We start from the raw sequence: 54,927 nt of genomic DNA on the forward strand, positions 1-54,927 counted from the left end.
GAGCCGCACTAACAGGTCGGACACATGGCCGCACCAACCAGCATTGCAACGCGACTGTTCAAGCTTGCCAACGGAGGGCCGTCCACACATGGGTCCTTGCTTCAAATCGGGGCTCATAAGTGAACCACTGTAACCATAAGGTTGGTCGACGGTAACAAGCACCTAAATACTGGAGATGCTTTCGGTTGGCCTGTTTGCGTATATTAAGCCGGTCCCGAACTTGAGCGCCCGATAAAGGTATATGGTACCTGAACCGATCGCGCGGGCCGGTCGCCTGCCTGTTGGTACGAGGGATCGGCCAGGATATCGATGGCCACGCTTGCAAGAACGGCATTGGGCTGACGAATGGTGGTCAGTTGAGGCCACGCCATGCGGGAAATAGGCGCGTCGTCGAAGCCGACGACGGAGAGGGCCTTTGGTACGGCAATGTTCCTATGCGCGGCGCTGACCAGAACACCCAGAGCCATCTCGTCGTTCGCGGCGAACACGGCGCTGGGATGGTCGTTGGTCGAGAGGATCGCGTCGCCGGCCGCCATGCCCGACCTGAAACTGAAGTCGCCGGCTTGAATCCAGGCCTCTCTAATGCCGATTCCAGCGCAACGCATCGCGTCGCAAAAGCCCGCCAGTCGTTTGCCAGCCGCATCGTGCGATACGATCCCCTGAACGAACGCAATGTCGCGATGCCCCAGAGTGATAAGGTGATCGGTCATATCGCGCGCGGCCTGGTAGTCGTCGATGTGAATCACCGCGGCCGATGAGCCGGTTCGTGATGAATTCAGTTTCACGACCGGGATGCCGCGTTGATCGAGCAGGTCGGTGAGATCGGACCAGTCGCAGATCGGCGGGGTTAGAATGACCCCGGCGAGCTGCAAGGCCTGCAACGTTCTCGATACCTCGTCGAGCGTCTCGGGCCCGTCGCGGTCGATCCTTTCGACGACGAGATGATAGCCGTGATGGCGGCAGCGGGCCATTGCGCCCAGCTGGACCTCTGCAGCGTACCCCGATGCCGGATCGTCGAAGAACAATCCGATGAGGTAGGACCGCGAACTCGACAGGCTGCGGGCGTAGGCGTTCGGGCGATAGTCTAGTTCCGCGACGACGCGCAGGACATGATCCCGCACCGCTGGCCGAACATGCGCCTCCGCATTCATCACCCGCGAAACGGTCTTGGGCGACACGCCCGCCGCTCGCGCGACATCCTTGATGGTTACCGGCGGCATCATCTTGCTATAAATCCCATGTTCGGCGCCGCCACCACGCGAACGCCGCTATGATGATGTAGCAGGCGCCTGGGAGGATGAATGACATCGTCAAGCCGACCGCGTCCGCAACAACGCCGGTCAGCAACGGGATGATGGCACCGCCGACGACCACCATGCACAACAGCATCGAGGCATAGGTCGCGGTGGAGTGATCGTCGGGCAGCGAAAGCGCGAAGATCGTCGGATACATGATAGCGTTGCACAGTCCGACCGCGAGCAGTGCCGTGGCGGCCAAGAGCCCCTGCAGGCCGATCGCGATCGCCACGAGCGCGACGGCGGCGATCGCGCAGCCGAGCAGCATCGTCGGCGCACCATAGCGGGTGAGGTAGCGCGCGCCTACCAGTCGGCCGACCAGCGCACCGGTCCAGTACAGACCCACGAGTTGCCCCGCCGCGACCGGCGAGACGTCCAGAATGTCGGGCATCGCCAGATATTCTACGAGCAGCGTGCCGATCGTGACCTCGGCGCCGACATAGGCGAACATCGCGCCGCCACCTGCCAGCAAGCGCCGGTTCGACAGCACGCCGACTATGCCCGAGAGCGGCACGCGACGCGGCGCCGAGGACGCGCGCAGCAGATCGCGTTGGCAGATGAAGGCTGCGGCAAGCACAAGTGCTACCAGCGCGACCGCAAGGAACGGCAGAACGACTCGTATGTGGTCTGCCAGGTCACCAAATCGTTGCCGACCCGTCCCGAGCAGCAGCGCGGATCCTGCCAGGGACGCCAGTACGGTACCAAGCGAGTTGAAGCCTTGCAGCAAGGTCAGTCGCGAGACGGCGCGGCGTGCCGGTTCGACAACCGGGACGACTATGTTGGCGGCGATCTGCAGGAAGGTGACGCCGCCGGCAATCGCGAGGAGCGCGAGTAGAACCGTCATGTACCCAAGCGACCCGAGCGAGGCAGCCAGCAGGCCGCAACCCAGCGCGATGACGACCAGTCCCGCCGCGATGCTTCGCATGTAGCCGAACTTCACCACCAGCACGGTGATCGGCACGGCGAAGAGGAGATAGCTCGAATGGAACGCGAACTGCACCAGCAGCGAGCGGGTGTGGTTCAGCCCTTCGATCATCCGCAACCGGGGCACCAGCAATCCGACAAGCGAGTTGAGGAATCCGCCGAGAAAATAGACGCCGATACAAAGCTGGAACAGCAGTGTCGCGCGCTGTTCGCCGGTAGCGGGCGCAAGGGGCATGCTGCTGGTGTTCACGCCTCATCCTAGCAAGGCGGGGCTGCTGCGCAATGTATGACGACGGCATCGTGCTTCGCATTGACATCGATGTCGGAGTTGGCGATCACGCTGCCAAGCCGCTCGGGAAAATGCGGCATGGGAGGATATCTACGATGAGCACGGGATTTCCGCGCATCGCCTGCGCGCTGCTGAGCGTTGCGCCGATGGCGCTTTCGGCGCAGGCTCTGCCAAAGGTGGGGTCTGCAAAGGCTTCAGCTTCCAAGGTGGCCGGCGGAACGGGCGCAAGGACGTCAGAAATCTGGCGTGACACGACGAGAACCGCGGCGGACCGGGCTGACGCTCTGGTAAAGGCGATGACCAGGGCCGAAAAGCTGCTGTACGTGCACGGCATATTTCCGCCGATGGCGAAGCCGGTGACATCCGACATGATTCCGTCCGCCGGTTACGTGCCCGGAGTCCCCCGTCTCGGTATACCGACGTTGCGTGAGAGCGATGCGTCGCTGGGCGTTGCCAATCAGGTCGAGCAGCGCAAGGGCGATGTGGCCACTGCGCTGCCCGCAAGCCTTGCCACTGCCGCGAGTTTCGATCCCGCCATCGCCTATGCCGGGGGCGCAATGATCGGCAGTGAAGCGCGGGCGAAGACCTTCAACGTGTTGCTTGCGGGCGGCGTGAACCTGACGCGTGATGCCTGGAACGGGCGGAACTTCGAGTATCTCGGCGAAGATCCGCTGCTCACAGGCGTCATGGGCGCAGCGTCGATCCGGGGCGTTCAGTCGAACCATATCGTCTCGACGATCAAGCATTTCGCCCTGAACAGCCAAGAGACCGGACGAGCGGTTCTCGACGCGCGGATCGATCCGACGGCACTACGGGAAAGCGACCTGCTGGCGTTCGAGATCGCGATCGCGGATGGGAAGCCGGGTTCGGTGATGTGCGCGTACAATCGCATCGACGGCGACTATGCTTGCGAGAACAAGTTCCTGTTGACCGACGTCCTGCGCGGAGACTGGAGATATCCCGCGTTCGTCATGTCCGACTGGGGTGCCGTACATTCCACGGAGAAGGCGGCCAACGCAGGGCTCGACCAGGAGTCAGGCCAGGAACTGGATGCCAAGGTCTATTTCGGCACGCCGCTTGCGGACGCCGTCGCTGCCGGGCGGGTCTCGACGGCGCGGCTCGACGACATGGTGCGCCGAATCCTGACCGGGGTCATTGCCAGCGGTCTTTACGACAATCCCACGCCCAAATCTGCACAGCCGATCGACTATGCCGCCAACGCCGAGATCGCACAGCGTACCGCCGAGGCTGGGATCGTTTTGCTCAGGAATGAGAAGGGTCTTTTGCCGCTTGCCAAGACGGTGCGATCGATCGTGGTCATCGGCGGTCATGCGGACGTCGGCGTGCTGTCCGGGGGCGGCTCGTCCCAGGTTCGCTCCGTCGGCGGCGTGCCGATCGAGATCCCGCTCAAAAGTGGCGCGGCAGCCTCGTTCGCCCGGATAACCTATCACTCGTCATCGCCGCTGCGTGCAATCCGGGCTCTGGCGCCGAACGCGCAGGTGACGTTCGTCGACGGCACCGACCCGGTCGCCGCTGCCAAGGCGGCCCGTGCCGCCGACCTCGCAATCGTGTTTGCAACGCATTGGCAGACCGAAGCGCAGGATGCGACCTCCTTGTCGCTACCTGATAACCAGGATGCGGTGATCGACGCAGTCGCCGCCGCCAATCGACGTACCATCGTCGTACTGGAGACCGGTGGACCTGTACTCATGCCATGGGCTACGCGGGTGACGGCGATCGTCGAAGCTTGGTATCCGGGCCAGCGTGGCGGCGAGGCGATCGCGCGCGTGTTGTTCGGCGAGGTCGATGCGTCAGGCCGTCTGCCGATCAGCTTCCCGCGGACGATCGAGCAACTCCCTCGCCCTCGGCCGATCACATCGCCGACTGGCGCGACCAGCAACGATGCCTCGGCCAATGCCGGCGCCGGAGATGCCAGCCTGCTTCCGGCCTATCCCGTCACCTACCAGGAGGGGGCGAACGTCGGGTATCGTTGGTATGCCTCACGCAAGGACACGCCGCTGTTCCCCTTCGGCTTCGGGCTGAGCTACGCCAACACGAAGATCAGCAACCCACGGTTTTCAGGCGGGACCAATGCCAGCGTAACGTTCGCTGTCACCAATCAGACCGCACGTACCGGCACCGCCGTACCTCAACTCTACGCGACGTCGCCGGACGGTGGCACGCCTCGGTTGGTCGGCTGGTCACGTCAGACGCTGGCGGCCGGCGAGACCAGGAACGTGACGATCACCGCTGACCCACGCGCGTTGGCACGGTGGGAGACCTCCGGCTGGCGATTGAAGGGCGGCGCGTATGCGCTAAAACTCGCGACGGACGCGCAGACGAAGATCGGCGCAGGGACGGTCATCCTGACTGACCGGCGCCTTGCGTCGGCCCGTGCTGCTTTTGACACACCCTGAGACAAATCCGCGCCTGTTGGACGTCGATGTCACGCTCTGATTGACATCGATGTCGGACGGCAGCACGGTTGAGTAACGCGGGGTTACACCGCCAGAATCATATACCGGTAGGGACATGCCGGTCAGGGAGGATGAGTATGAGGGGATCTATTCCGTCGGCGTTCGCGCGTTCGACGTCGGTGTTCGCGCTGGTGGCGGGGCTGACGATGCCCGGCTTGGCGAATGCGCAGGCCGCTCCAGATCAGACGCCGACCGTTCAGGCTCAACAGGGCACGCCACAAGCCGATACGTCGCCAGGCGTTCCGCAGGTTGAAACCGGTGCGACCGCGACCAACGCGATGCCCGACCAGGCCCCAGGCGACGAGATCGTCGTGACCGGCGTTCGCGCCTCGCTCGAGCGGTCGATCGCGATCAAGCGGGACTCGTTCGGCGTCGTCGATGCGATCAGCGCGGAAGACATCGGCAAGTTCGCCAACACCAATCTCGCGGAATCGCTGCAGCGCATTACCGGCGTGTCGATCGATCGCCGCAACGGCGAAGGCTCTACCGTCACGGTTCGCGGCTTCGGCGCGCAGTACAATCTCGTCACACTCAACGGCCGTCAGCTCGCGACATCGAACATCGTCGCGGTGGGCGGTGATCAGGGCGGTGACGGTGCCGGCGGCTTCGGTCGTTCGTTCGACTTCTCCAACCTCGCTTCCGAAGGCGTAAAGACGCTGGAGGTCTACAAGACCGGCCGCGCTGCTATACCCTCGGGTGGCATCGGCGCGGCCGTGAACGTCGTCAGCCGTCGTCCGCTCGACTCCAAGGATACGGGTCTCTTGGGCTCGCTCGGCGTCAAGGGCAGCTACGACAACAGCTCGTCAGACTGTTTCGATTGCGGTGCGCGCGTGACGCCCGAAGTCTCGGGCACCGCCAGCTGGAGCGATCCCAATCAGCGCTTCGGCGTGTCGCTGTTCGGCAGCTACCAGAAGCGCAACTTCAGCTTCTCCAGCGTCGCGCCGGACAACTGGAACATCCGGTCGCTGACCGATTTCCTCAATCCCGGCAACGGCTTCGTCAATGGCCAGACGGTGATCAACAATCGGCCGACCAACGGCAATGTCCTGGTCTCCGTGCCGAACGACTCGCGCTATCACTTCTCCGAGGCCAGCCGCGAGCGCATCAACGGGTCGGGCGTCATCCAATTCCGTCCGACCGACACGCTGACCTTTACAGCGGACGGCCTCTACGCCCAGCTGCGCCAGTCCGAACGTCGCTCGACCCAGTCCAACTGGTTCAATCGCCCGTTCGGCGTGGTCACGTTCGACGACGCCAGCAACGGCATCGCGACGACGAGCTTCCTGTCCGAAACGATCAACGGCGTGAAGGACGAAGCCTTCGAACAGGCGTATCGCGCGCAAAAAAACAAGCTGTACGACTTCGGCGGCAATATCGAATGGAAGCCGACCGAGCGCTTCTCGCTGGCGATTGACGGTCACATCGGTCGCGCGGACAGCTCGCCCGATAATCCCAACGGCCAGACATCGACTACCGTGGCCTTCAACGCGCCGGTCGTCGCCGCGCATTCGCTTACACTCGGCAAGAATGGCTTCCCGCAGCAGACGATCGCGATCAACGACGGTTCGGTCAGCACGACTCCCAACGGCCAGTCCTTCATCAAGGGCAACGGCAACGGCGTGATCGATCTCGGTGATCTGTCGAGCGCCGTGCAGCGTCAGTTCGCGTCCAATCAGACGCAGCGGGTCAAGGAACTACGCGCCGACGCCGGATGGGCATTGAACGATCAGCTCCGCCTCGACGCCGGTGCTGATTATCGAACCACCAATACGCGCCAGACGCAGTACAACACGCGCCAGGTCCTGGGTGACTGGGGCAATTCGCTGCCACCCGACATCGCGCGTCTCGCGCCCGGTCAGGTCTTCCAGTTCTGCAACGTGTGCAAATTCGAGCACAACGACGGAAATCCGGACGCCAACACGCTGGTGGCATTCCGTACGCAGGATGCGACGAAGCTCTACAACACGCTTCACGACTATTATCTCGGCGTGACGAACGACGGCGTGAACCACGCCGACAATATCGACGCGAACGACGACAACCGTGTCCGCGAAAACATCTGGTCGGGCTATGTCCAGGGATCCTGGAACGGCAAGCTGTTCGATCACAACGCGCAGCTGGTTGCCGGCGTTCGGTACGAGAACACCAAGGTGCGAGCGGTTTCGCTCCAGCCGGTGCCGACCGCGGTCGTGTGGACTGCCGACAACGATTTCTTCGTCTTGAACACCGCCGATCGGCAGACGTTGTCGTCGCGTGGCGGTTACAGCAACTGGCTGCCGTCGGTGGATGCCAAGTTCGAGGTCGTCGACAACCTCTTCGCCCGCGCCTCGTACAGCAAGACGATCTCGCGTGCCGGTTACGGCGACCTGTTCGCTTCGACCAACGTCGCCGGTCCGGGCCGCCCGACCGCGATCGGTGGCATTGCCACCGGAACTGCGCATAACACCGATCTCGATCCGCTGTCGTCGGACAACATCGACGTCTCACTCGAATGGTATCCGCGCAAGGACGTGTTCCTGTCGGCGGGCTTCTTCAACAAGAAGGTTCACAACTTCATCGGTCAGACCGTGGTCAACCGCAACCTGTTCGGTCTGCGCGATCCCACCTCGGGCACCGCTGGCACGCGCTCTGGTACGGCACGTCAGCAACTCGCCGGTACGTTCAACGCCGACATCACCGACGTGAACCTGTTCACCTACACGGCGCTGCTGCAGCAGAATGCGGGCAACGTCGCGACGACGAACGCTCAGTTCGCAGCCAACTACAACACGCAGAGCCGCGCGTTGAACCAGGGGTTCGTCGATCAGATACTCGGCCAGTACGATATCACTGCCAACGGGCAGGATCCGCTGTTCAACTTCGCGGTGAATACGCCGATCAACAACCAGGACGCGCATATCTACGGCGTCGAGCTCGCCGGGCAGTATTTCCTCGGGGATACAGGCTTCGGCGTGGCAGCCAGCTACACGCTCGTACGCGGCAACATCGGCATCGACATCGCAGCCGATCCGAGCGTAAACACGTTCGCACTGGTCGGTCTGTCTGATACCGCCAACGCCACGCTGATCTACGACAAGAACGGTATCTCGGCGCGCATGTCGTACAACTGGCGTGACAAGTTCCTCAGCGGCATCAACCGCGGCGGCGATCGCAATCCGGTGTTCACCGCGCCCTATGGTCAGCTCGACCTGTCGGTGAACTTCGACCTCACCTCGCGTTTCGCGCTAGGGTTCGAAGCGATCAACATCACCGAGGAGGGCGTGCGCTCCTACGGCCGCGACAAGAGCAACATCTGGTACCTGTCGGAAGGGTCCGCACGGTATCTGGTCGGAGCGCGATACCGCTTCTGACCAAGCGGCGAGAAGGCCGCTGACGACAGCGGCCTTCCTCGTCTAGGATCATCTCATGGCCTCGGTACTTCTTAACAACATCGACCACCGCGATCTGCGTGTCGCGGTCGGTCATCACGCGCGCTACGGCGATGCGATCAACCAGACGCGCGTCTTCCCGGCCGAGTTCGAGGAACTGCAGCGCGACTATGCGATCCTGCTGCGTCGCGATGAGCATGGTGTCCTATTCTCGACCGTCCTGTTGGGGCTCGATCCGGATGAGAATCTATTCCTGGACGGCGAGAAGTGGGACGCGCGGTACGTTCCTGCAGCACGGGCCCGCGGTCCCTTCTCGATCGGTTCGGGTGCCGATGGCGAACCTATGATCCACGTCGATCCGGACCATCCGCGCATCGTCGATAACGGCGAGCCGGTGTTCCGCGAGCTCGGCGGTAACGCGCCGTTGCTCGATCACGTCTCAGCAATGCTGCAGCGAATCTATGTCGGTCTGGAGACCGAGAAGGCGATGTTCGATGCGTTCGCCGCCGCCGGCCTGCTCGAACCCACCACGCTGCAACTCGATTTCGCCGACGGGCGTCGTTATGACATTCCCGATCGCTTCACCGTCGATGCGGGGAAGCTGGCTGCGCTCGACGGCGATATCCTGGCACGGCTCCACCGCGACGACTTCTTGCGTCCGGCGTTCTGGATCGCCTCATCGCTCGGCAATCTTCGCCACCTGATCGATCGGAAGCTTCGGAAAGAGCTTCATGACTGAGAGCTTGCGGGTATCGCGACCCGTTCGCGAGATCGATCACTCCGGTGTCCTCGATCTGGAGGCGTTGATAGCGACGGAAGAGCCGGTGATCCTGCGCGGGCTCGCCGCCGACTGGCCGCTGGTCCAGGCCGGACGCAGGTCGCCGCAAGAGGCTGCCGCCTATCTGCGCCGGTTCGACGCTGGCCGTCCCGTCACTGGCTATGTCGGCGATCCCGCGATCAGGGGACGCTTCCATTATGACGAGACCGCCACCGCGATGAACTTCACCGCCAAGCGGATCGCGCTTGGCGACTTCCTCGATTCCGTGCTTGGTCATCTCGGCGACGCTGAGGCACCCGCTTATTATATCGGTTCCACCGATCTCGACACCTATCTCCCCGAGTTCCGCGCCGAGAACGACCTGGTGCCGCACGGCAACGTGTTCGATCGCCACCCGTCGCTCGCCAGCATCTGGATTGGCAACCGCACGATCGCGTCCGCGCATCATGACATGTCGAACAACGCGGCGGTCTGCGCAGTCGGGCGACGACGCTTCACGCTGTTCCCACCGGATCAGGTCGCCAACCTCTATCCTGGCCCGCTTGCGCCTACGCCGGGTGGACAAGTCGTGAGCATGGTCGATTTCGCCGCGCCCGATCTCGATGCCTATCCACGCTTCGCCGCTGCGGTCGCCGCCGGATCGGTGGCGGATCTGGAGGTGGGAGACGTCCTCGTCTATCCGGCTTTGTGGTGGCACCATGTCGAGGCGCTCGACGACTTCAACGTGCTCGTGAACTATTGGTGGAACGCGGCGCCCGCCTTCATGGATACGCCGATGGACACGATGCTGCACGCTCTGTTGAGCCTGCGCGACCGGCCCGCGCACGAGAAGCGCGCGTGGCGCGCGATGTTCGATCATTACGTGTTCGGCGATGCGGAGGCGGTCGCAGCGCATCTACCACCGCCTGCGCGCGGACCGCTCGCACCGCTCGACGAGCCCGGCGCACGTCAGTTGCGCGCCTACCTGCTGCACCGGCTGAACCGATGAACCATACTTCTGAACCTCCACGTACCCGCGTCATCGTCGCGGGTGGTGGCACCGCGGGGTGGATCGCTGCCGCAGCAATCGTGCGCCAGCTCGGGCCCCTGGTCGATGTGACGCTCGTTGAATCGGACGAGATCGGCACCGTCGGCGTCGGCGAATCCACCATACCGACCGCGCGCAGTTTCCACGCGTTTCTCGGCATCGACGAGGCCGCGTTCATGCGTGCCACGCAAGCCACCTTCAAGCTCGGCATCGCATTCGAGAACTGGCGCCAGGTCGGCGACCGCTATTTCCATCCGTTCGGCAGCGTCGGCAGGTCGGTGGCTATCGCCGACTTCCAGCATTTCTGGCTGGAGGCACGCGCACGCGGGTTCGGTGGCGCGTACGGCGACTATTCGCTCGAACAGCAGGCTGCCGGCGCGGGCCTCTTCGGTCACGACGAGCAGCATTCGCTGGCCTACGCCTATCACCTCGATGCGACTGCCTATGCCCGGTTCCTGCGCACGCTGGCCGAACCCTGCGGCGTCCAGCGCGTCGAAGGACGCATCGAACGGGTCGAACGGGACGGCGAGGGGGGCAATATCGCCGCGCTCGTCTTGGCATCGGGTGAGCGGATCGCGGGCGACATCTTCATCGATTGCACCGGCTTCCGCGCGCTTCTGACCGAAGGCGCGCTCGGGACTGGCTTTGAGGACTGGTCGGAGTGGCTTTCGACCGACCGGGCGCTTGCCGTGCAGACGGAGACGGTCGCCCCCCCCGTGCCGTACACGCGTGCGATCGCGCACGATGCCGGCTGGCGCTGGCAGATCCCGCTCCAGAAGCGAACCGGCAACGGCCTCGTCTATTCCAGCGCGCATATGAGCGACGACGAGGCGCACGCGACATTGATCGGTGCTCTGGATGGCCGTCCGCTGTTCGAGCCGCGATCGCTCCGTTTCCGCTCCGGGATGCGACGCCAGGCCTGGAACCGAAACTGTATCGCGCTGGGTCTGGCGGCGGGATTCATCGAGCCCCTCGAGTCGACCAGCATTCATCTGATCATGAATGCGGTGATCCGCCTGATACAGCTGTTCCCATTCCGGGGCGACGATCACGTCGCACTCGCGGCGCGCTTCAACGCGCAGTCCCGGCACGAGTGGGAGCATGTGCGCGACTTCATCATCCTCCATTACCACGTCACCCAACGTGACGATTCTCGGTTCTGGCGCGACTGCGCGCGCATGACGATCCCCGATAGCCTCGCTGAGCGGATCGCACTCTTCGCGAACACCGCTGGCGCCTGGCAGGGACAGGACGACCTGTTCAGGATCGATTCCTGGGTCTCAGTCATGCTCGGGCAAGGCGTTGAGCCCCGCGCGCATCATCGCATCGCGCGCATCATTAAGGAACAGGAGTTGCAAACCTCCTTTGCAGATCTTTCCAGAGGAATAACGAGTACAATGCGGGCGCTACCGCGACATTGCGATTTCCTAGCGCGGTATTGCCTGGCTGACGGCTGATGCATCACGTAGCCACTGCTTTCGACGGATATTCTACAAGACGGGAATACTCTAGGGTGTGGAGAAGGCGCCCACTAACAAGGGTTTCTGGATCCGCAAGGCACTGATATCTCTCAGCCATCCGCGCTGCTGTTTCCAAAGGCGGCGCTACACCTTCTCTCACGATGAACCGCCGTCCGAAGTTGGGAAGCGTAAACGGGCACCGGAGTGTCCGGAAGTGAGTCGGCGTCAATCGAAGTTCGAAGGTGCATGCCCGGAAGCCCGCGTGCGCATGTTCCTCGGCAATCCACTGCAAAAATCGACAGCGGCATCGCACCGGCTTCCTGTACATCATCGAAATGCTTCACTTCGAAGCGATTGCCGGTCATGGCCTTGGCCTTCTCCCGTACGCGCAGCCGGGCAGTATGGTCGATATTGAAGCTGTACGCCTGCCCGGGTGAAACGCAATAACGCTCAACCCTACGCTGCGAGCATCCGGGGCAAAGCCGACCGTATCAGCGTGATTTCTCTGCCGCGATCCACTTTATCATCTCGGCTTCCATCGCTGGCAAAGGGACTGAGCCCATGTTGAGCAGGGCGTCGTGAAAGCGGCGCTGGTCGAAGCGGTCGCCCAATTCCGCCTCCGCCTTCGCGCGCAGCTCGCGCATCTTCATCTCGCCGAGCTTATAGGCAAGCGCCTGGCCCGGCCAGCTGATGTATCGGTCGACTTCGATCTCGACGTCGAGCTTCGCGAGCGCCGTGTGTTCGGTGAGATAGTCGATCGCCTGCTCCCGGCTCCACCCCATCGAGTGGATGCCGGTGTCGATGACGAGGCGCGCGGCACGCCACATCTCGAAGGTCTCGCGACCGAATTCCTCATACGGGGTGCGGTACATGCCGAGCTTGGTGCCGAGCCATTCCGAATAGAGCCCCCAGCCTTCGCCATAGCCCGAGAAGTACGTCTGACGGCGAAAGGCGGGACGGCTGGGCGCTTCCAATGCCATTGCGGCTTGATGGCTATGACCGGGGACACATTCGTGCAGCGTCAGCGCAACGATGTTGTAGAGCGGGCGAGACTTCAGGTCGTAGGTATTCATGAGGCATGCGCTGAGCCCACCGCGACCCGAGGTGTAGACCGGCGCGATCGCGTCGGGCACCGGCTGGATGGTGAAGCGATAACGGGGAAGGGTTGTAAAAACGTCCTTCAGACGTCCGTCCATCCGCTTCGCTACATAGGCCGAGAAGCCGAGCAGTTCGTCGGGGGTTCGGGCGTAGAATTGCGGGTCGCTGCGTAAGAATGCGAGAAAGTCGGCGAAGCTGCCTTTAAAGCCGGTGGTGGCAATCGTCGCCTTCATGTCGGCGTCGATGCGCGAAACTTCTTTGAGGCCGATCTGATGGATCGCCTCCGGTGTGAGCTCGAGGGTCGTGTATTCGCGGATCTGACTTTTGTAGAACGACTTGCCGTCAGGCAGTGCAGTGGCGCTGACCGTCGTGCGCGTTCCGGGCAAGTAGGTGCCGCGGTAGAAGACGAGGAGCTTCGCATAGGCGGGGGCCGCGGCGTCGTCGACCGCAGCCAGTCCCTCGGCGCGCAGCCTCGCCTGCTGGCTAGCCGGAATCGAAGCCGGCATCGTCTTGAACGGTTCGGCGAGCGGGTTGTCGGCGCCCGGCTTGGTAAAGGCGGCGATGGTCGCATCGCGTCCGGCGAGTGACACGCGTGGCGGCGTGAAGCCGCGCTTTAGTCCAGCGCGCATGTTGGCGATGTTCTGGCCGAACCAGCGCGGCACGTCCTTAACCCGGCCGATGTACCGACGATAGTCGTCGGCGGTCTCGAGAGGGGCATAGGGCTTCACTTCGCCCCAGAAGTAGGAATCGCTGTTGAGCGGCGCCTCGTAGGTGCGGAAGTCGATGTTCGCGACTTCCCCGCGGAGCGATTCCTCGAGGACGAGGGCGTTCAATCGTTCTTCGGGCGAAAGTTGCGCCGCAGGAATACGCGCGATGCGGTCGAGAACTGCGCTCCAGTAGCTGCGCCGGCGCGCCCAGTCACCGGGGGTGACGGCGGGGAAATGATCATCGGACTTGCTGCGCAAGCCGTCCGCAATCTGCGCGCGCTCCTTCTGTCGCCATTCCCATTCAGCGTCATAGATCGCCTTAAGCTGCGCATCCGCCGAGCTCGGCTGCGCCCATGCCGTTGCTGGAGCAAGTGCGACAAGCACCGTCGCGGCCACATATTCAGACCTCATCGTGTCCCCATTTTCCGCTTGTTGCGGCAGTCGTATCTCCCTCGGTCGGCAAGGGAAAGCGCGCCAGCTTTGCTTTCGTCGGCGCCGTGAAATTCGAATGTGTCGTGTCTTCGTTGTAGCATCTTGCCAGCTGTGGATGAACGAACGGCTGAAGTTAGGAAGAGTGTAGGATAGTCTGAGCGTCCGCATTTGGGTCGTAAGCGGAATGGCCGGATGGCACGTTATGGACGCTGACAGCGTAGGCCCAGAACAGTGCCAAAAGTCACTAGTCCGCAAGCTAGAGCGAAATAGAGACTCCCTGCGAGTACCCCTAATCCCGACAGTCCGTCGTGAGAAGCGGTATGCAAATACCGCTCAGTCAGAGCCACCTTCATTGGGTAGAAGCCCGTGGGGAGAGCAATAGCACCGAGCAAAGTGGCAAGACCAAGCCGTTTCAACGTCATCTAAAAAGACTGCCAGCATAAACGAACGTATGGCTCGCCCCGTTTGCAAGTGAGATTTTTGATGATCTGATTAGTCTGCGCCAACGTATGCGGTCTCGTAGGCAAGCCCACGGCCAAGATGGAAATCCGCGCGTCTGGAGCCTCATAATGTCCACGGCATCGAGTGCCAATTCATTCATCGGGCCTTCCAAACGCCGATCGACTATCAGGCCATCTCCAATCCTTCCTGCAAACCTCGTGGGCTACGCGTGATACCTCACGCTGCCGAACTGTTTATATTGCAACGGGGTAGTTACGCTGAAATGGCATGTCTCTGCGCAGGGCAGCCCACGCGATGCGAGCGAGTTTGTTGGCAAGCGCCACCACGATGGCATTGCGATGCACGCCTCGTTCGATCATCCCCTGTAACCATCGTCCAAGCGGCGTGTCGCCTTTGGACAAGGACGGCAATGCAGCTCTGGCGCCATGGATGAGCAGCGTACGCAAATACGTGTTGCCGCGTTTCGAGATACCCAAGAGGCGCGGCTTGCCGCCCGTTGTGTGTTGGCGAGGGACTAGGCCGAGCCAAGCGCCGAGATCTCGGGCTTTGCTGAAGCTGCTACCATCGCCGACCGCGGCTACCAGCGCGGTTGCATTGAGTACGCCAATGCCTGGAATGGTCGTCAGTCGACGCATCGTAGCGTTGCTGCCCGCCATCTCGACGAACTCCCCGTTTAACATTTCGATCTTCGTATCGAGTTGCTTCCATTCCGCACGCATTTCCGCGATCAACCGGCTCATACGCGACGATAGGGTGTTGTCACCCTCAGTGAGCAAATCGTCGATGCCCTGCTCAAGCTTGCGCCGCCCGACCGGGAAGCTCACCCCACGTTCAAACAGAACCGCGCGAAGTTGATTTATCAAGTTGGTCCGTTCAGCCACCAGGCGCGATCGCGCGCGGTATAGGGTCTGGATGTCCAACTGATCCTGCGTCTTCAGCTCGACGAAGCGCATCGTCGGTCGAGAGGCCGCTTCAGCAATCCCTTCCGCGTCCCGATCATCGTTCTTTTGCGCCTTCACGTACGGACGGACATACTCCGGCGACATCAGCCGTACCTCGTGACCGCTTGCAGCAAACAGTCGGCCAAAATGATGCGCTCCGCAGCAGGCCTCCATCCCGATCACGCAGGTCGGAAGCTTTGCCACGTAGTCGATCAGTGTCTGGCGTCGCAGCGACCGGCGCAGGACAACTGTGCCCCGCTCATCGACACCGACCATGCTGCAAAAGGTTTTGCCCAGATCAATTCCAAGGATTGCAATAGACGCGATAGACATCGACTCGCTCCTTCCTTTTCAAAGATCGGCATCATATCCGATGCTGGATAAGGGGCGAGCCATCCCATAATGTCTGCAATCGGCAGGCGCCTGGCCAACGCATAACGCCCCGATGTGGGCGTACTCACACTACGGTTATCGCACGTCTGGCGAACGCTATGCCGACGACGCGCCGCGCGTCCCTCAGATCGGCGCCACGCCCTTGCGCTCGTCTTCGCAGACCCGTGGGTGGCTCATTCGCGACAACTGACCGCGAACGACGAAATATCGGTCGTTCCACGTGACGGGGTGGCCGGAAGTGCCGACACCGTCAGCCTCCACGACGGTATTGCTCCGCCAGCTCCGTCGCTGCGCCTCGAACCGCAAGCCATCGTTGACGCTCCGCCTCGGCGTCCGCCAGTGCTCTATGAGCTGGCGCCTTGCCGCGCGCGCGCACCTCGATCAGCGTGACCAGATTCTCGACCGTTGCGTCCAGCAAGTCGGACGGGACACTGGGGGCAAGGATCATGCGGGCATCTTCGTCGATGGCATCATCGGTGTCGCGAAAGCGAAGCGCGCGCCGGTCGAGGCCCGCGCCACGAAGCAGGACGCTAAGCCATTTCCCGTCCCAGGATGGCGCGCTAGCGAGGAGGTCGTGGCCGGAAAGTACGTCGATCATGCGCTGCGCAACTACGTCATGGGGCTCTCCTGCGCGCAGCAGCGTGCTGCGAGAAATATGATGGATAGCCTCCGCGTCTTCGTGCCAGTCGGTCCACGATGGTGCTGGGCGGATGAGGTGGGTCTCGGACCGCCCGTCCGCAAACACCCACGCCACCTCGATCGGGTAGCTTTGCTTGGCGAGCGACGACGCTTCGAAGTCGAGAAAAACCAGCATGAGATCGTTAGCAGCCTTCGCGGGACGGTCCGAATTGATAGTGCATTGGCGTCTCCGCCGCCATGGCTGGGCATAAGCTGAGCCGCGACGGCCAAGGCGCTTTCCACAGACCTGTGCGCGCCTACCGACCAAATCTAATGGGGTCGACTACTAGACATGTATTTATGTCGACATGTCGATTATCATACATGTGAGGAGGTCCGCTTGTGATGGGCAGGCAGGACACGCTTAATAATCAGGGACTTACAGAAATCGCTGTCCCGCATGATCCTTGAAGAGATCCGCATTACGGACATAGTCGGCGAGCACCTGCACTGATTTATGCCGGCTCACCTCTTGTAGTTTGAAGATCGTCGCCCCTTGCGACGCGCCCTCGGTGAGGAACCCTGCGCGTAAGGAATGCCCCGCAAAGTGCGTCGGATCATAGCCGGCTGCCGCTGCATGATGCTGGACCAGGCGCGCGATCGCCCGGTCCGACATCGCGGCGGGCGTCATCGCGTCGCGCCGCGACAGGCGACGAAACAGCGGTCCCTCGGCATGCCCGGCCGCAGCCATCCAGGCGAGAAGCAACGCCTTGGGTCGAATGCGCGAGCCTTCGGGGATCGCGATGACAATGCCCTGCCGGGCCTGATCGGTCTTGGAATGGGCAATCGTCACTCTGAGCCCTTCGGGTACGATCCCGATATGCTCGACCTGCAGGGCGACAATCTCGGACCGCCGCAACGCGGCCGCCATGCCGATCGCCAGGATCGCACGATCGCGTAACGCTCGCAGCCCTTCGCCTTCGATAGCGGCCAGCATGTTACGGAGCGCGGCCGCGTCTGCGGGATGCTTTTGCCGTTTGGCACCGCCATGTTCCGCGCGAATGCCGGCGAGCACTTCGGCCAGGCGCCCAGCGGTCGGCATGGCGGTCGGCGCGGGATACCCGCCAGCGCGGTGATGATGCCCGATCGCCGCCACCCGCCGATTGATCGTCGACGGGTTGAGCCCGGCAGTTGCCTGATCACTGGCAAAGACAGCGACGACATCAGGCGTCGCCGGCAAAGAGGTCAGGCCGTGCTGCGTGCACCACGCCGTGAAGATCGCCCAATCGGAGTCATATGCGCGCCGCGTCGCGCCAGCGCGGGCGGCTTTGGCGTATGCGGCCGCCCGCTCAATCTTTTCATGGAGAATCGCAGGGAGCGTCGGCTCGTCGGGATCTACCGTAACGAGCGCGGTTGGTGCCAGCGCGAGGTCCAGATCGACCGGCGTTGGCTCGAGGGGGTGTGGAGCGACCATATAAGCGTGTGTGCCACGCTCGCTTTCGGCGCGCTACCTTTTCGTCCGAGAATGACAGTTATCGGACACAGAGGGTGGTTATTAGGGTTATGCTGGTTATGAGGGTTTACCGATCTTCTCCTCGCCTCCCGGCTTTGCCGATTTATTCAGTTATTCTGATATTGAAGTTTTGGAAGCAGTGCGACCGCATCTCGGCCTGTCGATCAACCGGTCGTGGGCCATGATCACGAAATGGAACCGGTTTTCCTGGTCGGCGATGCTATTGGACCGGTCCCTGAACACTGGCGATGACCTATGGCTACATTCCCGCGGATCATCATTCGTGTGAAGTAATTGATTGCCAGAGCATTCATTCAGCAAACAGCCGCGTTTATTGAACGCTTCCAACCGATCGATATACAAAGTTACAAGCTTAAACTGAGGTTTTTTGATGTCATCGCCAATCGTCGGCCATGTATTTGGCAATCTATCTATCGACAACAGGCAAGCATGGTTCCGGCATATACCCAGACGTCCTCCGGTATAAGCCGATGTCTAACCTCGAACGTCGGCGTATGCTTACTATGTTCCGTCGGGGGGGGGTAACGACGTTCCGAAGCAGACGCCGGCGCCTTGCACCCGTGCGCAACTCGAGCAGGTGCTTATAGCTTGAGCAACGGCGCCATTGCCATGTTGCTGACGACGGGGAGGGCAGGATCACCCGCATTCGACCTGTTGTTGCGTCGACGACGCGAGCACGAGCTCGGTGGATAGGCCCAAGCGTAAACAGAATTGACGGAGCTAAGCTCTATAAAAGGTTATGAAATTTGATAACCTCCCGTCATCCTGGTGTCATCTTTCTCCTAGATGACGGGATCAACGGCGCCACCTCTCAAATGGCGCATTCATAAAATGGGGTAGAGATGACTGCGTTCACCGATAGCGAGCACGCCAGCACGATAACCAACGCAGTTGCACCACAGGGACCGCAGCTTCTCTACTCAACGAACTTTGATGGGTTCACCGCGACCGGTTTCGCGCCCGGCGCAACCAGCGGCCGACTGAACTCAAACGTGTTCCGTATCCTGGGGCTGAGCGACCTCGCCGCTCCAGCCTATGGCTTCACTTCTCCCGCGGCTGGAGCCCCGGCGAACGACTTTGGCCGCGGCGTGATCCTCGGCTCGGCAGACCCGACTAGCGGAGGCGTATATTCCCCATCGGCCAACGCAGCGCTGGTAGTTCAGCCAACTGGCAGCGACTTTGTTGAAGGCAACGGCGCGATCGAAGCCCGCATCCAGAACACGACCGGCTTCACTGCCACGAGCTTCGAAGTAGCCTTCGATTGGGCTTACCGGAACAGCGGTGGGCGGGCCAACGGCCTACAGCTGTCCTATTCGTCCGATGGTGTCAGCTTTACGCCGGTTTCATCCACTGCCTTCACGACGCCCGGTGCCGCTGATACCACGGTGGCCGCTAGCTTCACCAACGTCGCGGCTATGGTGTCGATCAGCGACGTGGTGGTAGCCGACAGCGGCTACCTATATTTGCGTTGGGGGCACACCGGCTCATCTGGCAGCGGCAATCGTGATGAGATCGGCATTGATAACCTCAATGTGCGCGCGGGTGTCACCGATGCCCCGACCCTTACCTTTTCGGATGTTACGATCGAAGAGGGGAATAGCGGAACGCGTTTTGCGGCTTTGACACTGACGCGCACTGACACCGAGGGAACGGCGACTGTTAATTACACAACGGCTAACGGGACTGCGCTTGTAAATAGCGATTACCGCATGGACTCCGGGGTCGTGACCTTCAATCCTGGTGTCGCCACCGTGACGATACAGCTCGCAATCCTGAGTGACACGCGCAACGAGCCGAACGAATCCTTCTTCGTCAACTTTTCCAGTCCGCAGGGCTTTCTGCTTCCCGACAATCAGGCGCGGGTGACGATCACCAACGACGACACCGGGCCGGTGGCGATCTATGACATCCAGGGCCTCGGTCACCGGTCCGCCTACGAGGGTTTGACGGTCCAAACCTCGGGCGTCGTTACGGCGTTGCGAACGACTGGCTCAGACCGCGGCTACTATCTTCAGGATGCGACCGGCGATGGCGATAGCCGTACCTCCGATGCGATCTTCGTGTCGACCGGCAGTGTTTCGCCCACAGTTGCGGTGGGCAACGCCATCACTCTGACGGGGAATGTTACCGAATACACGGCCAACGCTGCCAACCTTACGATCACCCGCCTAACCGGCACCACGGGCGTCACCGTCACCACCGCCGCGGCAGCGCTCCCGGCAGCGACACTGATCTCAACAGAGGCGGGTGGTTATGCTCCGCCAACGCAGATCATCGACGACGATCGCCTGCAGAGCTACGAACCCGCGACCGACGGGATCGATTATTATGAGTCGCTCGAAGGTATGATGGTTTCGGTGCGCGCCCCCCTGGTGGTGTCGGCGACGGACACCGTTGGCCAGACTTACGTTGTGGCCAACCAGGGTATTGGCGCGACGGGCGTCAATGAGCGGTTCGGCATTACGATCTCGGCTGGCGACAACGCGCCGGAGAAGATCAAGATTTACGCGCCGGGTGGTGGCACGTTCGATCAGGGCGACGTCCTTGGCGATGTCACGGGGATCCTCACGTATTTCGGCAACACTGGCGGCACTAGCGCGAGCTATGAGCTGGACCCAATCGGGGGGCTCACCGTTACCAACGACCGGCCAGCGCCAAGTCGCGAGACTAGCACGATCCTTGGCGACACCGATCATATGACGATCGCGAGCTTCAACGTCGAGAACGCCGACCCGGGCGACGGAGCGCAGAAGTTTCAGCTGATCGCGACCGAGGTAACGCAGGCACTGCGCAACCCGGACGTGATCGGCCTTCAGGAGATACAGGACGCGGATGGCGCGGGGACCGGCACGGACCTGTCGGGAACGGCGACCGCCCAGTCGATTATTGATGCGATCGTCGCAGCAGGCGGCCCCCGCTACCGTTATACCGAAGTGGAGCCGTCCGGGCCTAACACGACGGGCGGCGAACCGGGCGGCAACATCCGCAACGGCTATCTGTACAATCCTGACCGGGTCAGCCTGGTAGACGGCAGTGTCCGGCTAATTGAGGATCAGGCGTTCACCGGCAGCCGGCGACCGCTGGTCGCCACGTTTGGCTTCAATGGCGAGGAGGTCACGGTGGTCAACGCCCACAGCACGTCGCGAGGTGGGTCGGACACGCTGTTTGGAGCTAATCAGCCCCCCGCCCAAGCTGGCGACGGCTCGCGTACAGCGCAAGCTAATGCGATTAAGAGTTACATCGACACGCTTCAGGCTGCAAATGTGAACGTGCATGTGGCGACGCTCGGCGACTTCAACGGTTACTATTATGAGACTGCGCTATCGCGACTGACCGATGATGGCAGGTTGACCAATCTGTACACTCTGCTGCCCGTCGAAGAGCGCTACTCCTATCTATTCGAAGGTTATCTACAGGCTTTTGACAACATTATCGTCTCGAACAACCTGCTTGATGGCGCTGCATTCGACGTGGTGCACTACAACGCTGAGCAGCCCGATAGCAGTCGCATCACCGACCATGATCAAGCACTGGCCAAACTTTACATTCCACGAGCGAACACGGCGCCTACCAATCTGACGATCAGTGCCAGCAGCGTGGCCGAAAACTTGGCGGCAGGCACGGTGGTCGGCAACGTTACTGGCCAGGACGCCGAAGGTGGCGCTCTTACCTACAGCTTGCTCGACGATGCGGGCGGGCGCTTTGCGATCAACGGAACGACTGGGGAAGTTACCACCCGGACCCTACTCGATTACGAGGCAACGCCAACGGTCGCGGTCACGGCGCGAGCCACGGACGCAGGCGGACTTTTCCGCGATCAACAGTTTACCGTTACCGTCACCGACGTAAATCCAGAGATGGTCGTCGGTACTGACGCCAATGAAACAGTCATCGGCGGAGCAGGCGATGACGTGTTTTCGATGGGCGGCGGCAACGATCAATTGTTCGGCAGAGCGGGCATGGACCAGCTGTTCGGGGGTGCCGGAGACGACCTGCTCGACGGTGGTCTTGGTCCCGACATCATGGACGGTGGGGCCGGAAACGACCTCTATATCGTCGACAATGCGGGTGATCAGATCGTCGAGGCTGATGGCAATGGCATTGATTCGGTCGAGGCAAGTATCAGCTACGTGCTAGGGGCCAACTTGGAAAACCTAACGCTGATCGGCACTGCCGCGATTGATGGAATTGGTAACAACGGCAATAATTACATCCTAGGCAATGTCGGACGTAATTTGCTTGGGGGCGGTGCGGGTGACGACATTATCGCCACGGTAGCCGGAATTTCCGCAATCAAGCCGGACGCTGGCTTCGATCGCGTCGACGGCGGTGCAGGCACCGACACGCTTATGCTTGGTGGATACCAATCCGATTATCACCTGCTCAGTGCCGGAGAGCGCACATTCCTAATAACAGCGCGGGGTGCGACGGAGGTCACTGGTGTCGAGCGAGGCAATTTCAGTGATACAGCAGCGCAACCTTGGTCGACTGTTACTTCTAGCACTGCCAGCTTTGATGCGTTGAGCTACATCGCCGGCTACAGCGATTTACGCGCTGTCTACGGGACCGATGCCGCTGCCGGGGCAAGTCACTTCCTTCGGTTCGGCTTTGACGAAGGTCGATCACTGTCGTTCAACGCGCTCGACTATATCGCTTCGTACAGTGACCTGCGGGCGACCTACGGCATCGATGGAAGCGCTGGTGCAAGTCACATGATCCGGTTCGGTGCCAACGAGGGCCGCAGCGTCACCTTCGACGGCTGGGCGTATCTCGCGTCCTACGACGATCTCATCCGGACGTATGGCCCGAACGAGGCGTCGGCGGCCCAGCATTTCATCAGGTTTGGTGCCGGCGAGAACCGGGCGACCACCTTTGATGCGGCCGCGTATGCGGCAGCCAACCCTGATCTGGCCGCAGCATTCGGCACCGATCGGGAGGCCCTGGCTCGCCATTACGTTATGTACGGCTACGCAGAGGGGCGAGCGCTCGATGCCGGGACATCCGCGCCAGCGATGGCTGCTCTTGCAGCAGATCCGGTAGAAGTGGCAGCGCCAGCACCTTCCCTTGCGGCTGCTTTTGTCAGCGACACCCCGGGCCATGGCGACGCCGTCCGGTTCACCGGTGAAGCCTGGCTCGGGATGTCCGAGGTCAATCACGTCGCGGCAGACAACTACGTCATCGCATAATTTTGCGGCATATCCCACGGACCATCGGTGATGTTCGGTGGGATAGTAGCCGTTTGCAGAGGCAGCACTGGCCGTGACCGCCACACATGGAGCCTTGGGATTCTGGTCGTTATAAACTGGTGCGCCGAACTTCTGCCCCGGCGTCCCCCCGCAACTTTGACAATCGTCAAAGCGCCTCATTACTCGCAATGACTTCCTCGTTTCGGGCCCTGTCGGCCACACCAATTTTTCCTTGCATGACGATCCCGACGTAATCACCCCACTGTCGGGACTTGTGTCTCTCGCCAGAAAGTAGGGTCCGATCAAGCCACCTAAACACCGGCCTTTTCAGTTGGTCGCACGTAGGCCTTTGCCGCTTCGTTCCGCCAACCGGCTGAACGGTTGTGCGGTATTATGTCGCTTGAGCAACGCCGCTACCGCGGAGGGAACTTGCGCCGTAGAAGGCAGGTGGTGGTCACTTCAACTGATCGAGTAGATCTTGCGCAAAGGGCTGATCAGCTTCCGGGATCGCCGAACGCAATGCGGCGCCGATCACCCAAACTGCGTTACCTTCGTTGGCTGGATCGGCTTTGAGCTTCCGACGTCTTAGCCCCAACGTGTTTGCGCGGGTAGTAACTCCGGGCACTGAACGGCCGAAGAAAACTGCAAGTCTCTCGACGGACTCGCCGGCCATATAACGGCGGGCAAGCTCTGCGTCTTGCAAGGAGCTCCAAACATTTTTTGGCACAGGGCTTGTATCTATCCGCTCCGTGAAATTTGCCACTGCTCTTATTTACAGAAGCAACATTTGTTTCTGAGTGCTCAATCGCTGACCCGCGCACTATTCATGCCATTAGCATTTTAATGTTTCGAAGAGCCGTCGGCTCGCTTCCGCTTTCCGGTCCGTTCAGCATCTTAGTCTGTAGCTGGGTATCCACCCGCGGAAGAGCCTTCGACGGCCGAGCTCTCGCTGTACTCGGAGGAGCAGCAGACAGCGAGCGTGATGAATGTCGCGGCAGGCAAAGCCCTGTTCCGCTTACCACGACGCTGCGTGATCGGTCAGTCAGTCTCGCTGGTGCCGCTCCCATCGTCGGTCGACTTCCACTTTTCCTCGCCAACCTTGTCATCGTCGCCTTTAATCGCCTGCTCATAGGCAGCGCTTTCAAGCGCCTGCCCCGACCGGATCGAGATAATTGAAGCGGTCCCCGTTCTGGACGGCAACAAGCCAGCATTCCCAGGAGCGGCGATGCAATACATCTCAGTCCGCACACCTATCTCGCGCGGCATCTGCGCCCCACCGGCTTTGAGGAACACGCTCCGGTCACTGATCGCCGTCGTCGCGTTGACGACGGCCGCAGCCGTCTCCTGGTGCAGGTCTCGATGCAGTGGCGAAAGCTGGCGATCGGGCGATCGGGCGATCGCGCCGGCCTGCAGTTCCGGATTGATAGCCTCTGCGTCGCCTAAAAACCACGCAACGTAATAGTTTGCATACTTTGGCGATACACCGACGGCGTATCGAGTTACCACTCACCCATACGCTGCGAAAGGTTAGACTGGAACGTCACATCCCAGTAGGGACACGCAGAATATCAAGCAATTAGCGAGAGCGACTCCCGGCCGTTCGCGCCTGATCACCAGCAACTGCGAACGGCGAGACGGTATTCGCCTGTGGGTCGTAATAGCGATCGATCCGGTTACGAATACGGGTCTCAGCGCGGTTCTGCACTCGTCCGCCAATTCGCGCCATCGGAGCAATACCTGCCTCCTGGCCGAGCTCGTCGCGACTCTGCCGTCGACCGGCTTGTCCAGCCGTGGAAGTAGCCGTCTGGCCAGGAAGTGTCTCGGGTGTAAGTGCGACGGGCGCTCGCGGCACCTCGGTTTGGTCACCGGACGACCCAGACGACGAGCGCAAGTCCTGCGCTTCCACAGTCTGCGTTACAACCATTGCAAGCACCGTGACTAGTAACCGGAAACGCATCATTGTCCTTACATATATATTGACGGACGCAGGATCAGCAATAATTTTAGAAAATTAGCCAAACGTGAGCAGTCACTCCGCCGCAAGTAAACGTTGACTTTGCATCTCGCTGTATACATAGTCGACGACTTCGGAATTTGGACTGAATTCCTTGACCGTCTCACGCAAAATTTCTCGGACACGGTCAGGCTGCCGGTTCGCGACCGCCACTCGCAGTTTATCCAACTGCATACGCAATTCGGTGGGCGGCAAGAAACCCTCCACGGCCTTGCGGATACGCGGATGACTGGTAACCAGTGGGGCATCCTCGATCAGCAACTCCTCATACAGCTTTTCACCGGGCCGTAGCCCAACGAAGCGCAACTCGATGTCGCCGAATGGATTGTTATGATCCCGTACGCTCAACCCCGACAATTCAATCATGTTGCGCGCTAAATCCACAATTCGCACGGGCTCGCCCATATCGAGAACAAATACGTCACCGCCGGTTGCCATCGCGCCAGCCTGAATGACGAGCGCCGCGGCCTCGGGTATCGTCATGAAGAACCGCGTAATACGTTCATCCGTGATGGTTACCGGACCTCCGGTCACGATCTGCTGCCGAAACAGGGGCACAACCGATCCCGACGAACCTAACACATTGCCGAACCGTACCATTGACAGGCAGGTGGCGTTGTCTTCCTGCGCCAGTGCTTGCAGCACCATCTCTGCAAGGCGCTTGGTCGCGCCCATGATATTGGTAGGCCGAACCGCTTTGTCTGTGCTGACAAGGACAAAATGCGGGATACGGTGGCGCACACATTGCTCTGCGACATTCATTGTCCCGAACACATTGTTCGCCACACCTTGGACCGGATTATGCTCTACTAGCGGTACATGCTTGTAAGCTGCTGCATGGTACACGTGCGTAGGTCGCCAGCACGCAAGTATTTCTCCAACACGGTGTTCATCTTGCACCGATCCCAACAGGGGAACGAGGTCGGTCGATGAGCCGGCATCTTGCATTTTTGGCGACGACAGCGCGAGCTCAAGCTCGCGGTGAATCGCGTACAGAGCAAACTCATTGCTATCCAGAAGCAACAGCTTGCTCGGCCGGGTTGCAATGATCTGGCGACAAATTTCGGAACCGATCGAACCGCCCGCTCCGGTTACAAGGATAGTTTGTTCCGTCAGATGCTGACGCATAACGCTGGTGGCAGGTACAACCACGTCACGGCCCAGCAGATCGTTCACGTCCAAATTGGTGATGCTGCCATTCGGCAGGTCGCTTAACGCGAGTTCAATGATATCGGGGAGTGTCCGCACCCTGACATGGAGCGAGCGCAGGACGGAAAGAACCGCATTGCGGCGCTGCTGCGTGGCAGACGGGATAGCGAGAAGGACCTCGTCTATCATCAGCTTGTTGGCCAGCTCGACAACCTTGTCTGGCGCATAGATGCGGATTCCGTTGACAGATGCCCCTTGAAGCTCCCGGCTATCGTCGAGAAATCCCGCGACTTTCATTTCTCGACGACTGGCGATGGCTGCAGCGAGCTGACGCCCGGACACGCCCGCGCCGTAGATCAGGACCCGCGGCAGCACACGCACACCGTCACCGCGATCGATCAATTCGCGCAACAAATAGCGCGCGCCGATGCGCGCAAGAACCATGAATACGAATAGCAATATGGGCTGCAGCGTACCGATAGTACGTGGCACCCCCGGCACGCTCCAAGCGGTAAATACCGTGAAATATGCCACGGCATAGACAAGCGACGCAAGCAGGATCTGATTGAACCCCGAACTCTCCGCGTGGCGGAATACCGGCCGATATATCCCTAGAACTGTGAATATCGGTAAGGCCAGTACCAGTGAACCAATGACAGGCCATGCTGCCGGACCATAAAGCGGGGTCCACTCGCTCAACCGCAGGAAATAGGCGACCCAGACGGCGAGCACGCACAGGCTCGCATCGATCGAGAGAATGATCGTACGCTTGGCCCACCGGGGAAGGCCAATCAAAATCTGCGATACGTTAACCAGTCGCATGTAAACGAAGGTCTTTCTTTTGAACTGGAATATTGCGATGGTGCCTGTACCGTCCGCAGCGTCGCTTGACCAGCCAGAGGCTTTCCCGGTACGGACGCGCCATGCAAAATGACCCGGTTAACAGCATTGGAAAGCGTCTTTTCGACCTGGTGCTAGCACTACTCCTGGCACTGCCGGCGGTGGCGGCATGCACGGTTGCCGCGCTATTAATCTGGCTGGATGATCGTGCCAATCCGTTCTTCGTTCAGCTGCGCCTTGGTCGGGACGGACGCCCGTTCCGCCTCGTGAAGTTGCGTACGATGCGGATCGGCACCGGAGACCGCCCATCGCATGAAACCACGCATGGCAGTATCACACGCACCGGGGCGCTCCTCAGGCGGACCAAGCTCGACGAGCTTCCACAGCTGTGGAACGTGCTGCGCGGCGAAATGAGCTTTGTGGGACCGCGCCCTGGCTTGCCTAGCCAGACCACACTTGCCAACGAACGCCACCGGCACGGTGTCGATCGTTTGTCGCCGGGCATTACTGGCGTTTCGCAAGTGCAGGGACTGGACATGTCAACGCCTGAACGCTTGGCGGAAACCGACGCTGACTATTTACGCAAATGGTCGTTCACTCGCGATCTGCACCTTCTAGCACGCACCGCCGTGGGCGGTGGGCGCGGCGATGCCGCCAGTCGCTGATCTCAGATAGAGTGGCACGGCCTTAGTCGCGCGCTTGCCATCCTACAGCGGCCAGCAAAGCATCCCGATCTCGTTCGAGCTGACCTGGCGACACCCGTCCCCCCAGCAGACGGTCTATACCGGGAATTGGCACAAGCCGGGTATCGCGCCCGTTCCCAAGCGCACGGGCCAGCGCTGAGAGGCTGCCCTGATTAACGTTGACCGGAACCCAGATCTGACCGGTCGCTCGGGTGAAAGCACCCTCCTCCAGTTCGACCAGATGCAGACACAGATCAGCCAGCGCATCAAGCGAAAGGAACCGGCGCGGCGTACGGGCAAGCCCGAAGGGTAGTGGCCATCCGTTACCAACCGCGCGCGCGATATGCCGCACTGCACCCTTCGCACCGGCACCGTGAAGTGGCGGCAAACGCAGCACAAGCGCAGCAGCACCGGGCTCTTTGGCCAGCCCAACCGCCTCCATAGCGCGTTTTGACCGCCCATAGAGGTCGTCGGGTCGATCGTTGCGCTCGGCATAAACCGAACTGGCCGCGATGATACGGCGCACACCGTTTATGGCGGCGGCTTCTCGGATCGCACTCAGTATCCGGGCAGCAGTGTCGATGTCAGCGTCGCTATAGGTCCGCCGGTCAGCACGATCGGCGAAATGCAGGACAGCGTCACATCCCTGCAAGGCAGCGGTTAGCGCTTTTGGATCGGTCAGATCCGAGACCACGCAGGTCGCCTGCCCCTCCCATTTGACCGATTGCCGACGGCTAATGCCGACGACGACGTGGCCTGCCGCGCGCAGCGCACGTCCGACATGCCCCCCCGCCAGTCCTGTGATACCCGTAATTGCTACTGTCGCCATGACGCGTCGTAGCCAGGCGACGGCGTTCCCGCAACGATCGCGATCCCGCCCGCCACCAACGACACGGTGTTTTTACGCTATCGGGGCAGGCGCACTTTACCTTATGGCGATGGTGCGCATGGATTATGGCGGAATGATACGGGAAGATTTCAGTTGACTAAGTTCAGTCGCCTCGTCGCTCACATCGAGCAGGCTATGCCAAAAGACCTCGACGTTTGCGTATCGTTTGTCCTGTTCGACAATGACCGCGATGAAATCGTCCGAGCCATCACACAGGTCCAGTCGAGCCGAGCTTCGACGCACGTTGTAATAATCGATAACAGCTGCCCACCACTTGATCTAAAGTTTGCAGAAACGATGGGGGCAACCGTCGTCGCAACGCATAAGAATATCGGTTATGGTCGAGGCCATAATATTGCGCTCGCCGCCAGCAAAGGCAAATGCCGGTATAATCTGGTCATGAACACTGACCTGCAGACGCAGAATGACGTGATTGCCGGCATGGTTGCTTTCATGGACACCCATCCTGACGCCGGACTGGCGATGCCGAAAGTCCGCTATCCCGACGGATCATTGCAACGGCTATGTCGACTGCTGCCTGATCCCACTGATCTAGTCGCTCGCCGCCTTCTCTTCAAGACGCAGTGGGCCAAGGCAAAGAATGAACGCTACGAATTCCATAACTGGAATTATGATAGTGTCGCACAATTTCCGTTTTTGTCTGGATGCTTTATGATCTGCCGGCGCTCCGTACTTGACGCGGTTGGATATTTTGACGAGCGATACTTTCTATACGCCGAAGATCTTGACCTTTCACGACGAATACACGGCGTTGCCAAAACTCTATTTAATCCTGATGAGAGTGTAATTCACGAATACCGTAGTCAGTCCCGGCCGTCGTTCAAACGGATGCGATACGCATTGGTCAGCCTATCACAATATTTCTCCAAGTGGGGATGGGCTGTTGATAGGGACAGGGATCGTATCAATCAGAACACGCTTGACCAGTTTGCTTAATAGTCTGGGCAGTTGCACTGCTTCAGGTTCGCTGGCGACATGATTATCTAATAGGCGGCTCTATGCTATCACGTCATCGTTTACCGTTCAGATTTAAGCCGAGCTTATCGTTCGCGTTGCTTCTTTCGCTGCTTTTCATACTTTGGCTAGCGGGCGGGGCTTCGCGAGCGGATGCGCTCGGACAAACCGTGGTGCGTGTAGCCGCGTGGCTTGCCGTAATCGCACTCATTTTGTTCGGTAAACGACCGATCGCACGAGACCTACGCCCGGTCGGCTTGCTCCTGATGGTTGCGTTGATACTCGTCCTGCTGCAGCTCGTACCCCTGCCCCCAGCAATCTGGCAGGCACTTCCGCACCGCGATCTGGTATCAGCGAGCATTGCGCTCGGCGAGGCTCAGCCATGGCGCCCCTGGTCGATGACGCCCGGTGCAACAGGGAACGCGGCGTCGTCGATGATTGTCCCGATCGCGGCACTCGCACTGGTAGCAGGTCTGAAACAATCCGAGCGCTCTCGTCTGACGACGATCCTGTTCGCACTCGTTATTGGGTCGGCGCTGATCGGACTGATGCAATTTTCAGGCATGCGGTTTTTCAACCCCCTCATAAATGCCACGCCGGGCGAGGTGAGTGGCAACCTTGCGAACCGCAACCATTTCGCTTTGCTGATGGCGATCGGTTGCCTCTTGGCGCCGGCGTGGGCGTTCCGCGACGGGCGGCGAGCACAATGGCGCGGCCTGCTGGCGATCGGTATGATACTGCTGTTCGCGCTCACCATTCTCGCCAGCGGTTCGCGCGCTGGCATGTTACTCGGGGTGCTGGCGATCGCCATAGGAATCTTGCTAGCGCTACGTCCGTTGCAACGAGAGTTGCGGCATACGCCCCGGTGGGTGCTACCGGCGCTTCTGGTGGCCGTGGTCGCTACGATATCCACCTTCGTTTTCATCAGCGTCGCAAGCAATCGGGCCGTGTCCATCGATCGCGCGGTCACGATTGAGGGAGACCAGGACATGCGCGTCCGGGCGCTGCCGACAGTCGTTTCCATGGTAAAGACCTATTTCCCCGCCGGCAGCGGCTTCGGCGGATTCGACCCGATTTTCCGGATCCACGAACCCTTCAATTTGCTAAAACTCACCTACTTCAATCACGCGCACAACGACTTCCTTGAGATCATACTCGATGGCGGACTGCCCGCGTTGCTCCTGCTCATGGCAGCCATGGCATGGTGGGTAGCGGCAAGTGTCCGTGCTTGGCGCGCAAGCGGCGCGGACAACATCCTCCCGCGTCTGGGATCGGCGATCATATTGTTGGTGTTTGTCGCTAGCGTCTTTGATTACCCAGCACGAACGCCGATAATTATGGCCATTTTGGTCGTCGCTGCCGCCTGGCTAGCTCGCGGAACGGTAACACCAACGCAGTCGGCTTTACCGGACGCAGGCCAGTCCCTATAGGCGACACTTAACTACCCTTTTTGCGGATTTCCCCAAGCGCATGCGCAAGTTCTGTATCGCCGTTCTCTTAGCAGGCGCCTTGGCCGGATGCGCTGGCCACGAACCACTCCAATCGACATCGCGCCTAACGGTGATCGACGGCCAAAAGGCGCTGCCCCCACCAAACCGTGGGGACCTTACTGCGGCTGATCGCCCAGCGCTGATTGGTCCGCTCGACACGATCGAGGTCAGCGTATTCAACGTGCCGGATCTCGACCGCGAGATGCAGGTCGACTCGAGCGGCAGGATCGCCATGCCGTTGGCCGGTACGATCGACGCGCGTGGCAAGACCGCCGAAGAATTGTCGCGATCAATCGAAACGGCGCTGCGCGGACACTATGTCCGTAATCCTGCCGTAACAGTCAATATCAAAAGCTCGGTCAGCCAAGTCGTGACAATCGACGGTCAGGTCGTCGAGCCTGGGCTGTACCCAGTAACCAACCAGATGACGTTGTTGCGTGTTGTCGCATCAGCCAAGGGGTTGACCGAATTCGCGCGGCAGGAGGATATCGTTATCTTGCGTACTGTGGGGAACCGCCGAATGGCAGGCCTGTACAACATCGAAGATATCCGCCGCGGTGCTTATGACGATCCTCCCGTATTCGCAAACGACGTCATCGTCGTCGGGGACTCACCGCAACGTCGAATGTTCCGCGATTTCGTATCGGTGGCACCGTTGCTGGCTGCCCCTCTTATCGCAATCTTACAGTAAAGCTTGACGCTATGAGCCTGGTCATTCCAAATTCGCGTGTCGGTGTGATACCCGCCACAGCTGCGTCTACGTCGGGATCAGACGTGACAGCAATTCGCCATTACCTGCGGATCGCCATGCGTTGGCGGTATGTGATATTGGGTATCACCGCCGGGTTCCTACTTTTGGGCTTGGTCGTGACCTTGCTCATGACGCCAAAATTCACGGCGAGCACGACGATCGAGATTTTGCGAGAGTCGAGCCAAGTTACCAATATTCAGAGCGTTGAACGCGAGACAAGCGTTGCCGATCAAGAATTCTACCAGACGCAGTATAGCCTACTGGAGTCACGATCACTGTCGGAGCGTGTTGCCACTCAATTACGGTTAATTGACGATCCGGCATTTTACGAGCGGTTCGGGTATACGGACGATGACCCGGCATTCGCTCTGGTCAACAACCGCTATCCCGCAGCGGGTCGTGTCGAGCGACGCCGAGTTGCGGGCGAGATTCTACGTAAGCATGTTACAATTTCCCCGACCCATCTGTCGCGGCTTGTTGATATCCGATTCACGAGCCCCAGCGCATTGTTCTCCGCCAGCGTTACCAACGCTTGGGCTGATGCATTTATTCAGATCAACCTGGAGCGCAAGCTTCAGGCGACATCATATGGCCGCAACCTGCTAGAACGCCAACTGGGACAGCAGAAGGAACGGCTTGACCAATCACAGCGCCAACTGGTCGATTACGCATCGCGTGAACGGATCATCAATCTGCCATCGCAGCAAGGTGCGAATGGTACTACGTCGGAACGCTCAATCGTCGCTGACGATTTGGCCTCGCTGAACACGGCCCTGTCCGAATCCACCGCAGAACGCATCGCTGTCGAAGCCCGGTATCGCGCAGCAGGCCGATCGGGCGCCTCAACAGAGGCTTTGCGCAATCAGGCAATCAACTCGCTTCGCCAGCGTCGCGCCGAACTGGCTGCTGACTATCAAAAACTGATGACTCAGTTCGAGCCTGGCTATCCCGCCGCGAAGGCGATTCAATCTCAGATCAGCCAGCTTGACCGCAGCATTACCTCAGAAGAAGGCCGGGTTTCCGGTTCTTTGGAGGCAGATTACCGAAGCGCGGTCGAACGGGAAAACGGTCTGAAGAGCCGGGTCGAGCAACTCAAGGGAAGCTATCTCGACCTACGTCGGCGTTCAATCCAGTATAATATCTTTCAGCAGGAAGTTGATACCAACCGCGCTCTGTATGAGGGGCTATTGCAGCGCTACAAGGAAATCGGCGTTGCAGGCGGCGTTGGGATCAACAACATTTCTGTCGTCGATCCTGCTGATATCCCTCAGCAACCATCTTCGCCGCATTTGCTTATCAATATGATTATCGCGCTACTGGCGGGCGTCGGTATCGGCGCGGGCGTCGCCTTCGCACTTGAGCAGATGGACGAGGCGATTTCGGATCCGAGCGAGGTCGAGCGTGTCCTGGGGCTGCCTCTGCTCGGGGCCGTGCCGAAGGTCAGTGGACAAACGCCGAAGGAGGCATTGCTCGATCGCAAGTCGGATATGGTTGATGCCTATCTGGCAATACAGACCAATCTTGCGTTCACGACCGAACATGGGGTTCCAAGATCGCTCTCGGTGACTTCGACGCGGCCCGCGGAAGGCAAGTCGACAACCGCGCTCGCAATCGCGACGATGCTGGCACGAGCGCAGAAGAAGGTCATTCTTGTCGATGGTGACATGCGATCTCCCTCGATCCATCACCTCGGCGGTGTGACCCACGATCATGGTCTCAGCAACTTCCTGACAGGTCAGGATAATATAGAGGCCATGACGTTTTTCATGTCCGATCTGGGCTTCACTGCCATGTCGGCCGGACCTATTCCGCCAAATGCAGCTGAGCTACTGACGGGTAGTCGATTGACGATATTGATCGACCGCCTGCTTGATACCTATGATCACGTCGTTTTCGACAGCCCCCCGGTCATGGGCCTTGCAGATGCTCCATTGATAGCCGGTAAGGTCGAAGGTGTCGTGTTTGCCGTAGAGTCGCACGGCATTCGGTCGACTCAGGTCAAGACTGCGATCAATCGCCTCATGGCCGCCAATGCCCATATTTTTGGCAGCGTGCTGACCAAGTTCGAGTCGCGAAAGTCGCACTACGGTTATGACTATGGCTACGGTTATGGTCGCGACACCACCGAAGCCCGGGGATGACACGAAGGGCACTCTCGCGCCCCCGTCGGTCTGGTGCCGAATGGGGGGTGCGTACCGCATTGGCCTTGGGGGCTGCAGCGTTAGCGTATGGCAGTATCACCCATACCTTGGCGTATTCTCTACGCGCGAGCGCGACCCAATTAGCTCATGCCTTGGCGCCCAGCGATGGCAGGATCACGGCTTTGTTGGCCGAACAAATGTCTGGCCCGGAGGCAAGCGCCACGGATCGACGGCAGGCCAACATCCTCGCCAGTGAAGCATTACGAGAAGAACCCACGGCCGTTCCTGCCGTGTCGACGCTCGGTATCAATGCCCAAATCCACGGTGATACGGCCGCTGCGCGCAGAATATTTGCTCAGTCCGACGCACTCTCTCGTCGCGATGTACGTACGCGTTTATGGGCGATCGAGGACGCGGTAGGCCGTCAAGATATTCCCGAGACGTTACGCAACTACGACATCGCGTTACGAACTTCCCGAGCGATGCCTGACTTGCTGTTTCCTGTTCTGGCTGGCGCAATTGGTGATCCGAATATCCGTGCGGGCCTAGTGAAAATATTGAGCAGCCGCCCGTTATGGTTGCCGCAATGGATCGTCTACATCTCGGGTAATGGCCCCAACGCTCGTGACGCAGTCGCGCTGTTCCGCGCATTAGACCAGGCACGTGTTCCGATTCCTTATGACGCGCGCTCCGCGCTTTTACGTCGTTTGGTCGGGCAAGGTTTGGTTGAAGAAGCTTGGGCATTTTATGCAGCGTCTACTCGCAACGCCGATCGTCGAATGTCTCGCGATCCCCAATTTCAGGCTGATCACGCCGTCCCCTCCCCGTTCGATTGGACAGCGATCCAAGACAACAGCATAGCGTCTTCGATACAGCGCGGGCAGCGTGGCGGAATTTTCGACTTTACGGCTTCGGCAGGTATGGGCGGCCCAATGCTTCTGCAGATGCAGATGCTGCCGCCTGGACGGTACGTTATAGAGGGAACCAGCACAGGTATCGACCCGTCAGAACCGTCTCGCCCCTATTGGCGCCTAGCATGTACCAGTGGTCGCGAACTGGGCCGCGTTGGCATTCCCGCCGATCCTGCTGCCCAAGGTCAGTTTCGTGGCAATTTTGACGTTCCGATGGGTTGCGCTACGCAATATCTAACGTTGGTCGCACGTGCGTCCTCGCAGACCAGCGGAGTATCGGGCCAGATTACCCGAGCCTTTTTGCATCCGGTAAAGCTCTGAACCGACTGGTCAGCCTTAGGGCGTTCTGATCGTCCTACGTGTCAGCCTGACGGCCTTTTATGGGGCTGTGATAGCAATGCGCGGCGGATTGGTGGTGAGATACCGCTGGGCGATGGCCGGATCATATCCGGCCATCGTCAAGGCTGCTTCCCATCCGTTGATGTCGATCCCGTCGGGCACATCCCGCAACAGTTGCAACTTGATGAAAGGGAAGCCGTCGGCAAGCAGCGCGCGCCAGTTCACCAGTGTGGGATTGGTAAAGGGCGGTGTCTGGTCGACACGCGGAAACAGGGCTGCGGTTGTAACCCCCGAACGGATGAACCATCGCTCAAGGCTCAACTCGTACCGGCGTATCGCCCAGTCACGATCGCCGTCGCGAACCTTGCGCCAAAATCGGGTAAACGCAGGATGGCGCAGGGCGGCAGGCTTGAAAAACAGTATAAAGCTTTGCAGATGCGACCCCTGCTCGAGAGAACGAACCGCACCGACCAGCGCAGCAGGATGTCTGCGCACTTCGTCGATCATTGTGGTGAATCCGTTCAACGGCCCCAGGACACTGTCGTTGGCGATCGCCAGAAGGCCCGCGTTCGTCAATTCGGGCAGATCGCGGATCGCTGCTGCCCATGCGCCGAAATCATACCCGCTGTTCGCGCGTAGCAATACCGCTTCGCAAAAACTCAGGTCCTGTTCGGTATCGAACGTTCTCGGATCGTCGCGCGCCACGACGAGCACCACGGCGAACCCCGCAGCCGCCCACCCACGAGCCAGAATCAAGGCATGTTCCGACACCGATGGATCCCTGCCCCAACTCATCAGCACGCACACGTCCCGGCCATCCAGACTGCCTGGACGACGCAGCCACTTGCGCCAGGTCCGTAGCGGGTCCGTATCCCGCCGCCTTGCTTTGACTTCGTCAGTCAGCAAACGGGTCACGTTACGAAGCCGTATATAGCCAGGTAGTCTCATTGTGCTGATCGTTGTTCGCGGCGCATCAGTGCACCGAGTCTGGGATGTATACGTGTCGCGATCCTCGCCCCCTCTTCAGCCAGCGGATGACGCATTGCCACGAGCGCAATCAACCATAACGTCATGCCCGACATCACAGCACCAGCGACCAGCGGGAGCGGCGTACGGGGATCCCAACGGTAGACTATCATCAATACCAGCGCAGGAGCAGTAGCGATCACAGTCAAAAGCGCGGACCGGGCAAACACGATACCCAGTTCGTTCCCACGCAGTTCCGCTAGAGCGCGAACATGGTTTCGATAGAGCAAATAGCCCGCCGAAGCATCGCCGACCTTGCCAAGTGCGGCGCCCGCCAGTCCGAACTGGCAACCGATGGTAAATATCGCAAAGCCGAAAAAGGTACGAATGAACTCAAGACGACTTTGCCGCGCCGTTTCATCGCGCAGCACGAACAACTCCCAGTTCATACCATAGCTGAGCACTACAGCCTGCGCGATCAGCAAGAGCGATAGCGGCAGCGCTGCATCCAACCATTTTTCACCGTAGAATAGGTAGATGGCTGGTGGCGACAAGATCGCCAGGCCGATCTCCAACGGCCACATAAAAGCGAGGATTAATCCGATTGCACGCAGGAAGGTCGGCCGCAGTTCGCCCGTTTCACGGTAGTCCCGTGCCAATTTCGTAAAGGCAACGCGGGTAGTGGTTCCGTACACATTCTCGAAAATCATGCTGCTCGTCATCGAAGCGCGTGAGTAAATGCCAAGTGCCGCAATGCCCAGAACACGGCCGAGGATTAGGTCCGACAATCGCGTGGCTAGCGTCGCCAAGCCGCTTATCGACATGATTTGCAACCCGAACTGCGCGACCGCACGCCATCCCTGGAACGTAATCCGCAAGGATGCGTGATGCGGTGCTACAAGATTGAAGGCAATTGCGCCAAATATCGCGCCGCCCACCCCGCCATAAGCCGCGCTCATGTAACTTTGACCGACCCACGCCAACCCGACCGTAAGCAAGGTTGATACGATCGTCATTCCCGCCGTGATGAGGCCAAACGCCTTAAAGCGCATTTCGCGCTGCAGCATGGCGGAAGCGCGAAATGCAAACGCATTGATCAGTGGAGTGAAGGCCAGGATCCGTAGCACAGCGCCCGCACGGACATCACCTAGCAACGGCTTACTGACCATACTGAGTGCCAAGAGCAAGACTGACAAGATCACTGCCAGGACGCCATTGACGCTGAAGGTTAGGTCGAGCGTTGCCGGCTGAAGATCGGTGTCACGAATGATATATCCCGCTAGCCCCATGGTCGCGATAATCTGCACCACGCCCAGTCCTGCGACCGCGATGGCATTGATCCCGACTTCGACAGGGGACAATAGCCGAGCGATGATCATCATCCCGCCGAACGAGACGATGAAGGTCATGATTTGACAGGCAAATGCCCATGACAGAGATCGACGGACCGACATCGTTAGCGCAGAAGCCGGCGGACGGGTGTGCCGGCATCGCGCATCTCGTACGTGACGGGGTCTAATCGCATACTTTTAAAAATCGTCATTGAGTTGCGCGTCTCGGTTTCTGTGTCTGCCTGCGCAATTACCCCCCGGTCGGTAGAAGCGACAAGGCGGATTGGCAAGAACGCCTGCTGTGGTACGGCACCTCAACTCGATCGGATCATTCTATGATCGTAAGCAAGCGCGTGCCAGCTACCCGTCATCAAAACGATGACCCCAGGACCACTATCCAAAGGCAGCGAACCGCATCGCACCCTGCAGGCCGATCGCTGAAACATGCTGCAAAGCGAATAGAGATCGACGGATTGGCGAATGTTCACTGGCCAGAAACCGCTCAAGCGTCCGACGTTGGACAGGGTCGAGTTGCTCTTGCATCGCGGTCCGCAGCTGACGAGCATGATCGAACCGCGTAACCGACGGCTTGTAAGTGACGGCCTTGCGAATTTTGGCAAGCGTTGCTGCCATGCCGCTCTTGATACCGACATGGTTTGATGCGTGCTGGCGATAGGCTATGAGCGATTTTCGATCATAGCGGATATCAGCCTTGATCGTCGCGATACTCGCCAACCACCAGTCATGCATGATCACCTTTTCCGGGTCGCTGGGAAAAGGTAACTGTTCGAGAAACGGGCGGTTGAATACGCACGTGCAGCCGGTAACGTAATTGCACATCAACGTCGCTACGAACGATCGATCGCCCGGATGGACATAGGTGCGGATCGGTACCAGCGCTTCGTCGACCAGATCCAAAGCAGAAGCATACAACCCAGGACGTCCGTCGGCGAGTTCCGCCTGTGCCCGGCGGATCTTTTGCGGATCCCAGACGTCATCCTGATCGCACAGCGCATATGTGTCTGCGTTTTCGTTACGAGCCAGGCGCAATAGATCAAAGAAACTGGCACGGGGACCGACGTTGCGCCCTTCGATCACGGTGACGATCGGGCCAAGGCTGCGCAGATACTCGACGGTCCCGTCGGTTGATCCATCGTCGCGCACAAGTATCGACAACTCACCGTCGATATCCTGGGCTAGCAAGGATTGAATCTGCTCTTCCAAGAATTTCATGCCGTTCCAAGTGGACAGCAGTACCAACACCTTGGCCATGATTACACTTCATTTTCATATTGATGGACCGGGGCTGCCAACGCCGACACCGGTCTGTTAGCCCAGACCCCGATCGCGACCATGAAAGCAACGATCGACATACCGACCAGATTGATAAGATACGGATTGGTCGCTGTCATCAACACAACAGATATGACCAGCACAGCGATACTCACCCAGTTAGGACTAGCGCGCATCGATCTTCCGATCCATGCCGTCAAAGCTCCACCGAGAATTAACGCACCAACTATGCCAATTTTTGCAAGTAATGCCACATACGTCAGTTCATAGCTGTAAGGAGCATCAAACGACCTAACGACACCGGCACTGGCACCAAATCCGGCACCAAATATCGGAAACCTCCAAAACAGATTCATAAGTGAAAAGAACTGGACGTAGCGCGCTGACGACGACGTAAAATCGCTACTGAAATCGAAGATGTGCAAATCTTGATGGTTCAATATGTATATTGATGCAAAGCCCGCAAGCGCGGCAACCACAGGAACCGCTAGGACTGGCCGCTTGCGCAGCAACGCGACGCCAATTATTATTGCCCCAACACCTAGAAAGGCACGTGTGCCAGTCGCGAAAATTGCCACGGCGTAGAAGGCTGACCATGGTATATTAGGCTTATCCCAATTATGATAGCTCATCATAATTGGGAACAGTACGAAATTGATAAGCATGATGCGGAATGAACCATCCGGCATCGGCCCAATGTAGACACCGATATCGCTATCGTTCAATCCAGTATAGAAGTTTCGCGCTGTAATACCAATGCCAGTTAGACCGAGAACATTAGTGCACAACCACAGGAATATGACAATTACTGCCATGACCGCAGTGGATATAACTAGAATATTGAGATACGGCTTCGGACCATACTCGGCAAATAGATAGTAGAACGGAAATACAAGTAAAACCGCTACAAATGGTTGAATTTCGGCGACCGACATTCGCAAGTCGATATTGTTGCTCAGGGGGACGACAAATCCCCAGATTAGCAGAAATAGGATTATCGAAATCAGTAGCCAGACCTGCCAGTTGCCCTCCGCTTTACGCACCAGCATCTGAACTATCGATGACACCACAAGCGCGCCGATAAGAACCTTGCGAACGGGAACGCCAGCGAGAAGCAGGCCGAGCGGTCCGAAGAACACCATCTCGACGATCAGCCCCATGGCTAGCAATGACATTAATCGTAACATCGACCGACCTTTTTCACCCGGTATCGGGCGATTGCGACACCCCGTAGCGGCTGTTCAAAGCCGCGCAAATAGAGGTCGTCCGTTCTACCCCGTAGCACAATGCCATCGACGATATCGGAGCAACCCCCTTACCGCTTGCGCAGGAAAGGGCGTGGTGCAGTGATCCCCAAAATGTCGAGGGCCCATGAGCGGAGGCTATAGCCGTCTACCAACTCCGGTGGAAGCGCCGGCAGCGATGCGGCGAGGAACGTCGGATCGATCCGCGGATTTTGCGCATCAATGATCGAAAATTGCTCGGGGCTATAAAAATCGTAGAGAGCAACATCCCTCGAGGTCGTAACCATCTTCTTGCCGGTGCCGACCGCTTCGAGGGCGCGCATCGTCAGCCCGGTCTGCTGCGGATGGGGAAGGTCGATGATGATCCTGCAGGCCGCAATCTGTTCGGCATAACGTGAGAATGGCAGCGGACGCCAAAATACATCCTCTCCCCGCCCGGCCAGCTTGAGTTCAAGAGCCGTCCTCAGGCCGGTAAACAGATAGAAAAACGATGACAGCCCTAGCTCGCGGATTTGCCGGCGGAGAATTTCGACCTGCTGTAGCCGGTCATGGTGCAGCCAGCCGACAAAGCAGAAATCAACAGGCGGTACGGCCGTTGCCGCTTGCGTGGCATCGACAATCTCTGGACGAAAGAAGGTCGGACGAAGGACAAAATTTGGGTAGCGCGCGTTATCGGCGTGATCAAAGGTCAGAACTCGGTCAAACAGTGCTTGACGCTCAACCAGTTCGGGATAGCGCTCCATCGAGTCCCACTGGTACGAGATTATCCGCGCATTCGGCTGTGCCGCCCTTAGGGCTCCGATAAACGCCGCATCAAGCAGTTCACCCTTGATTATAAGGATGTAGTCGAACGGCCCCCGTTGAGATGAGCGCTCAAGCAGCTGGCTCAAATATCGCGACTGCTCACCGGCCGACATCGGCAACACCTTGCGACGCAACGGTGCCAATTTATTACGTAAGGCGGGGGGACGCTCATCTTCTACATGCACTTGAGCGCCTAAGTGTCGAAACTCATTTGCGATCGCGGCTTCGTAATCGTAAAAGCCTATCCCAATCAGCAAGACCTTCTGACCGGCTAGCGGACTTGTCGCATCGCCGCCTCCGCGAGGGGTAGCGAACGCCTTTTTCGGCTCGGGGCAGATGTCAGACACAATATCACGCTCATGGCAACCGCGAACGTCATTGCCGCGCCGGACGCCGGATACCGCCTTACCCTGCAATAAGCAAGCAGTGCTCGATTAGAGATATTCACGTGTCAACAAATCAAATTTTGTAGATATCGATCGCCACGCTAAGGTTTTAACCTTACACACGTTGATATTTTTTTCTGTTACCCCCTTCAGTATAAAACCATACGTAATTTAGTTTCGACTTAAAGCAAACGACGAATATTATCTCGTTATTATCTACCTATAACAGATACCTTTAGACCTAATGATATACGTATATTATAGCTTAATATATTTTTAATATCACACTTCCATAATTTTGGCTTGTAAACTTTGATGGTCGGTTACCAGATAATACTTATGTGTTAGACTAACCAATTAGGTTTGCATTTCGAGACTTGAATTGGCTTTTTCCCCAGATTCGGTTTGACGGACTGAACGTGCAAGGAGAAACTCTTCGAAGGGCGCTATACGCGCGCTTGCTGGTAGATTTGCCTTGTTCCGCTTCAAAAGGGAGACGGGATATGGAGGATATGCCGTTGCTTGCGCGGATGGCCAAACGCGATGCCCGCAGCGGAGCCCAAACGAAGCGTGTGTCACAAACGGTGAAATCACCTAAGAATTCCCCTAGGGGGGGTGCCTGATGGTTGGACAAGGACGCTTAGCCGATGACGCACGATGATCGGAAGGATCGCCTGTATCCAGCTGACAGCCAGAACGATATCGGCGAGGGAATGACCCGTCGAGCAACACTGAGTACGCTGGCAGGAGTCGCCATAGTCCCCGCTGCTGCAGGCACGTTATATGCCAGCTCACGGCGAGATTCGCCCAGCGTCGGAGGTACAATCGATCCGGAAGGACGTTTTCTTCGGTCAAGCAAAGGGGCCGTCCCACGAACCATGGTCCAGGAACTCGCCGATCTTGGCGCGTCCCCCGAACAGTTTGGCGCAATCGGCGATGGCGTGACCGACGATACGGCAGCGCTGCAGGCCGCGCTAGATACAGGCAACAGCATTCGTTTAACCCAAGGCCGTGATTATCTGATCCGGAAACGGCTTCTACTCTCGGCGGATGGCGTATCGATCAGCGGTGGAGGCAAGATCCGCGTCGCTTCGGACTTCCAAATCAACGCCGATGCCAATGCCGAGTATTCGCATATGCGCTTACTGTTCGTGACAGGCCGTGACGTGTCGATTGAGGGAGTGACATTCGATGCGAGCGGCGCGCCAGTAGGTAGCGCAGTGGAAAATGGGTTCATTTGGACCACTGCCCCCTACACCATGATCCGGGACTGTCTTTTCATCGGCAACCGCAAGGGTACCTGCATATGGGCCCTAGGCGATGCTCCCTATTTAAGCGTCCTGGGTTGCCGCTTTCGCGACTGTAGCGGCGCCGTATTCGCTAGAGGGCGAAATTCGCTTATCAGTAACAACATCATCATCAACGCCACGGACGCCGCGATTGCGATCAACGGACGAACGTGTGTCGGCGCTGTGGTCGCCAACAACACAATCAGCAACGAAACCGGCGCGATCGTCCCCGCAATGATCGCTGTCGAGGAATGCGCCAGCGACTGGTCGATCACCGGCAATGTCATGACCGGCGCGAACGGGGGAGCGGTGGCCTGTATAAACATCCTCGACCACGCCGTCGCACGGGGCGGGGTCATTGCTAACAATGTTATTGACGGACGAATGGCTGACGGGAAGATCTCTAAAACGCGCAATCCAGGAGCGATGATCAGCCTGTCCCCTTTGTACCACCACTGGATCGTTCGCGGGAACACGATATCCAATCCGCCAGTCGGCAATCCGAACAGCAGGCTTGCATCGCTTCCAGCCACCGGCGGGATCTTTGAAGGCAACATCCTGGACGGATCAGATGCTAGCGGCCTTTCGGCGATGGTTGAAATTACACCGGGTACTCTGGGACTGACAATCCGCGCAAACCAGTCCATGTGCTTCATTGGTGGTCGTCATTATCTCTTTTCAGCAGGATCGTATGGCAACGTCCCTTGTCGGTTCATTGGGGGCGTCTTTCTTGCGGGCGAGGAGGGAATTAACGCTGAGATGCAGGTCAAGGCCATCCGTGACTTAACGTTGTATATTCACGACATTGACGATTGTAGCGCTCGTAGTCCTTTGAACGCTGCAACGATACTCGGTGACAGAGCAGGATATCTCAATGCCGGGGCGTGGAAATTCCCGCACCGGATCGGGCTCAATACAGTGATGTACTGTGACACGCTTCCGCGGGACGGAGGGCGACTGCCATTCGCGCCTGGCGACCGACTGCATTTTATGGTGCCCGCTCCTAATGGACCCACATCAATCGTCCGCGTCGGCAACGGTTGGGTCCGCGCTGGGTAGAGGCAGGGCCCTGATTAAGCGGTTTGCAAGTCACGACCGAAAACTATAGTCGGCCACACATGTCTGACTCCCCAGTACAACTCATCCGCCCCCGTCGCTTCGGCGACAGCCGAGGCTGGTTCACCGAGGTTCATTCGGTACCCGCCTTCGAAAAGTTGGGCATCGATTGCACCTTTGTGCAGGACAATCACTCCTATTCGGCGCCTGCGTTCACCCTGCGCGGACTGCATTTTCAAACGCCGCCTAGGGGACAGGACAAGCTGGTACGTTGTATCCGAGGCCGGATCTTTGATGTAGCGGTCGACGTGCGCAAGGGCTCACCAACCTATGGGCAGTGGGTTGGCGCGGAACTCAGCGCCGAAAACGGCCACCAATTGTTCATTCCCATCGGCTTTGCGCACGGTTTTGTGACGCTCGAACCCGACTGCGAAGTTACCTACAAGTGCTCGGACACGTATGCGCCAGAGAATGACGGCGGTATCCGGTGGGACAGCGTAGGCATCGACTGGCCAATGCCCAAGGGCACGCTTCCTGAACTGAGTGACAAGGACAAGGTGCAGCCGCTGCTCGCCGAGTTCGATAGTTCCTTCGCCTATGACGGCCGCCCCCTCGGCCCCCTTTCGTAACCTGAAGGACAGACCCATGCGCATTTTCGTTACCGGCGGGGCCGGCTTCATTGGCTCGGCCCTCGTCCGTCACCTGATCGAAAACACCGACCATGAGGTGTTGAACTTCGACAAGCTGACCTATGCCGGCACCCTTTCGACGGTGGAGCGTGTCGCGAACTCGAACCGCTACCGGTTCGTCCAGGGCGACATCTGCGACGCAGAGGCGGTCAAAGCCGCGATCGCCGATTTCAAGCCCGAGATCGTCACGCATCTCGCAGCCGAGAGCCATGTCGACCGCTCGATCGATGGCCCCGGCGCGTTCGTCCAGACCAATGTCGTCGGCACCTTCACCATGCTGAGCGAGGCACGCGCCTATTGGCTCGGTCTCGACGACGACGCGAAGGCTGCGTTCCGCTTTCATCACATCTCGACCGACGAGGTCTACGGCTCGCTCGGCGATACCGGGCTGTTCACCGAAGAGACGCCCTATGACCCGCGCTCGCCCTATTCGGCATCGAAGGCAGGGTCGGACCATCTCGTCAGCGCCTGGGGCCACACGTTCGGGCTGCCGGTGCTGATCACCAACTGCTCGAACAATTACGGGCCATATCACTTCCCCGAAAAGCTCATCCCGCTGATGATCGTCAAGGCGCTCGCCGGCGCCGACCTGCCGGTTTACGGCAAGGGCGACCAGGTCCGCGACTGGCTGTTCGTCGAGGATCACGTCCGCGCGTTGCACGCGGTGTTCGAGCAAGGCGAGCCCGGCCGGACCTACAATGTCGGCGGGAACAACGAGAAGCAGAACCTCGAGGTCGTGAAGACCGTCTGCGCTATCCTCGATCGCCTCCGTCCGCGCGCCGACGGTCAGTCCTACGCAACACAGATCACCTACGTCGCCGACCGCCCCGGCCACGACAAGCGCTATGCGATCGATGCGAGCCGCATCAAGAACGAGCTCGGCTGGGAGCCTGCCGAGACGTTCGAGACGGGTATCGAGAAGACCGTTGCCTGGTATCTCGACAATCAGAGCTGGTGGGAAGCGATCGTCGCCGAGCACAAGGCCGACCAGCGCCGTGGGCTTTCTGTATGAGCGACGTGAAACAGATCCTCGTCACCGGTGGGAACGGCCAGCTCGGCACAGAGCTGAAGCGTTACGCCTGGCCGGAAGGCTGGGCGGTCACCGCGATCGACATCGACGAGCTTGACCTGCGCGACGCCGCAGCGATTACTGCGATGGTCGCCGAGGGTCATGACGGGCAGCCTTGGGCAGCCGTCATCTCGGCTGGTGCCTACACTGCCGTCGACAAGGCCGAGAGCGACGTCGTTACCGCTTGGGCCGTCAACGCGATGGCACCCGCGGCGTTTGCGGAAAGCTGTGCCAAGGCCAACATCCCGATCGTCCAGGTCTCGACCGACTATGTCTTCGACGGCGCGCGCGATGGCGCGTGGGAGGTGACCGATCCGGTCGCCCCGCTCGGCGTCTACGGCGCGTCTAAGCTCGGGGGCGAACTCGCGGTTCGCACGTCGGGTGCACGGTACGCGATTGTCCGCACCGCCTGGGTGGTCAGCGCACACGGCAACAACTTCATCAAGACGATGCTCCGCGTCGGTGCGACCAATCCGACATTGCGCGTTGTCGACGACCAGCATGGCAGCCCGACGTCGGCAACCGACCTGGCAGCCGCGCTCGCAAAAATCACGATGCGTCTCGTCGAAGATATTACCGCACCGACCGGCACCTATCATTTCAGCAACGCCGGCGCCGTCACCTGGGCAGGATTCGCCCGCGAGATCTTCGCGCAGAGCGCCGCACGCGGCGGTGCCAGCGCCGAGGTGCAGGGTATCACGACCGCCGAATACCCGACACCAGCAACGCGGCCGGCCAACTCGCTGCTCAGCCATGACGCGATTACCCGCGACTACGGCATCCATCCACCGGCGTGGCAGACCGCGCTCGGCAACATCCTCGACGAACTGCTCGGGGCATCCAACAAGGAGACACGCGCGTGAAGGGCATCATTCTCGCAGGCGGTTCGGGCACGCGCCTCCATCCGGCAACGCTCGCGGTCAACAAGCAGCTGCTGCCGGTCTACGACAAGCCGATGATCTATTACCCGCTGTCGGTGCTGATGCTCGCCGGCATCCGCGATATCCTGATCATCTCGAGCCCCGAATATATCGGCAATTACAAGAACCTGTTCGGTGACGGTTCGGCGCTTGGTCTGACCATCGCCTATGCCGAACAGCCCAAGCCCGAAGGTCTCGCTCAGGCGTTCACGATTGGCGCGGACTTTATCGGCGACGACAATGTCGCGCTGGTGCTTGGCGACAACATCTTTTTTGGCGCCCACCTCACCGACCTGCTGGCGAGCGCCGTTGCCCGCAAGAGCGGCGCAACAGTGTTCTCCTACCGCGTCGAGGATCCCGAGCGCTACGGCGTCGTCGAGTTCGGCGAAGGCGGCAAGGCGATCAGCCTCGAGGAAAAGCCCGAGAAGCCCAAGTCGAACCATGCGGTCACCGGCCTGTATTTCTACGACAACCGCGTCGTTCAGCTCGCCCGCGACCTGAAGCCTTCGGCACGTGGTGAACTCGAGATCACAGATCTCAACCGCCTCTACATGGACGCCGGTGACCTGTTCGTCGAACAGATGGGCCGTGGTTACGCCTGGCTCGACACTGGTACTCACGACAGCCTGCTCGAGGCGTCGGAATTCGTTCGCACGATCCAGCATCGCCAGGGTATCCAGGTCGCATGCCTGGAAGAGATCGCGTTTCATCAGGGCTTCATTTCCCCCGACCAGGCGCGTGAAGCTGGTGAGCGCTTTAAGAAGACCAACTACGGTCGTGCTATTCTGAACGCAGTGAACATGCCTAATCTATAGGTTTTCACACCTGGTACCGTTAGACTCTTCTTTCAAATTTGAGCCAACACTTCGTTCATTTGGTTGAACAAAGACGTTTTTGATGGCTCTAAATACTTTATGCATAGGGTGACGAGCGTGCAAACTCGCTCGTCACCTTTATGTTAAATTATGCCACTGGCGTCATGTCCGACGCTCTGCTGTGCAGAAACCGGCCTGCGCCAAGACGCGTCGCGGCAAGAGATACCGCTCTAAACCCCAGCTGGCAGGACTATCCTACAGCTGAATATTTTGATCAGCCTAAACATATGTCTGACCGGCCCTTCTACTTTGTTCAGGACAGCCTTGTCGTCATCAACATGGCAGGCCTGACGGATGCCGGGACGTTGAAGACAGCGCGAGGCGTGAGGTCTCGCCTGCAGACATGCAGGTCGTCATCAAGCGGCAGCAGCCGTGTGGCGCCCGAACGCCATAATCACAGCCCTATACTGGATCACGAGTGTCGTAGAACGGGCCTGATGGGACCGGTTTCGAAGATTAGCCATCGATGAGCGCTTGCGCCACTTTGCAGCCGCTTACTGGTCAACGCTGTAACGTGTCGCCGGGGCCTTATAAATCTTCAGTGTAACGATCCCACATCAATTTGGGGAGGCTACCGGGACCAGCCAACTACGCAGCGCAACGCCTACAAAGGTGGGCTAGCGCTACAAGAGTTCTGCTCTAGCATGAGCCAAGCCTCAATTTTTAGGTCCGTGAGATGAAAATTCCGGGCTCGTCGGCGGGATGCGTGAAGATGTAATTGGATTTGATAGATTTGTATTAGGATCTTCAAGAGCCGGGCCACCGCCAGGTCGGGCCGCAGCGATATCGGCATATCGACCACAGTATCGTTTACCAAGCAACCCGTTCAACACTAGCCCGCCGCAATAATCTTTGGGCCGCATGATCACGTTGTGAAGGATCATCTGGCGCCCGTCACGCAGTTCCACTGTCAGGTATCCGTCGGCGTTCACCATGACGAAGGCCGTAGACAACGTCTGACGTCCTAGCGCCTCTGCGGGGGAGTCAACCGGCATGGGGGCGGCAGCATTTTCTGCTGCCGACACCGCGGCTGGAATAGGGCCTTGAGCAGCGAGTGCTTGGTCACCGGCTTCTTGTTCGGCTGAGCTCAAAGTGGCTACTCCCTCGCCTTCCCCTTTTGCGTCGATTGAAAATCGGACGGCCATTCCTGAAATTTGGCTCGTTTTACGCATGGCAGCGTCCTGTGGTGAAGGCGCGCATGCTGCGAGCGCCGAGGAGTATAGAAGTAAGATGCGGAGCATCGCGTTCCCCGTCGGCTGACCTGACTCGGCAATACGCGACCCACGGCCCCGAGTCACCCGTCGAGCGATATCGCGCCGAGCGGGATGCACAGGGGGCCGAGCCAGCATTTTAACCCAGCGAGCACAGAACCGGATCCGGTCATTTCCAGCTTACATTATAGATTGGGCTTTGACCGACTACCGCCGACAATTTCCAGACGCTGCAGTCGCTTCCAGTCATATCGAACGCACTAGCCCTTGCTGATATCAGCGCGCTGTGAAACTATGAAGATAATATGAACGAATCAAGACGCTGCGCATGCGGTGATCTTGATCGACCGAGATCGTCTTATGCGTTTTTGATCAACAAGAACGACATAATCGTGCCAGACAGGGGAAGCATAGATGAGCGTTTTAGGCCTCGGCAATATCAAGCCCGCAGATGATAATGTCATCGGTTCCCAGGATCCACGGTCGCATGCCGACAGCCTGCCTGGCAACGAGGTGGTTATCGCCTCCTACGATCCGATAGCAAACATCACCCCCTTGATCGATAACGATATGGGTGTCGGCACTTGGGATCCATTGGCCGAGATCGATCATCTGACGATCATGGAGGGCTGCAATTGCGCCGCGTGCCAAGGCTTGCGCGAAGCACAGGACGGCGTCGACAGCGCCACCCCGAAGGGCATCGACCCAACCGGCGCTAATCCGGAAGGTAACAACATCGGCCAGTTGCTGCCTTTGGGTACCAATCCGGACGGAAGCCATTTCTTCACAGGCAACCGTAACGTCGATGCCACCCTCATCGGTTCAAAATGGGGTACCCTGAATCTTACCTACAGCTTCCCGACATCGGGATCGAACTATAACGGGAGTGGTTACGACACCAACGGCGTCAGCCTTTATCATGTCGATCTGGGCACGCAGCAGCAGGCGGCAGCCCGCGCATCCTTCGCCCAGCTCTCAGCTGCAACGGGACTAACGTTCAACGAGATCACGGATACGGACACGGTTCACGCCAATATTCGTATCTCACAGAGCGCCGACAACGACGTAGGGTCGGCTTACGGCAACTTCCCGTCTGACACGCGTGGCCTCTCGGGCGACATCTGGTTCGGCCGCACCAACCAGCCCTATTACGACCTCGCCTTCAAGGGGACGTGGGGCTACGCCACGATGATGCACGAGATCGGCCACACCATGGGGCTGAAGCACGGGCACCAGGACTACACGAACAGCGACCTGTCCTTCTACTTCGGCGGCACGCCGCGCTACGGCACTCAGTCGCTGACTCCGGACCGCGACGGACAAGCTTGGTCGCTGATGACCTATACGCCCGCGCCGTTCACCAACAGCAACTTCGCCGGCGAAAAGGTCAACCAGCCACAGACTTACATGCAGTATGATCTGGCCGCGCTTCAGTATTTGTACGGCGCCAACTACACGACCAACGCTGGTGACAGCGTCTACACCTTCAGCCAGACGACCGGCGAGATGTTCATTAACGGCGTCGGCCAGGGCGCACCGTCGGGTAACAAGATCTTCCTCACCGTCTGGGATGGCGGCGGCAACGACACGATCGACGCCAGCAACTATTCCAACGGGATCACGGTCGATCTGCGTCCCGGCGAATTCTCGACGTTCGACCAGTCGCAGTTGGCCAACAGCTTGGCCTATCAGGGCCTGACCTCGCTGGCGCCCGGCAACATCGCCATGTCGCTGCTCTACAACAACGACACGCGTTCGCTCATCGAGAACGTCAAGGGAGGCGCTGGCAACGACGTCCTCGTCGGCAACGTCGCCAACAACATCCTCGACGGCGGTGCCGGCAGCGACGCGGTGATCTTCACAAACGCCACCGGCGTGACCGTCACCCTGAACGACACCGGCGCGGACGTCATCGTCAGCCATGACGGTGAGACCGACACGCTGCGCAACATCGAGAATATCGGTGGTACGATCGGTAACGACACGCTGACCGGCAACAGCCAGGATAACATCCTCAGCGGTGGCGCAGGCGGCGCCGACACGCTGTCGGGTGGTGCCGGCAACGATCGCCTGATCGGCGGCAGCTTCACGACCACGACAACCGTCACCGCACCGTCGCAGGCCGACATCACCAAGGCCCAGACGACCAATAACGGCAGCATCGCCACGGCGGTGGCGACCGCCGGCGCCTATGACGTCGACGCGAATGCCGACATCACGAACGCGGCGAGTATCCCGCACGCAACCATCAACGCAACGGCAGCCGGCGGCGCGCTGGAATATTACCAGATCGACGTGACGGTACCTGGGTCGCAGGCGATCTTCGACATCGACGGGCCCGGCACGCTGGACGACAGCTTCATCGAGCTGGTCAACAGTTCGGGTACCGTGCTGGCCAGTAACGACACGGGCTCGGGCGACGCATCCTATCCCGGACACGACGACGCCTATCTGACCTATACCTTCGCGACGGCAGGAACCTATTTCATCCGTGTCGGGCTGTGGAATGGTGCTGCCACCGCCCAGCCGCTGATCGCCGGGCAGACCTATCAGCTGAACGTCTCGCTCCAGAACGCGGCGGTCGTGACGACCACGGTCACCGCCAACAACACCAGCAGCCTCGTGGCAGACGGCGGCGAGGGTAATGACTTCCTGCAGGGAACGATCGCCAGCGATATCCTAAACGGCGGCAACGGCAATGACACCGCATCGTTCGTCAACGCGTTCAACGCCGGTTCCACGACCGGCGTCACGGTAGACCTTAACGTGCAGGGTACGGCCCAGAACACGGTCGCAGCAGGCAATGACACGCTGACCGGCATCGAGAACCTGATTGGCTCCGCGCTCAACGACACGCTGATCGGCAACGCCGACGCGAATGTCATCGAAGGCGGCCTCGGCAACGACACGCTGGTCGGCGGGGCCGGCAACGATACCGCGTCCTATGCAGGTGCCACGGCAGGCGTAACGGTAAGCCTCGCACTGCAAGGGGCCGCGCAGAATACCGGGATCACCGGCACGGATACGCTCAGCGGCTTTCAGAACCTGCAAGGGTCGGCCTTCAACGACACGCTCACAGGCGATGCCACCGAGAACGTGTTGTCGGGCGGCGACGGTGACGACACGCTCAACCCCGGTGCGAACGCTGGCGGCACGGTTGACCTGCTGGACGGTGGTGCCGGATCGGATACCGCGTCGTTCGCAGGCTATACCGCCGGCGTCACGGCCACGTTGAACGGCGCGACGGACAGCATGGCCACCGTTGGCGGCGTGCAGATCGCCGCCTTGCGCAACATCGAGAATCTGACCGGCGGCGACGGCAACGACGTCCTGACTGGCGATGCCAACGCCAACGTCATCGACGGCGGGCTTGGCGACGACGTGCTTAACGGCGGTGCGGGTATCGACACCGTATCCTTCCGCGGCACAACGGGCGTGACGGTCGACCTGAGCATCCAGACGGCGCAGGCCACGGGCCTCGGCAACGACACCATCATCGGCTTCGAGAACGTCCGCACCGGCTCCGGTGCCGATGCGATCACGGGCGATGCCACCGAAAACATCTTCTTCGATGGCGGCGGTGCCGACGTCTATAACGGCGCAGCCGGGTCGGATACCATCGACTATTCCGCCTCGACGTCGACGGTCTCGGTCAATTTGAACACCGTCGTCGCCCAGACCGTCGGAGCCTTCGGGGGCCGCGACACGATCACCAATATGGAGAACGTGATCGGTGCGGCCGGGTTCGCCAACGCACTCACGGGCAGCGACACGGCAGCAAACCGTCTGGTCGGCGGCTCCGTGAACGACTTCCTGGTCGGCGGCGGTGGTGCCGATACCCTTGTCGGCAATGCCGGCAACGACGTGATCTTCGGGGACTATGTCAACACGTTCAACACCGGGGCAACGACCGCCGATGGCAACGACGTGCTCGAGGGCGGCGCCGGTAACGACAGCCTCATCGGCGGCATGGGCAACGACATCCTGCGCGGTGGCGATGGCGACGATACCCTGGTGGGAGGCATCGCCAGCGGCAGTGCGGCCGGGTTGACCACTGTCTTCACCAACGACGGCGGCGACGACACGTTCGACGGCGGCGACGGCAGCGATACCGCCTACGCCTATTACACCGATCACGCCGGTGCGATCAGCTTCGATCTCGCCAACCTGGCTGGCAACAGCGCGATCACGGTCAACGGCGTCCAAAGTGGCTCCTTCACCAGCATCGAGCGCGTGATCTTCCGCGGTGGTCTCGGCGACGACGTCGTGCGCGGCAGCGGTAGCGCGGACACGCTGGTCGGCAATCAGGGCAATGACCGGCTCGACGGCTGGTTCGGCAACGATACCTTGTCCGGCGGGCTCGGTGACGATGTCCTGAACGGCGGCGAGGGGCTGGATACCGCCACCTACGTCAACGCGACCGCAGGCGTGAACGTGGATCTCCGGATCCAGGGTGTGGCGCAGGACACTGGTGGCGAGGGCGTCGACACCCTGGTCGGCATCGAATACCTGACCGGCTCGAGCTACGGCGACACGTTGCGCGGCAATGACGACTTCAACCTGATCACCGACACCGGGGTGGCCGCGACGACTGCGCTTGGCCAGACAGACTCGCTGTTCGGCTATGGCGGCAACGACAGCATCTTCGTGACGCGTGCAGCCGCGGCCGTGGCGACCAACATCACCATGGACGGTGGTGACGGCGACGACTTCATCGAACTGCGCGGTGGTACGGTCACCGCGGCACCGGCAGCGATTGCGACCGGTCTCTCGACCGCCACCTACCTTGCCCCGGGTACGACCTCCAACGATCGCAACCTCGATGTCGTCAACGTCGTCGGCGGCGCAGGTAGCGACCGCATCATCCTGACCGGCGTCGCCAGCGCGACGATCGACGCGGGAACCGGTGCCGACATCGTCAGCATCAGCATGCGCGGTGCATCCACCGTCAACAACTATCAGATCACGCTGGGCGCCGGTGCGGACACCATCCAGCTGGGCGTCGGTGCCACCGCCGGCTCCTCGACCGACGTGGCCACGACGGCGCGAACCAACCGCGTGACCGACTTCGAGCGGGGCAATACTGGCGACCGGTTCGAACTGACCAGCTTCCTGAACCTGGGGCTGACCGGTTACACCGCCAACAGCAACGCCTTTGCCAGCGGCCATCTGCGTCTGGTCCAGTCGGGAACCGACCTGCTCCTCCAGAGCGATCGCGACGGCGCGGGGGCCACCAACAGCTTCACGACCATATTCGCGATCAGCAACGGCTATACGGGCGGGTTCACGGCCTTCAACTTCGACGGGTTCATCGGCAACCTGGTGCTGACGGGCTTCGCCACCGATGAGACCCTCACGGGTGCCAGTGGCAACGATGTGCTCAGCGGGATGGGCGGCAACGACGTGCTGATCGGCCTGGCCGGCAACGACACGCTGGACGGCGGTGACGGCGACGACGTGCTGATCGGCGGGACCGGCGACGACATCCTGATCGGCGGTGCCGGCAACGACACGGCGAGCTATATCGGCACAGCCGTCGGCGTGACGGTCAATCTCGGCACCACCGGCGCGCAGGCGACCGGTGCGGGCTCCGATACCATCAGTGGGGTCGAGAACCTGATCGGGTCGGCATTCGACGACACTCTGACCGGGGACGCTGGGGCCAACCGTCTCGACGGCGGCGCTGGCAACGACACGTTGAACGGTGGCGACGGCGATGACCTGCTGCGCGGCGGTCTTGGCAACAACACCCTCATCGGCGGTGCCGGGAACGATACGGCCACCTATGCCGACGCACTGGCCGGCGTGACGGCGAACCTCGCCCTCGGCGGCACACAGGTTGCCGGGGGAAGCTTCGACATCCTCAGCGGGATCGAAGGTCTCGTCGGCTCGGCGTTCGACGACGTCCTGACCGGCGATACGGGGGCCAACACCATCGATGCAGGCGCAGGCAACGACTATGTCTCTGGCGGCGCCGGCAACGACGTCCTGATCGGCGGCACCGGCATCGATACGCTGTTCTACGGCGACCTGACCGATACGGTACAGATCAACCTGGCGTCGGGTCAGGTGAATGCTGGCACGCAGGGCGGCACCGACCAGGTGTCGGGCTTCGAGATCGCGATCATGGGGTCGGGCAACGATCTGTTCATCGGCGATGCGACCGACAACATCGTCCAGGGCGGTGCTGGCGACGACCAGCTGTTCGGGGCGGCGGGCAATGACAGCCTGTATGGCGGTATCGGCACCGACCAGCTGTTCGGCGGCGAGGGCAACGACCTGCTCGATGGCGGGCTCGGCACTGACTTCCTTAACGGCGGGATGGGCAACGATCGCTACGTGATCGACAATGCAGGCGATCAGATCAGTGAATTCGGCGGTGGTGGCATTGACACGGTTCTCTCGAGCGTCAGCTACATATTGGGGAGTGATCTTGAGGACCTGGTGCTGACCGGCTCTGCGGCGATCAATGCGACCGGCAATGACGGTGCGAACTATATACTCGGCAATGCCGGCAATAACGTCATTGCAGGTGGTGCGGGCGACGATACTCTCGTCACGGTCACCGGTGTTGCCGGCATCAAGCCGGATGCGGGCTTCGACCGGATTGATGGCGGCAGTGG

Annotated in this window: 35 protein-coding genes; 18 read left to right on the forward strand and 17 right to left on the reverse strand. The window is 59.8% G+C overall.

The genetic code is table 11. The annotated features are described in order from the left end of the window. Window positions 1–203 precede the first annotated feature (203 nt). Window positions 204–1,223, reverse strand: coding sequence for a LacI family DNA-binding transcriptional regulator (locus C8J25_RS18190; protein ID WP_341871546.1), 1,020 nt, complete (start codon window positions 1,221–1,223; stop codon window positions 204–206). 4 nt (window positions 1,224–1,227) lie between these two features. Next, window positions 1,228–2,469: an MFS transporter gene (locus C8J25_RS18195; RefSeq protein WP_244187202.1), complete on the reverse strand. Its 1,242-nt coding sequence runs from the start codon at window positions 2,467–2,469 to the stop codon at window positions 1,228–1,230. Window positions 2,470–2,654: 185 nt separating this feature from the next. Here C8J25_RS18195 and C8J25_RS18200 point away from each other — a divergent pair, with 185 nt between their 5' ends. The 5 genes from C8J25_RS18200 to C8J25_RS18220 all read left to right on the forward strand — a co-directional run bounded on the left by C8J25_RS18200 (window position 2,655) and on the right by C8J25_RS18220 (window position 11,615). Next, window positions 2,655–4,925 (forward strand): beta-glucosidase family protein, encoded by a 2,271-nt coding sequence (locus tag C8J25_RS18200; protein ID WP_107955807.1) that lies wholly within the window; start codon window positions 2,655–2,657, stop codon window positions 4,923–4,925. 137 nt (window positions 4,926–5,062) lie between these two features. Continuing rightward, window positions 5,063–8,335 (forward strand): TonB-dependent receptor, encoded by a 3,273-nt coding sequence (locus C8J25_RS18205; protein ID WP_107955808.1) that lies wholly within the window; start codon window positions 5,063–5,065, stop codon window positions 8,333–8,335. Window positions 8,336–8,390: 55 nt separating this feature from the next. Then, on the forward strand, window positions 8,391–9,092 hold the full coding sequence (locus C8J25_RS18210) for a SapC family protein (protein WP_107955781.1): 702 nt from the start codon (window positions 8,391–8,393) through the stop codon (window positions 9,090–9,092). Further along, on the forward strand, window positions 9,085–10,119 hold the full coding sequence (locus C8J25_RS18215) for a cupin-like domain-containing protein (protein WP_107955782.1): 1,035 nt from the start codon (window positions 9,085–9,087) through the stop codon (window positions 10,117–10,119). Before C8J25_RS18210 ends, C8J25_RS18215 begins: the two co-directional genes overlap by 8 nt. Next, window positions 10,116–11,615, forward strand: coding sequence for a tryptophan halogenase family protein (locus C8J25_RS18220; protein WP_107955783.1), 1,500 nt, complete (start codon window positions 10,116–10,118; stop codon window positions 11,613–11,615). The genes C8J25_RS18215 and C8J25_RS18220 overlap by 4 nt, the downstream gene beginning before the upstream one ends. Before the next feature lie 113 nt (window positions 11,616–11,728). Here C8J25_RS18220 and C8J25_RS20385 read toward each other — a convergent pair whose 3' ends face one another. From C8J25_RS20385 to C8J25_RS18240, 5 genes are all read right to left on the reverse strand, one after another. Further along, window positions 11,729–12,028, reverse strand: a complete 300-nt coding sequence (locus tag C8J25_RS20385; protein WP_244187205.1) for a hypothetical protein — start codon at window positions 12,026–12,028, stop codon at window positions 11,729–11,731. A gap of 81 nt (window positions 12,029–12,109) precedes the next feature. Further along, complete coding sequence (locus tag C8J25_RS18225) at window positions 12,110–13,834, reverse strand: DUF885 domain-containing protein (protein WP_107955784.1); 1,725 nt, start codon at window positions 13,832–13,834, stop codon at window positions 12,110–12,112. A 716-nt stretch (window positions 13,835–14,550) separates the two neighbouring features. Then, window positions 14,551–15,570, reverse strand: a complete 1,020-nt coding sequence (locus C8J25_RS18230) for an IS110 family RNA-guided transposase (RefSeq protein WP_208622641.1) — start codon at window positions 15,568–15,570, stop codon at window positions 14,551–14,553. A 331-nt stretch (window positions 15,571–15,901) separates the two neighbouring features. After that, entirely contained in the window at window positions 15,902–16,465 is a 564-nt protein-coding gene (locus C8J25_RS18235; protein WP_107955786.1) for a 3'-5' exonuclease, read from the reverse strand. A gap of 243 nt (window positions 16,466–16,708) precedes the next feature. After that, window positions 16,709–17,743: a site-specific integrase gene (locus C8J25_RS18240; protein ID WP_107955787.1), complete on the reverse strand. Its 1,035-nt coding sequence runs from the start codon at window positions 17,741–17,743 to the stop codon at window positions 16,709–16,711. 902 nt (window positions 17,744–18,645) lie between these two features. Between C8J25_RS18240 and C8J25_RS18245 the strand changes: the two genes are divergently transcribed. Then, the gene (locus tag C8J25_RS18245) at window positions 18,646–22,989 is read left to right on the forward strand and encodes a Calx-beta domain-containing protein (protein ID WP_107955788.1); all 4,344 of its coding nucleotides are present in this window, start codon (window positions 18,646–18,648) and stop codon (window positions 22,987–22,989) included. A 454-nt stretch (window positions 22,990–23,443) separates the two neighbouring features. Here the strand turns inward: C8J25_RS18245 and C8J25_RS20390 are convergent, their stop codons facing one another. The 3 genes from C8J25_RS20390 to C8J25_RS18255 all read right to left on the reverse strand — a co-directional run bounded on the left by C8J25_RS20390 (window position 23,444) and on the right by C8J25_RS18255 (window position 26,974). Further along, window positions 23,444–23,752 carry a hypothetical protein gene (locus C8J25_RS20390; protein ID WP_146173385.1) on the reverse strand — a complete coding sequence of 103 codons (309 nt, stop codon included), beginning with the start codon at window positions 23,750–23,752 and terminating at the stop codon, window positions 23,444–23,446. Window positions 23,753–24,027: 275 nt separating this feature from the next. After that, window positions 24,028–24,495: a hypothetical protein gene (locus tag C8J25_RS18250; protein ID WP_107955789.1), complete on the reverse strand. Its 468-nt coding sequence runs from the start codon at window positions 24,493–24,495 to the stop codon at window positions 24,028–24,030. Window positions 24,496–25,018: 523 nt separating this feature from the next. Further along, entirely contained in the window at window positions 25,019–26,974 is a 1,956-nt protein-coding gene (locus C8J25_RS18255; protein ID WP_208622640.1) for a polysaccharide biosynthesis protein, read from the reverse strand. 101 nt (window positions 26,975–27,075) lie between these two features. On the opposite strand from C8J25_RS18255, the gene C8J25_RS18260 reads away from it, so the two are divergent. Further along, window positions 27,076–27,657 (forward strand): sugar transferase, encoded by a 582-nt coding sequence (locus tag C8J25_RS18260; RefSeq protein WP_107955810.1) that lies wholly within the window; start codon window positions 27,076–27,078, stop codon window positions 27,655–27,657. Window positions 27,658–27,679: 22 nt separating this feature from the next. Here C8J25_RS18260 and C8J25_RS18265 read toward each other — a convergent pair whose 3' ends face one another. Then, window positions 27,680–28,504, reverse strand: coding sequence for an NAD-dependent epimerase/dehydratase family protein (locus C8J25_RS18265; RefSeq protein WP_107955790.1), 825 nt, complete (start codon window positions 28,502–28,504; stop codon window positions 27,680–27,682). Window positions 28,505–28,657: 153 nt separating this feature from the next. Between C8J25_RS18265 and C8J25_RS18270 the strand changes: the two genes are divergently transcribed. From C8J25_RS18270 to C8J25_RS20395, 5 genes are all read left to right on the forward strand, one after another. Then, window positions 28,658–29,521: a glycosyltransferase gene (locus tag C8J25_RS18270; RefSeq protein WP_107955791.1), complete on the forward strand. Its 864-nt coding sequence runs from the start codon at window positions 28,658–28,660 to the stop codon at window positions 29,519–29,521. A 284-nt stretch (window positions 29,522–29,805) separates the two neighbouring features. Continuing rightward, a complete protein-coding gene (locus C8J25_RS18275) occupies window positions 29,806–30,969 on the forward strand; it encodes an O-antigen ligase family protein (protein ID WP_244187206.1) in 1,164 nt (387 codons plus the stop codon). Window positions 30,970–31,099: 130 nt separating this feature from the next. Further along, a complete protein-coding gene (locus tag C8J25_RS18280) occupies window positions 31,100–31,720 on the forward strand; it encodes a polysaccharide biosynthesis/export family protein (protein ID WP_244187203.1) in 621 nt (206 codons plus the stop codon). A gap of 83 nt (window positions 31,721–31,803) precedes the next feature. Next, complete coding sequence (locus tag C8J25_RS18285) at window positions 31,804–33,921, forward strand: GumC family protein (protein ID WP_244187204.1); 2,118 nt, start codon at window positions 31,804–31,806, stop codon at window positions 33,919–33,921. Between the two features lie 185 nt (window positions 33,922–34,106). Continuing rightward, window positions 34,107–35,153 (forward strand): hypothetical protein, encoded by a 1,047-nt coding sequence (locus C8J25_RS20395; protein WP_146173387.1) that lies wholly within the window; start codon window positions 34,107–34,109, stop codon window positions 35,151–35,153. A 57-nt stretch (window positions 35,154–35,210) separates the two neighbouring features. On the opposite strand, the gene C8J25_RS18290 is transcribed toward C8J25_RS20395, so the two are convergent. The 5 genes from C8J25_RS18290 to C8J25_RS18310 form a co-directional block, all read right to left on the reverse strand. Next, a complete protein-coding gene (locus tag C8J25_RS18290; protein WP_167397761.1) occupies window positions 35,211–36,086 on the reverse strand; it encodes a rhamnan synthesis F family protein in 876 nt (291 codons plus the stop codon). 29 nt (window positions 36,087–36,115) lie between these two features. After that, a complete protein-coding gene (locus C8J25_RS18295; RefSeq protein ID WP_167397762.1) occupies window positions 36,116–37,546 on the reverse strand; it encodes an oligosaccharide flippase family protein in 1,431 nt (476 codons plus the stop codon). Between the two features lie 315 nt (window positions 37,547–37,861). Then, window positions 37,862–38,740 (reverse strand): glycosyltransferase family 2 protein, encoded by an 879-nt coding sequence (locus C8J25_RS18300; RefSeq protein ID WP_107955796.1) that lies wholly within the window; start codon window positions 38,738–38,740, stop codon window positions 37,862–37,864. 2 nt (window positions 38,741–38,742) lie between these two features. Then, window positions 38,743–39,936, reverse strand: coding sequence for a hypothetical protein (locus C8J25_RS18305; RefSeq protein ID WP_146173388.1), 1,194 nt, complete (start codon window positions 39,934–39,936; stop codon window positions 38,743–38,745). Between the two features lie 140 nt (window positions 39,937–40,076). After that, a complete protein-coding gene (locus C8J25_RS18310; RefSeq protein ID WP_146173389.1) occupies window positions 40,077–41,225 on the reverse strand; it encodes a WaaS/CpsH family glycosyltransferase in 1,149 nt (382 codons plus the stop codon). A 617-nt stretch (window positions 41,226–41,842) separates the two neighbouring features. Here C8J25_RS18310 and C8J25_RS18315 point away from each other — a divergent pair. The 5 genes from C8J25_RS18315 to rfbA are packed head-to-tail and all read left to right on the forward strand — an operon-like array spanning window position 41,843 to window position 47,033. After that, window positions 41,843–43,543: a right-handed parallel beta-helix repeat-containing protein gene (locus C8J25_RS18315; RefSeq protein WP_107955799.1), complete on the forward strand. Its 1,701-nt coding sequence runs from the start codon at window positions 41,843–41,845 to the stop codon at window positions 43,541–43,543. Between the two features lie 59 nt (window positions 43,544–43,602). Next, the gene (gene rfbC / locus C8J25_RS18320) at window positions 43,603–44,169 is read left to right on the forward strand and encodes a dTDP-4-dehydrorhamnose 3,5-epimerase (protein ID WP_107955800.1); all 567 of its coding nucleotides are present in this window, start codon (window positions 43,603–43,605) and stop codon (window positions 44,167–44,169) included. A gap of 16 nt (window positions 44,170–44,185) precedes the next feature. After that, window positions 44,186–45,241 carry a dTDP-glucose 4,6-dehydratase gene (gene rfbB / locus C8J25_RS18325; protein ID WP_107955801.1) on the forward strand — a complete coding sequence of 352 codons (1,056 nt, stop codon included), beginning with the start codon at window positions 44,186–44,188 and terminating at the stop codon, window positions 45,239–45,241. Continuing rightward, entirely contained in the window at window positions 45,238–46,161 is a 924-nt protein-coding gene (rfbD, locus tag C8J25_RS18330; protein ID WP_107955802.1) for a dTDP-4-dehydrorhamnose reductase, read from the forward strand. The genes rfbB and rfbD overlap by 4 nt, the downstream gene beginning before the upstream one ends. Next, window positions 46,158–47,033, forward strand: coding sequence for a glucose-1-phosphate thymidylyltransferase RfbA (gene rfbA / locus C8J25_RS18335; protein WP_107955803.1), 876 nt, complete (start codon window positions 46,158–46,160; stop codon window positions 47,031–47,033). Before rfbD ends, rfbA begins: the two co-directional genes overlap by 4 nt. A gap of 716 nt (window positions 47,034–47,749) precedes the next feature. On the opposite strand, the gene C8J25_RS20400 is transcribed toward rfbA, so the two are convergent. Then, a complete protein-coding gene (locus C8J25_RS20400) occupies window positions 47,750–48,265 on the reverse strand; it encodes a hypothetical protein (protein WP_146173390.1) in 516 nt (171 codons plus the stop codon). A gap of 453 nt (window positions 48,266–48,718) precedes the next feature. On the opposite strand from C8J25_RS20400, the gene C8J25_RS21325 reads away from it, so the two are divergent. After that, window positions 48,719–54,927 (forward strand): M10 family metallopeptidase C-terminal domain-containing protein (locus C8J25_RS21325; RefSeq protein ID WP_107955804.1); only part of this gene is annotated, 6,209 nt, incomplete at its 3' end.

It is taken from the genome of Sphingomonas faeni (assembly GCF_003053745.1).
Lineage (GTDB): Bacteria > Pseudomonadota > Alphaproteobacteria > Sphingomonadales > Sphingomonadaceae > Sphingomonas > Sphingomonas faeni.

What these genes read in the sequence shown, in the direction of transcription:
- C8J25_RS18190 (WP_341871546.1), bottom strand. Translation starts at nt 1,223, where the DNA reads ATGATGCCGCCGGTAACCATCAAGGATGTCGCGCGAGCGGCGGGCGTG.
- C8J25_RS18200 (WP_107955807.1), top strand. Translation starts at nt 2,655, where the DNA reads ATGGCGCTTTCGGCGCAGGCTCTGCCAAAGGTGGGGTCTGCAAAGGCT.
- C8J25_RS18205 (WP_107955808.1), top strand. Translation starts at nt 5,063, where the DNA reads ATGAGGGGATCTATTCCGTCGGCGTTCGCGCGTTCGACGTCGGTGTTC.
- C8J25_RS18210 (WP_107955781.1), top strand. Translation starts at nt 8,391, where the DNA reads ATGGCCTCGGTACTTCTTAACAACATCGACCACCGCGATCTGCGTGTC.
- C8J25_RS18215 (WP_107955782.1), top strand. Translation starts at nt 9,085, where the DNA reads ATGACTGAGAGCTTGCGGGTATCGCGACCCGTTCGCGAGATCGATCAC.
- C8J25_RS18220 (WP_107955783.1), top strand. Translation starts at nt 10,116, where the DNA reads ATGAACCATACTTCTGAACCTCCACGTACCCGCGTCATCGTCGCGGGT.
- C8J25_RS18225 (WP_107955784.1), bottom strand. Translation starts at nt 13,834, where the DNA reads ATGAGGTCTGAATATGTGGCCGCGACGGTGCTTGTCGCACTTGCTCCA.
- C8J25_RS18235 (WP_107955786.1), bottom strand. Translation starts at nt 16,465, where the DNA reads ATGCTGGTTTTTCTCGACTTCGAAGCGTCGTCGCTCGCCAAGCAAAGC.
- C8J25_RS18240 (WP_107955787.1), bottom strand. Translation starts at nt 17,743, where the DNA reads ATGGTCGCTCCACACCCCCTCGAGCCAACGCCGGTCGATCTGGACCTC.
- C8J25_RS18245 (WP_107955788.1), top strand. Translation starts at nt 18,646, where the DNA reads ATGACTGCGTTCACCGATAGCGAGCACGCCAGCACGATAACCAACGCA.
- C8J25_RS18255 (WP_208622640.1), bottom strand. Translation starts at nt 26,974, where the DNA reads ATGCGACTGGTTAACGTATCGCAGATTTTGATTGGCCTTCCCCGGTGG.
- C8J25_RS18260 (WP_107955810.1), top strand. Translation starts at nt 27,076, where the DNA reads ATGCAAAATGACCCGGTTAACAGCATTGGAAAGCGTCTTTTCGACCTG.
- C8J25_RS18265 (WP_107955790.1), bottom strand. Translation starts at nt 28,504, where the DNA reads ATGGCGACAGTAGCAATTACGGGTATCACAGGACTGGCGGGGGGGCAT.
- C8J25_RS18275 (WP_244187206.1), top strand. Translation starts at nt 29,806, where the DNA reads ATGGTTGCGTTGATACTCGTCCTGCTGCAGCTCGTACCCCTGCCCCCA.
- C8J25_RS18295 (WP_167397762.1), bottom strand. Translation starts at nt 37,546, where the DNA reads ATGACCTTCATCGTCTCGTTCGGCGGGATGATGATCATCGCTCGGCTA.
- C8J25_RS18300 (WP_107955796.1), bottom strand. Translation starts at nt 38,740, where the DNA reads ATGGCCAAGGTGTTGGTACTGCTGTCCACTTGGAACGGCATGAAATTC.
- C8J25_RS18305 (WP_146173388.1), bottom strand. Translation starts at nt 39,936, where the DNA reads ATGTCATTGCTAGCCATGGGGCTGATCGTCGAGATGGTGTTCTTCGGA.
- C8J25_RS18315 (WP_107955799.1), top strand. Translation starts at nt 41,843, where the DNA reads ATGACGCACGATGATCGGAAGGATCGCCTGTATCCAGCTGACAGCCAG.
- rfbC (WP_107955800.1), top strand. Translation starts at nt 43,603, where the DNA reads ATGTCTGACTCCCCAGTACAACTCATCCGCCCCCGTCGCTTCGGCGAC.
- rfbB (WP_107955801.1), top strand. Translation starts at nt 44,186, where the DNA reads ATGCGCATTTTCGTTACCGGCGGGGCCGGCTTCATTGGCTCGGCCCTC.
- rfbD (WP_107955802.1), top strand. Translation starts at nt 45,238, where the DNA reads ATGAGCGACGTGAAACAGATCCTCGTCACCGGTGGGAACGGCCAGCTC.
- C8J25_RS20400 (WP_146173390.1), bottom strand. Translation starts at nt 48,265, where the DNA reads ATGCGTAAAACGAGCCAAATTTCAGGAATGGCCGTCCGATTTTCAATC.